General features: G+C 72.1%; 56 protein-coding genes and 1 pseudogene (1 of these 57 only partly in view). 24 read left to right on the top strand and 33 right to left on the bottom strand.

Annotated features, from left to right (window positions below; translation table 11 throughout):
- Both ACH4OW_RS25175 and ACH4OW_RS25170 read left to right on the top strand, forming a co-directional pair.
- Nucleotides 1-184: the end of a DUF4345 domain-containing protein gene (locus ACH4OW_RS25175; RefSeq protein WP_398030122.1), read on the top strand. 200 nt of this gene lie to the left of the window's left edge; the window shows 184 of its 384 coding nt (coding positions 201-384); its start codon lies off the left edge, out of view; the stop codon is at nt 182-184.
- 181 nt (nt 185-365) lie between these two features.
- Nucleotides 366-1,571 (top strand): S1 family peptidase, encoded by a 1,206-nt coding sequence (locus tag ACH4OW_RS25170; protein WP_398030121.1) that lies wholly within the window; start codon nt 366-368, stop codon nt 1,569-1,571.
- A gap of 34 nt (nt 1,572-1,605) precedes the next feature.
- On the opposite strand, the gene ACH4OW_RS25165 is transcribed toward ACH4OW_RS25170, so the two are convergent.
- Together ACH4OW_RS25165 and ACH4OW_RS25160 are read right to left on the bottom strand one after the other, a co-directional pair.
- Complete coding sequence (locus ACH4OW_RS25165; RefSeq protein ID WP_360129154.1) at nt 1,606-2,463, bottom strand: NAD(P)H-binding protein; 858 nt, start codon at nt 2,461-2,463, stop codon at nt 1,606-1,608.
- An 18-nt stretch (nt 2,464-2,481) separates the two neighbouring features.
- A complete protein-coding gene (locus ACH4OW_RS25160) occupies nt 2,482-2,937 on the bottom strand; it encodes a nuclear transport factor 2 family protein (protein WP_398030120.1) in 456 nt (151 codons plus the stop codon).
- Between the two features lie 120 nt (nt 2,938-3,057).
- Here ACH4OW_RS25160 and ACH4OW_RS25155 point away from each other — a divergent pair, with 120 nt between their 5' ends.
- Nucleotides 3,058-3,639 (top strand): TetR/AcrR family transcriptional regulator, encoded by a 582-nt coding sequence (locus ACH4OW_RS25155; protein WP_398030119.1) that lies wholly within the window; start codon nt 3,058-3,060, stop codon nt 3,637-3,639.
- 29 nt (nt 3,640-3,668) lie between these two features.
- Here the strand turns inward: ACH4OW_RS25155 and ACH4OW_RS25150 are convergent, their stop codons facing one another.
- From ACH4OW_RS25150 to ACH4OW_RS25085, 14 genes are all read right to left on the bottom strand, one after another.
- Nucleotides 3,669-4,877, bottom strand: coding sequence for a M20 family metallopeptidase (locus ACH4OW_RS25150; protein ID WP_398030118.1), 1,209 nt, complete (start codon nt 4,875-4,877; stop codon nt 3,669-3,671).
- 149 nt (nt 4,878-5,026) lie between these two features.
- Nucleotides 5,027-6,295: a benzoate/H(+) symporter BenE family transporter gene (locus tag ACH4OW_RS25145; protein ID WP_398030117.1), complete on the bottom strand. Its 1,269-nt coding sequence runs from the start codon at nt 6,293-6,295 to the stop codon at nt 5,027-5,029.
- Entirely contained in the window at nt 6,292-7,515 is a 1,224-nt protein-coding gene (locus ACH4OW_RS25140; RefSeq protein ID WP_398030116.1) for a trans-sulfuration enzyme family protein, read from the bottom strand. Before ACH4OW_RS25140 ends, ACH4OW_RS25145 begins: the two co-directional genes overlap by 4 nt.
- On the bottom strand, nt 7,515-9,398 hold the full coding sequence (locus ACH4OW_RS25135) for an FAD/NAD(P)-binding protein (RefSeq protein WP_398030115.1): 1,884 nt from the start codon (nt 9,396-9,398) through the stop codon (nt 7,515-7,517). The genes ACH4OW_RS25140 and ACH4OW_RS25135 overlap by 1 nt, the downstream gene beginning before the upstream one ends.
- Entirely contained in the window at nt 9,392-10,393 is a 1,002-nt protein-coding gene (gene sbnB / locus ACH4OW_RS25130) for a 2,3-diaminopropionate biosynthesis protein SbnB (RefSeq protein WP_398030114.1), read from the bottom strand. The genes ACH4OW_RS25135 and sbnB overlap by 7 nt, the downstream gene beginning before the upstream one ends.
- A gap of 16 nt (nt 10,394-10,409) precedes the next feature.
- Nucleotides 10,410-11,390 carry a 2,3-diaminopropionate biosynthesis protein SbnA gene (gene sbnA, locus ACH4OW_RS25125; protein ID WP_398030113.1) on the bottom strand — a complete coding sequence of 327 codons (981 nt, stop codon included), beginning with the start codon at nt 11,388-11,390 and terminating at the stop codon, nt 10,410-10,412.
- Between the two features lie 322 nt (nt 11,391-11,712).
- A complete protein-coding gene (locus ACH4OW_RS25120) occupies nt 11,713-12,093 on the bottom strand; it encodes a VOC family protein (protein WP_398030112.1) in 381 nt (126 codons plus the stop codon).
- A 245-nt stretch (nt 12,094-12,338) separates the two neighbouring features.
- Entirely contained in the window at nt 12,339-13,244 is a 906-nt protein-coding gene (locus ACH4OW_RS25115; RefSeq protein WP_360129315.1) for a glycoside hydrolase family 19 protein, read from the bottom strand.
- Between the two features lie 252 nt (nt 13,245-13,496).
- Nucleotides 13,497-13,742, bottom strand: a complete 246-nt coding sequence (locus ACH4OW_RS25110) for a hypothetical protein (RefSeq protein ID WP_398030111.1) — start codon at nt 13,740-13,742, stop codon at nt 13,497-13,499.
- 35 nt (nt 13,743-13,777) lie between these two features.
- The gene (locus ACH4OW_RS25105) at nt 13,778-14,467 is read right to left on the bottom strand and encodes a TNT domain-containing protein (RefSeq protein WP_398030110.1); all 690 of its coding nucleotides are present in this window, start codon (nt 14,465-14,467) and stop codon (nt 13,778-13,780) included.
- A gap of 12 nt (nt 14,468-14,479) precedes the next feature.
- On the bottom strand, nt 14,480-14,779 hold the full coding sequence (locus tag ACH4OW_RS25100) for a hypothetical protein (RefSeq protein ID WP_360129187.1): 300 nt from the start codon (nt 14,777-14,779) through the stop codon (nt 14,480-14,482).
- Nucleotides 14,776-15,486, bottom strand: coding sequence for an SIS domain-containing protein (locus ACH4OW_RS25095; RefSeq protein WP_398030109.1), 711 nt, complete (start codon nt 15,484-15,486; stop codon nt 14,776-14,778). The genes ACH4OW_RS25100 and ACH4OW_RS25095 overlap by 4 nt, the downstream gene beginning before the upstream one ends.
- Entirely contained in the window at nt 15,479-16,369 is an 891-nt protein-coding gene (locus ACH4OW_RS25090) for an SIS domain-containing protein (protein ID WP_398030108.1), read from the bottom strand. The genes ACH4OW_RS25095 and ACH4OW_RS25090 overlap by 8 nt, the downstream gene beginning before the upstream one ends.
- 50 nt (nt 16,370-16,419) lie before the next feature.
- Nucleotides 16,420-18,729, bottom strand: a complete 2,310-nt coding sequence (locus tag ACH4OW_RS25085; RefSeq protein ID WP_398030107.1) for a SpoIIE family protein phosphatase — start codon at nt 18,727-18,729, stop codon at nt 16,420-16,422.
- A gap of 331 nt (nt 18,730-19,060) precedes the next feature.
- Here ACH4OW_RS25085 and ACH4OW_RS25080 point away from each other — a divergent pair, with 331 nt between their 5' ends.
- Both ACH4OW_RS25080 and ACH4OW_RS25075 read left to right on the top strand, forming a co-directional pair.
- Nucleotides 19,061-20,116: an NAD(P)-dependent alcohol dehydrogenase gene (locus ACH4OW_RS25080; RefSeq protein WP_360129192.1), complete on the top strand. Its 1,056-nt coding sequence runs from the start codon at nt 19,061-19,063 to the stop codon at nt 20,114-20,116.
- 38 nt (nt 20,117-20,154) lie between these two features.
- Nucleotides 20,155-20,955, top strand: coding sequence for a DeoR/GlpR family DNA-binding transcription regulator (locus tag ACH4OW_RS25075; protein WP_398030106.1), 801 nt, complete (start codon nt 20,155-20,157; stop codon nt 20,953-20,955).
- Nucleotides 20,956-20,970: 15 nt separating this feature from the next.
- On the opposite strand, the gene ACH4OW_RS25070 is transcribed toward ACH4OW_RS25075, so the two are convergent.
- Nucleotides 20,971-21,309, bottom strand: a complete 339-nt coding sequence (locus ACH4OW_RS25070; protein ID WP_360129198.1) for a hypothetical protein — start codon at nt 21,307-21,309, stop codon at nt 20,971-20,973.
- Between the two features lie 189 nt (nt 21,310-21,498).
- Between ACH4OW_RS25070 and ACH4OW_RS25065 the strand changes: the two genes are divergently transcribed.
- Entirely contained in the window at nt 21,499-21,639 is a 141-nt protein-coding gene (locus ACH4OW_RS25065) for a lasso RiPP family leader peptide-containing protein (RefSeq protein WP_360129201.1), read from the top strand.
- 6 nt (nt 21,640-21,645) lie between these two features.
- Nucleotides 21,646-23,490 (top strand): asparagine synthase-related protein, encoded by a 1,845-nt coding sequence (locus ACH4OW_RS25060; protein ID WP_398030105.1) that lies wholly within the window; start codon nt 21,646-21,648, stop codon nt 23,488-23,490.
- 40 nt (nt 23,491-23,530) lie between these two features.
- Here the strand turns inward: ACH4OW_RS25060 and ACH4OW_RS25055 are convergent, their stop codons facing one another.
- Nucleotides 23,531-24,415: a serine protease gene (locus ACH4OW_RS25055; protein WP_398030104.1), complete on the bottom strand. Its 885-nt coding sequence runs from the start codon at nt 24,413-24,415 to the stop codon at nt 23,531-23,533.
- A gap of 559 nt (nt 24,416-24,974) precedes the next feature.
- Between ACH4OW_RS25055 and ACH4OW_RS25050 the strand changes: the two genes are divergently transcribed.
- Nucleotides 24,975-26,081, top strand: a complete 1,107-nt coding sequence (locus ACH4OW_RS25050; RefSeq protein WP_398030232.1) for an acyltransferase family protein — start codon at nt 24,975-24,977, stop codon at nt 26,079-26,081.
- Nucleotides 26,082-26,257: 176 nt separating this feature from the next.
- A complete protein-coding gene (locus tag ACH4OW_RS25045) occupies nt 26,258-26,581 on the top strand; it encodes a YkvA family protein (RefSeq protein ID WP_360129213.1) in 324 nt (107 codons plus the stop codon).
- 57 nt (nt 26,582-26,638) lie between these two features.
- Here the strand turns inward: ACH4OW_RS25045 and ACH4OW_RS25040 are convergent, their stop codons facing one another.
- The 4 genes from ACH4OW_RS25040 to ACH4OW_RS25025 all read right to left on the bottom strand — a co-directional run bounded on the left by ACH4OW_RS25040 (nt 26,639) and on the right by ACH4OW_RS25025 (nt 29,128).
- A complete protein-coding gene (locus ACH4OW_RS25040; RefSeq protein WP_398030231.1) occupies nt 26,639-27,109 on the bottom strand; it encodes a pentapeptide repeat-containing protein in 471 nt (156 codons plus the stop codon).
- Between the two features lie 26 nt (nt 27,110-27,135).
- Entirely contained in the window at nt 27,136-27,573 is a 438-nt protein-coding gene (locus ACH4OW_RS25035) for a pentapeptide repeat-containing protein (RefSeq protein ID WP_398030103.1), read from the bottom strand.
- A complete protein-coding gene (locus ACH4OW_RS25030) occupies nt 27,567-27,962 on the bottom strand; it encodes a hypothetical protein (RefSeq protein WP_398030102.1) in 396 nt (131 codons plus the stop codon). The genes ACH4OW_RS25035 and ACH4OW_RS25030 overlap by 7 nt, the downstream gene beginning before the upstream one ends.
- 80 nt (nt 27,963-28,042) lie before the next feature.
- Nucleotides 28,043-29,128 carry a LacI family DNA-binding transcriptional regulator gene (locus ACH4OW_RS25025; RefSeq protein ID WP_398030101.1) on the bottom strand — a complete coding sequence of 362 codons (1,086 nt, stop codon included), beginning with the start codon at nt 29,126-29,128 and terminating at the stop codon, nt 28,043-28,045.
- Between the two features lie 181 nt (nt 29,129-29,309).
- Here ACH4OW_RS25025 and ACH4OW_RS25020 point away from each other — a divergent pair, with 181 nt between their 5' ends.
- The 8 genes from ACH4OW_RS25020 to ACH4OW_RS24985 all read left to right on the top strand — a co-directional run bounded on the left by ACH4OW_RS25020 (nt 29,310) and on the right by ACH4OW_RS24985 (nt 38,762).
- Complete coding sequence (locus tag ACH4OW_RS25020; RefSeq protein WP_398030100.1) at nt 29,310-30,338, top strand: SIS domain-containing protein; 1,029 nt, start codon at nt 29,310-29,312, stop codon at nt 30,336-30,338.
- Between the two features lie 85 nt (nt 30,339-30,423).
- A complete protein-coding gene (locus tag ACH4OW_RS25015) occupies nt 30,424-31,257 on the top strand; it encodes a PfkB family carbohydrate kinase (protein WP_398030099.1) in 834 nt (277 codons plus the stop codon).
- Between the two features lie 24 nt (nt 31,258-31,281).
- Complete coding sequence (locus tag ACH4OW_RS25010) at nt 31,282-32,622, top strand: ABC transporter substrate-binding protein (RefSeq protein ID WP_398030098.1); 1,341 nt, start codon at nt 31,282-31,284, stop codon at nt 32,620-32,622.
- Nucleotides 32,623-32,663: 41 nt separating this feature from the next.
- Complete coding sequence (locus tag ACH4OW_RS25005) at nt 32,664-33,545, top strand: sugar ABC transporter permease (RefSeq protein ID WP_360129234.1); 882 nt, start codon at nt 32,664-32,666, stop codon at nt 33,543-33,545.
- A complete protein-coding gene (locus tag ACH4OW_RS25000; protein WP_398030097.1) occupies nt 33,542-34,438 on the top strand; it encodes a carbohydrate ABC transporter permease in 897 nt (298 codons plus the stop codon). Before ACH4OW_RS25005 ends, ACH4OW_RS25000 begins: the two co-directional genes overlap by 4 nt.
- A gap of 78 nt (nt 34,439-34,516) precedes the next feature.
- Nucleotides 34,517-36,097, top strand: a complete 1,581-nt coding sequence (locus ACH4OW_RS24995) for an ATP-dependent DNA ligase (protein ID WP_398030096.1) — start codon at nt 34,517-34,519, stop codon at nt 36,095-36,097.
- Between the two features lie 281 nt (nt 36,098-36,378).
- Complete coding sequence (locus ACH4OW_RS24990) at nt 36,379-37,326, top strand: nucleoside hydrolase (RefSeq protein ID WP_398030095.1); 948 nt, start codon at nt 36,379-36,381, stop codon at nt 37,324-37,326.
- Nucleotides 37,323-38,762 (top strand): MFS transporter, encoded by a 1,440-nt coding sequence (locus ACH4OW_RS24985; RefSeq protein WP_398030094.1) that lies wholly within the window; start codon nt 37,323-37,325, stop codon nt 38,760-38,762. Before ACH4OW_RS24990 ends, ACH4OW_RS24985 begins: the two co-directional genes overlap by 4 nt.
- A gap of 70 nt (nt 38,763-38,832) precedes the next feature.
- On the opposite strand, the gene ACH4OW_RS24980 is transcribed toward ACH4OW_RS24985, so the two are convergent.
- Nucleotides 38,833-39,624: an aminoglycoside adenylyltransferase domain-containing protein gene (locus tag ACH4OW_RS24980; RefSeq protein ID WP_398030093.1), complete on the bottom strand. Its 792-nt coding sequence runs from the start codon at nt 39,622-39,624 to the stop codon at nt 38,833-38,835.
- A gap of 148 nt (nt 39,625-39,772) precedes the next feature.
- On the opposite strand from ACH4OW_RS24980, the gene ACH4OW_RS24975 reads away from it, so the two are divergent.
- Entirely contained in the window at nt 39,773-40,234 is a 462-nt protein-coding gene (locus ACH4OW_RS24975) for a hypothetical protein (protein ID WP_398030092.1), read from the top strand.
- Between the two features lie 40 nt (nt 40,235-40,274).
- Here the strand turns inward: ACH4OW_RS24975 and ACH4OW_RS24970 are convergent, their stop codons facing one another.
- Entirely contained in the window at nt 40,275-41,723 is a 1,449-nt protein-coding gene (locus ACH4OW_RS24970; RefSeq protein ID WP_360129255.1) for a selenium-binding protein SBP56-related protein, read from the bottom strand.
- Between the two features lie 275 nt (nt 41,724-41,998).
- Here ACH4OW_RS24970 and ACH4OW_RS24965 point away from each other — a divergent pair, with 275 nt between their 5' ends.
- Complete coding sequence (locus ACH4OW_RS24965) at nt 41,999-42,565, top strand: hypothetical protein (RefSeq protein ID WP_398030091.1); 567 nt, start codon at nt 41,999-42,001, stop codon at nt 42,563-42,565.
- Nucleotides 42,566-42,653: 88 nt separating this feature from the next.
- Here ACH4OW_RS24965 and ACH4OW_RS24960 read toward each other — a convergent pair whose 3' ends face one another.
- Nucleotides 42,654-43,229 (bottom strand): TetR/AcrR family transcriptional regulator, encoded by a 576-nt coding sequence (locus tag ACH4OW_RS24960; protein WP_398030090.1) that lies wholly within the window; start codon nt 43,227-43,229, stop codon nt 42,654-42,656.
- 181 nt (nt 43,230-43,410) lie between these two features.
- On the opposite strand from ACH4OW_RS24960, the gene ACH4OW_RS24955 reads away from it, so the two are divergent.
- Nucleotides 43,411-43,995, top strand: coding sequence for a dihydrofolate reductase family protein (locus ACH4OW_RS24955; RefSeq protein ID WP_360129264.1), 585 nt, complete (start codon nt 43,411-43,413; stop codon nt 43,993-43,995).
- A gap of 50 nt (nt 43,996-44,045) precedes the next feature.
- Here ACH4OW_RS24955 and ACH4OW_RS24950 read toward each other — a convergent pair whose 3' ends face one another.
- The 5 genes from ACH4OW_RS24950 to ACH4OW_RS24930 all read right to left on the bottom strand — a co-directional run bounded on the left by ACH4OW_RS24950 (nt 44,046) and on the right by ACH4OW_RS24930 (nt 48,614).
- Nucleotides 44,046-44,204, bottom strand: a complete 159-nt coding sequence (locus tag ACH4OW_RS24950; protein ID WP_360129266.1) for a hypothetical protein — start codon at nt 44,202-44,204, stop codon at nt 44,046-44,048.
- Between the two features lie 120 nt (nt 44,205-44,324).
- Nucleotides 44,325-45,290 carry a cytochrome c oxidase assembly protein gene (locus ACH4OW_RS24945; RefSeq protein ID WP_360129269.1) on the bottom strand — a complete coding sequence of 322 codons (966 nt, stop codon included), beginning with the start codon at nt 45,288-45,290 and terminating at the stop codon, nt 44,325-44,327.
- Between the two features lie 107 nt (nt 45,291-45,397).
- Nucleotides 45,398-46,423, bottom strand: coding sequence for a 6-phosphofructokinase (locus ACH4OW_RS24940; protein ID WP_360129272.1), 1,026 nt, complete (start codon nt 46,421-46,423; stop codon nt 45,398-45,400).
- A gap of 186 nt (nt 46,424-46,609) precedes the next feature.
- Entirely contained in the window at nt 46,610-47,338 is a 729-nt protein-coding gene (locus ACH4OW_RS24935) for a glutamine amidotransferase (RefSeq protein ID WP_360129275.1), read from the bottom strand.
- A 37-nt stretch (nt 47,339-47,375) separates the two neighbouring features.
- Nucleotides 47,376-48,614 (bottom strand): MurT ligase domain-containing protein, encoded by a 1,239-nt coding sequence (locus tag ACH4OW_RS24930; RefSeq protein WP_360129278.1) that lies wholly within the window; start codon nt 48,612-48,614, stop codon nt 47,376-47,378.
- A gap of 211 nt (nt 48,615-48,825) precedes the next feature.
- Here ACH4OW_RS24930 and def point away from each other — a divergent pair, with 211 nt between their 5' ends.
- Nucleotides 48,826-49,386 carry a peptide deformylase gene (gene def, locus ACH4OW_RS24925; RefSeq protein WP_398030089.1) on the top strand — a complete coding sequence of 187 codons (561 nt, stop codon included), beginning with the start codon at nt 48,826-48,828 and terminating at the stop codon, nt 49,384-49,386.
- A gap of 23 nt (nt 49,387-49,409) precedes the next feature.
- On the opposite strand, the gene ACH4OW_RS24920 is transcribed toward def, so the two are convergent.
- Nucleotides 49,410-50,138: a TetR family transcriptional regulator gene (locus ACH4OW_RS24920; RefSeq protein WP_360129284.1), complete on the bottom strand. Its 729-nt coding sequence runs from the start codon at nt 50,136-50,138 to the stop codon at nt 49,410-49,412.
- A gap of 172 nt (nt 50,139-50,310) precedes the next feature.
- Here ACH4OW_RS24920 and ACH4OW_RS24915 point away from each other — a divergent pair, with 172 nt between their 5' ends.
- The gene (locus ACH4OW_RS24915) at nt 50,311-51,540 is read left to right on the top strand and encodes an acyl-CoA dehydrogenase family protein (protein WP_398030088.1); all 1,230 of its coding nucleotides are present in this window, start codon (nt 50,311-50,313) and stop codon (nt 51,538-51,540) included.
- 121 nt (nt 51,541-51,661) lie between these two features.
- Here ACH4OW_RS24915 and ACH4OW_RS24910 read toward each other — a convergent pair whose 3' ends face one another.
- Entirely contained in the window at nt 51,662-51,859 is a 198-nt protein-coding gene (locus ACH4OW_RS24910; protein ID WP_360129290.1) for a hypothetical protein, read from the bottom strand.
- A 103-nt stretch (nt 51,860-51,962) separates the two neighbouring features.
- Entirely contained in the window at nt 51,963-52,748 is a 786-nt protein-coding gene (locus ACH4OW_RS24905; RefSeq protein WP_398030087.1) for an alpha/beta fold hydrolase, read from the bottom strand.
- A 356-nt stretch (nt 52,749-53,104) separates the two neighbouring features.
- On the opposite strand from ACH4OW_RS24905, the gene gcl reads away from it, so the two are divergent.
- A complete protein-coding gene (gene gcl / locus ACH4OW_RS24900) occupies nt 53,105-54,883 on the top strand; it encodes a glyoxylate carboligase (RefSeq protein WP_398030086.1) in 1,779 nt (592 codons plus the stop codon).
- 63 nt (nt 54,884-54,946) lie between these two features.
- A pseudogene (locus ACH4OW_RS24895) lies at nt 54,947-55,035 on the top strand (hydroxypyruvate isomerase); the annotation flags it as partial.

Raw genomic sequence — 55,035 nt, 5'->3', positions numbered from 1 at the left:
GATCCCCGCGACGGCGGTGCGGTGGCTGGCCTTCGTTCTCCTGCTCGGCGGGATCGGGCGGCTGCTTGTCCATGGCCGTCCACGGCCGGCCGCACTGGTTCCAGGTCGCCCTGACGGTCACCGAATTCGTGCTGCCGCCAGTGTTCTTCTGGCTCTCGGGCGCCGCAGAAAAGGAGCAGTGTAGGGGGCTGTGACGGCGGAAGGGGGATATCCGGCGCATCGTGAGGAGCTCTGAGTCGGCACCGCTGTGCCGTCCGTAGAACTGGGTGCCCACCGTGCACGGAAGCCGACTGTGTCACCACGGCACCCCTCCCGTGCGCTCCCCAGTGGCCCAGTTGGAGGTCAGTGAAGTGAGCCACCGATACGTGAGCAAGAGTCACCGTCATGTGAACAAGCGGACCGGCGCCCTCGTGGCCGGGGCGGCGGCAGCCCTCGTGGCGGCGGCGGTCGTGCTCCCGCATGCCAACGCGAGCGCGGAGCGGTCGCGGCCCCCGCGTACCTTCTCCTCCGAGTCGGCCGCGCGGGTCGCGGCGAGCTTGAAGGCGGACCTCGGGGCCGACCGGACGGCGGGCTGGTACATGGACACCGCGACACGGCAGCTCGTCATGAACGTCCTGTCGGCGGACGATGCGAAACGGGTGGAGGCCGAAGGAGCCGTCGCGAAGGTGGTACGCAACAGCGCGAGCGAACTGGACGCGGCCACGCGGGCGTTGAGTGCCCACGCGGCCATACCCGGCACCGCCTGGTCGGTCGACCCGAGGACGAACCAGGTCGCCGTCCTCGCCGACCGCACGGTCACCGGCGCGAAACTGGCGGCTCTCACCACGGCCGTCGAGAAGCTGGGCGGCGGCATGGCGAGCGTCAAGCGGTCGCCGGGGGAGTTCCGGCGCTACGACGGGGGAGGCGGCCAGGGGCAGGGCGGGGGTGGGGGCACGGCCGCTTCGCCGCTCGGGGGCAGTGCCATATTCGGCGGGAACGCCCGCTGTTCGCTGGGGTTCAACGTCACGGTCCAGGGCGCCCCTGCCTTCCTCACGGCCGGGCACTGCGGCAAGGGCTCCGCGACCTGGTCGGCCGACCAGGAGGGTGGCCGGCCGCTGGGGACGGTGGCCGACGCCCGGTTCCCCGGGAGCGACTTCGCCCTGGTGGCGTACGGCGATCCAGGGGCCAGGCCGGAGAGCGCGGTCGACCTCCAGGACGGCAGCACCCAGCAGATCACGCGTGCAGCGGAGGCCGCCGTGGGGATGCGGGTGCAGCGGTCGGGCAGCACCACGGGATTGTCGGACGGGACCGTCACCGGCCTGAACGCCACGGTCAACTACGGCAACGGCGACATCGTCAACGGGCTGATACAGACGGACGTGTGCGCGGAGCCGGGCGACAGCGGCGGCTCGATGTTCTCCGGTGACGCGGCCGTGGGGCTGACCTCCGGCGGCAGCGGCGACTGCACGCAGGGTGGCGAGACCTTCTTCCAGCCGGTCACCAAGGCGTTGGAGGCGACGGGCGCGCAGATCGGGGCCGGGGCCGGGGCCGGGACCGGCGGTGCCGAGGGAGGCGGGGGCGGCGAGGCGTAGTCGCGGCTGTCCGTTGCGGCTGCCGTCCCGTTTCTCACCGCAGCTGCTGCCGGGCGTGCTCGCGGAAGCCGCGGGGCGGGCGTCCGGTCACCCGCTCGACCGTGTCGGTGACGCGGTCTTCCGCGCCCTCGGCGACGGAGCGGTCCAAGCCGGCCAGCAGCGCGGCGAAATCGGCGGGGAGGCCGGTGGCCAGGCGGTCGCGCAGCTGCTCGTAGGTGAGCTGCCGGTGGCGCACGGCCCGGCCCGTGACCTGGGTGACGATGGCCGCGACCGCGTCGTAACCCAGCGCTTCGGGCCCGGTGAGCACCAGGTCGGTGTTGGGCGCGGCCGCGTCGGTGAGGGCGTGCACGGCGACCGCCGCGATGTCGTCGGCGTCGACGAACCCGACGCGGCCCGCGCCGGTGGCGGTCGCGATGACACCGTCGTCGCGGATGCTTCGGGCGTGGACGTGGTCGCCGGTGAAGTTCTGCATGAACCACGACGGCCGCAGCACGGCCCACTCGTCGAACATCTCGGGGAGTACGTCGTGGACGCGGCCGACGGCGGGGCCTCCTCTGGGGATGGCCGAGGAGCTGAGGAGTACCGCCCGCCGCACGCCCGCCGCGCGGGCCTGGCCGAGGAACGGCAGCATGACGGCGGCCGGGTCCGGGTCGCCGACGGGCGGTACGAGGTAGACGCGGTCGGCGCCGTGCAGGGCTTCGGCGTAGGTGGCCGGGTCATACCAGTCGAACCGGACGGCCCGGGCGCCGTCCCGCGGGTCCGCGCGGCGGCTCGCCGCGCGTATGCCGCAGCCGAGCGCGGCCAGCCGGGGCAGGATGCGGCTGCCGGTGGTGCCGGTCGCCCCGGTGACCAGAACGGTGGGGCGCGGGCCGGGTGGTGGTGAGTTCGTCATGGGTGGGTCCGGTGCTCCTTACGATGCGGTGGGAGACGTCTTCGCCGCGCTCATGGACGCGGGGACGGCGAGCGGGTTCCAGTAGTCGCGGTAGCGGGTGATGCGGCCCTGCTCGGCCGTCATGACGACGACGTAGGACATGTCGTAGGGCTCGCCGGTGGCCACCAAGCGGCCGGTGGCGCGCATTTCGGCGATGACGGTGTCCGGGGCGTCGGTCAGGTGGACCTTGAGGTGCGGGATGTCGCGGAGGTCGATGTGCTCCGTGTAGTCGCTCACGTATGCGGCGAGCGCCGGCCTGCCTTCCAGCTTCGTCGGGTAGCCGTCCGGCGCGAAGGGCAGCTCGACGAGTACGTCCTCGGCGCACAGGGCCACCCAGCCGTCCATGTCCTTGTCCAGCAGCAGGCGCGTGGCGTGGCGGAACAGGTCGGCGGGGGCGAGGGGGCCGGATGTGCGGTCGGTTGCGATATCGGGCATGGGAGGGCCCTCCTCTATGATGTGAACAGATGCGGACCGTGAGTCCGGTTCGATGTGACCATAATATATGGACCGACGGTCCGCTTTGTAAAGGGTGGCGCAGTGACCGAGGGAGGCGCCGTGGGCGCACGCAAGGAGCGCGCGGACGCCGCGCGCAACCGGGAAGCCGTACTCGCCGCGGCCGACGACCTCTTCGCCCGCAGCGAGAGCCCCCGCAGCGTCTCCATGGAGGACGTCGCGGCGGCGGCCGGTGTCGGCAAGGGCACCCTCTTCCGCCGGTTCGGCGACCGCACCGGCCTGATCCGCGCCCTCGTCGAAGCGCGGATCGAGCCGCTGCGCGCGGCCGTGGAAAGCGGTCCGGCGCCGCTCGGGCCCGCGACCCCGCCGCGCGAGCGCGTGCCGGCCCTGCTCGACGCCGTCCTCGGCTTCAAGCTGGCCAACCGTCACCTCTCCCTCGCCCTGGAGGAGGCCGGCAGCGGCAGTCCGTACGAGGCCGGGCACTACCTGTGGTGGCACGCGACGCTCCGGCAGACGCTGGAGCGGATTCCCGGCCTCGGCGACAGCGGCTTCACCGCGCACGCCCTGCTGGCCGCCACCCGCGCCGACCTCGTGGAGCATCTGGCCGGCGAGGAAGGCATGACCGGCGAACAGCTGAGGGCGCACGTCGCCGCGCTCGCCGCCAAGGTGCTGGGCTCGCCGTAGCGGTGCCCCGGCCCCGGCTCCGGCCGGGCCTACGGCCTGAGGCAGGCCAGGGCCACCGCCGTGTGCACGGCGGCGCCCACGGCCAGGGCCTGTTCGTCGTAGACGACCCGGCTGGAGTGGTTGTCGGGCACTTGGCCCGCGGTGTGTCCTGGCGGGCAGGCGCCGAGGAACGCCATCGCCCCGGGCACGCGCTGCAGGACGAACGCGAAGTCCTCGGCGCCCATGATCGGGTGCGGCAGCAGCCGCACCCGGTCGGGCCCGAGCAGCCCGGCGGCCGCGCTCGTGACCAGCTGGGTGAAGTCCGGGTCGTTGACCACGACCGGTGTGATGTCCGGCAGGTCCACGTCGGCGGTCAGGCCGTGCGCCGCCGCCACGCCGTCGGCGACCCGGGCGACGCCCTCGCGGACCGCCTTGCGGCTGGCGTCGGAGAGGGTGCGGAACGTGCCGGTGATCTCCGCCGTGTCGGGAATGATGTTGGATGCCGTACCGGCCGTGACGCGGGTGACCGTGAGCACGGCCGGCTCGAAGACGTTGACCGTACGGGTCACCATCGTCTGCAGCGCCTGGACGATCTCGCAGGCCACCGGTACGGGATCCAGGCCCCGGTGCGGGGCGGCGGCGTGCGCGCCGCGGCCGCGGACGGTGATGTACAGCATGTCGGCGGCGGCGGACTGCGGGCCCGGCCGGAGGTGGACGGTGCCCGAGTCGTGCCGGGTGGTGATGTGCAGGGCGAACGCGGCGTCCACCGGCCCGCCTTCCGGGGTGTCCAGCACCCCCTCCTCGATCATGGGCTGGGCGCCCTCGCAGATCTCCTCGGCCGGCTGGAACATGAACACCACCCGGCCCGCCAGCCGGTCCCGCCGGTCGGCGAGCAGCCGGGCCGCGCCGAGCAGCATCGCGGTGTGCGTGTCGTGCCCGCAGGCGTGCATGACGCCCGGTGTGCGGGAGGCGAAGCCGAGCCCGGTCTCCTCGGTCTGCGGAAGGGCGTCCATGTCGGCGCGCAGCAGGAGGGTCCGGCCGGGTTTCGCGCCGCTCAGGGTGGCGGTGACGGAGGTGAGCCGGTCACCCGTTTCCACGGTCAGGCCGAGGCCGAAGAGTTCGCGCAGCACCTTCTGCTGGGTGCGGGGCAGCGCGGTGCCCAGTTCCGGCGCGCGGTGGATCTCGCGGCGTACCGCCGTGATGTGCGGCAGAAGCCGCCGGGCGTCGTCGAGGAGCGTGCGGTCGCTGTCGTCTCCCATGAGCCCCATGATGAGATCGCGCCGCCCGTGTGGCCAGGGCGCCTTGCCGTGCCCGGCCGGCGGGCGCGGGGCCGCCGGTGGCGTGCGCATGCCGTACGGACGGCACCCGCACGCCGTTCGTACGGCACCCCCGCACGCCGCCACGCGGATCAGGCCGCTGCCGCCCGCCCGCCGCGCAGGCGGGTCAGCACGAGGTGGGCCGTGACGCCGAACACCAGCCCCCAGAACGCCGATCCGATGCCCGCGATCGTCACCCCGGACGCGGTGGCGAGGAAGGTGATCAGGGCCGCCTCGCGGTCCTTCTCCTCCTTGACCGCGCCGGTCAGGCCCCCGGCCAGCGCGCCGAACAGCGCGACACCGGCCACCGCGGCCACCAGCTCCTTGGGGAGCCCGGCGAACAGCACGACGAGGGTCGAGCCGAAGGCACCGATCAGGAGGTAGAAGACGCCGCAGGAGACGCCGGCCACGTACCGGCGGCGCGGGTCGCGGTGCGCTTCGGGGCCGGTGCAGATCGCCGCGGTGATCGCGGCGAGGTTGATCGCGTGCGAACCGAACGGCGCCAGTGCCGTGGAGACCAGCCCGGTCGAGCCGATGAGCAGCCGGTCCTTGGGTTCGTAGCCGGACGCACTGAGCACGGCCATGCCGGGCGCGTTCTGCGACGCGAGGGTGGCCAGGATCATCGGTACGGCGATGCCGATCAGCGAGCCGGCCGAGAACGCCGGGGTGGTGAGTACCGGCTTCGCCAGCTCGACGTGGTCGATGTGGATGTCCAGCCGCGAGGTGACCGCGCTGAGCACCACGCCGGCGGCCAGCGCCAGCAGCACCGCGTACCGCGCGATCCAGCGCTTGCCCAGCAGGTACGCCACCAGGACCGCGCCGGCGATCCACGGCGCGGTCTTCAGCGACGTGAACACCCCGGTCCCGAAGGAGAAGAGGATGCCTGCGAGCATCGCCGACACCACGGCCGTCGGCACCTGCCGCATCAGCCGCCCGAACACGCCGGTCAGCCCGACGAGCGTGATGACGGCCCCGGTGACGACGAAAGCACCGATGGCCTCCGCGTACGAGTAAGCGCCCAGGCTGGTGACGAGGAGCGCCGCACCCGGCGTGGAGAACGCCGTGATGACCGGCATGCGGGTGCGCAGGCTGAGCGCGATGCACGTGAGGCCGCTGCCGATGGATATCGCCCACACCCAGGAGCTGGTCTGGGCCCGGTCCAGGTGCCCCGCGTTCGCCGCCGCGAGCACGATGACGAGCGGTCCGGAGTACGAGACGACCACGGCCACGAACCCGGCGAGCACGGCCGACAGCGAGGCGTCGCGCAGCAGCCCCGGCCGTGCCGCCGGCGGGCCGTCCGGCGGGTCCGGCGGGGGAGTGGTGCCGGGCGGCTGGATGTCGCGGGTGGTGTCCGAACTCAACGCTCTTCCTTTGCGGCGCGTTCCAGTGCCTGTTCCAGGTCGGCCACGAGGTCGGCCGGGTCCTCAAGGCCGATGGACAGGCGGATCATGTCTTTCGGGGACGTGCTGTCCGGCCCCTCGAAGGTGTACCGGTGTTCGACCAGACTTTCCACCCCGCCCAAGGACGTCGCCCGGATGAAGAGTTCGCAGTTCTCCGCCGTCCGCAGGGACCGCTGCCAGTCCCCGGCGACGTGCAGGGACAGCATGCCGCTGAAGCCGCCGCGCATCTGGCGGGCCGCGGCCTGGTGACCGGGGTCGGTGGGCAGGCCCGGGTACGCGACCCGGCTGACGAGCGGGTGGTCGGCGAAGTGCTCGGCCAGCGCCTGCGCCGTGGCCGATATCTGCCGCATGCGCGGGAAGAGCGTACGGATGCCGCGCATCAGCAGGTAGGTCTCCAGCGGGCCGAGGATCGGTCCGGTGAGCCTGCGGTGCAGCCGCAGCCGCTCCCACAGCTCCTCGCGCGTCTCGGCCGCCGCGCCGTCCCCGCCCTCGGACCGCGGCGCGAGGGCGAGGAAGCCGGCCACCACGTCCGTGTGGCCGTTGAGGTACTTGGTGCCCGAATGCATGATCAGGTCGGCGCCCAGCTCGAAGGGCCGGGTGTGCACCGGCGTCGGCACGGTGTTGTCCACCGCGAACAGCGCACCGGCCCGGCGCGCGATCCCGGCGCAGGCCGCGAGGTCCGTCACCAGCCAGGTCGGGTTGGCGGGGGACTCCGCCCACAGCAGCGCGGTCGGCGCCGCCGTCACCGCGGCCGCCACCGCGTCGAGGTCGTCCATCGGCACGCTGACGACGTCGAGGCCGCGCGGCCCGCCGAACTCGGCCAGCCACTTGGTGAGTCCGAAGTACATCGTCCGCGGCACCACGACCCGGGCGCCGGCGGGCAGTACCTGGAAGACCGCCGTCGCGGCCGCCATCCCGGAGGAGAAGACCAGGGCGTCCCGGCCGCCTTCGAGGCCCGCGAGGACCTGTTCGACCTGCTCGTAGCCTGGCGTGCCCTGATCGCGCAGATAGGCCAGCCCGGCGGGCGAGCGGTACTGCCCGTCGCGCGCGAACGTGGCGCCCAGCTCGATGGGCGGCGGTACCGACCCGGTGGCCGGCGAGCGCCAGCCGTCGCCCTGGGCGGCGCGGGTCGCCGGGCGGTACTCCTGCCGCCAGGGGGTGAAGGTGTCGCGGACGTTCATCAAGTCCTCGCAGTCAGCTGGTCGAGCGCGGTACGCAGGGCGAGTTCGGCGTCCATCAGCGCGCGCGAAGGCGCGCCGGGAGACGGTATGTAGTGGTTGTAGTAGCTGGAGCCCTCGGTGTGCGGCCCGAGGAAGAACAGCCGCGGCTGCACCGTTCCCGCAGGGTCGATGCCGCGACCGTCGCGGGCGACGTGCAGGCCCGTGGCGCTGCCGCCCCGGCGGGCGAGCGTGGCGACGCGGCCCGCCGCGACGAGCGTGCCGAGCAGGGAGCCGGGCAGCTGGTCGGCGGGTGGCTCGGTGACGTGCGCCGCCACCACGTGGTCGACCTCGACGGTCTCGGGCCGGGCCAGGCACGTCGATTCGAGCCGCCACGACGCGGCGCCGCCGGACGGCGCGAGGACCTTGGCCCGCGGCCCGGGCCCCAGCCGCAGCACGCCCGCGTCGAGCAGTGAGAGCAGTTCGGCGGAGCGGTCCAGCTGCGGCCCGATGACCAGCCGGTTGACGGTGGCGGTGAACTGGCCGAAGAACCGGTCCAGCGACGCGTCGTCGAGCCCCGGCGGGTCGACGACCGCCCGCAGCACGTCCCGGTGGTCGCGCGGCACCTCAAGGGCTTCCTTGACGGGGCTGCGGCCCAGCCCCGCACGGGCCTCGGCCAGGTCCTCCGCGACCTCGGCCGCGAACCACCGCGCGTACTCCTCCCGACCCTCCCACTGGAACTCCGTGGCCCGCGCGTCGAGCACGCCCCGCAGCGGGTACGGCCCGTAGTGCTCGCGGCACTCGTCCAGCAGGGACCGCCAGCCGACGCGCCCGGCGCGCCGGGCGAACGTGGCGCCCGCGGTGGCGAAGTCGTCCAGCTTGTTGCCCAGCACCGTCCGGTAGTAGGCGAGTTGCATCTCCGCCTCGACGAGCGGCAGCACGTCGGAGGAGAAGTCCAGCCGCCCGCCGGCGCGCGTGGCGCGCAGTTCGCCGAGCGCTTCCACGGTCAGCGCGAGGGGCGCGAAACGCAGCCGGCCGGGGTTCAGGTACGGGCGGCTGCGGGACGGCAGGCCCGTACGGTTGGTCAGGACGATGCGCGGTTCGCGGCCGCTGGGCACGTACCGCAGCCCGCCGCCCCGCTCCCCGGACCCGCCGGCCTTCTCGTGCCGGCCGCCGCGCCCCAGGGTCAGTGATGCGATGACGTCCATCGCGGTAAGGCCCGTGCCCAGGACGGCCACCCGCTCGCCCGGCGCGATGCCGTCGAGCACGGTGGGCAGCGGGTACGGCCGGGTCACCGGCCGCGGTTCCGCCATCGCCCGCTCGGGGCGGTAGAGGGAGTGGTGCCCGACGGTGACGAAGACCGCGTCGGCGTCGAAGGCGGTGCCGTCCGCGAGGACGACGGTCTCGCGGTCCGCGGGGCCCGGCCGTACGTCGAGGGCCGCGGACCGGTGCCACACCAGCCGCATGCACTCCGGGGCCGCGGCGCGGATCCGGTCGGCGGCCCAGGCGAGGTATGCGTGCAGCAGCCGCCGGGGCAGGTAGTCGTTCGGCTCGATCTCCCGGCCCCGGCCCGCTCGTACGGTGTATCCGTCGTCCCCGATACGGAGGCCCCGCGCATGGCACCACTCGTGGAGGCTGGGCCCCTTCGTCAGCGTCGGGCCGTCCACCATCCGCTCGTCGGCGAACGCCGTGACCTGCGTGCAGACCGTGTTCAGCAGCAGGTGGTCGGGCTGGTCGGCGACGTGGAACCCCGGGCCGGGCGGCCGCGGGTCGACGAGGTGGACGGTGACGGGTAACGGCCGCGCCGCACAGTGGCTGACGAGGCGCTCCAGGACGCCCAGCCCGCGCGGGCCGACGCCGACGACGGCGACGACGGGCGGGCGGTCCGTGTGCTCGGGGATCACCACCGGCGCGTCTCCCCGAAGAAGTTGGGGACGCTGACGGCGGTGCCCGCCTCGCGCGCCTTCCGCAGGGCGAAGGCGCCCACGGCCAGGTCCAGGACACCGAGGCCGAACGGCGAGAAGACCACCGGCCGGTCCGCGGTGAGCTTCACCCCTCCGTTGAGCACGCCGGCCAGCGTCCCGGACACGAAGTCGCGGTTCCCAGTGAGCTGTTCGGCCAGGTGGGGCGAGGTGTTGGCCTTCATGCAGTGCTCGACGTCGTCGAGGACGTTCTGCGCGCCCAGCACCACTTCGGGCGCCAGGTCGCGCAGCGAGACGTTCAGCACGACCTGGCCGGCGGCGAACGGCCGGTGCACGTACGGCTCCAGCGCGGTCGTCGCGAACACCACGGTCTCCGCCTCCAGCGCGGCACCCAGGTCGGACGTGACCGAAGCGGGCCGTTCCTGGGTGGCGCGCACATGCTCGGCGAGCGCATGCGCCGAGGGTTCGTGCAGGTCGTGGACCACGTACGCGTCGGGTGCGCAGCCGGCGGCGTGCAGGTAGTCGCAGATGTTCCGGGCGATGACGCCGCCGCCCACGACCGCGACGCGGGTACCGGTGCAGCCGTCGGGGCGCAGCGCCTTCGCCGCGACGGCGGCGGAGGCCGCGGTTCTGGCGGCGCTGATGTTCGCGGCCTCCAGGAGGGCGATCGGATAGCCGGTCTCGTAGTCGTTGAGGACCAGTACGGCCGAGGCGCGCGGTATGCCGCTCTCCGTGTTGCGGGGAAAGCTGGATATCCACTTAATGCCGGCCAGCCCGGCCTCCGCGCCGAGAAACGCGGGCAGCGCGATGATGCGGGAATCCGGCTTCTCGGGAAAGCGCAGGAAGTAGCTGTCCGGGTTGATCGTCTCTCCGGATTCGTGGCTGCGGTAGGTCCGCGCGACGATATCCAGGACGTCGCCGCGACTGCTTCGCAGGATGTTCAGTACGGAGTCGCCTGGCACCACGTCGAAATTGAACATGCCGAATGTCCTCTTCTCAGGCGTGCGCCTGGTCCATTTCCGTTTCCGGGTCGATGAGGTACGGCCATCGTTCGGCCACCCACGCGTCGTTGTAGACGGTCTCCAGGTAGCGCTCCCCGAAATCGGGGGAGAGCGCCGCGACGACGCTGCCGGCCGGGATGTCCTTCGCCGCTCTGCGTACCGCGGCCAGTACGGTCCCGGTGGACCCGCCGAGCAGCAGCCCGCGTTCCCCGGCCAGGACGCGGCACATTTCCACGGCCTCGTCCTCAGGGACCAGCACGATGTCGTCCACGTGCCGTTCGTCGAGGATCTCCGGGCGGCGGCTGGTGCCCAGCCCGGGAATGTGCCGCCGCGACGCCGCGCCGCCGAAGGTGACGGACCCCAGGGCGTCGACCGCGATGACGCGGGTGGCCGGGCTGTGCTCGCGCAGGTACCCGGCGCAGCCCATCAGCGTCCCGGTCGTCCCGGCGCCGATGAACGCGTAGTCGATGCGGCCGAGCGCCTGGACCAACGCGCGTCCGGTGCGCTCCCGGTGCGCGCGCGGCCCGGCCGCGTTGGCGTACTGGTTCAGCCAGTGCGTGTTCCGGTCGCGGCGCAGGCGTTCGTGGATGTAGTTGATGCGGGACTGGAGGTAGCCGCCGTTGCCGTCGCGTACGTCGATCACCACGACCTCGGCGCCGAGCGTCTCCATGAGGCGTACGGACCGGTCGTTGGCGTTCGGGTCGGTCACGCAGGTCAGCGCGTATCCCTTGGCCGCGCACACCATGGCGAGCGCCACCCCGAGGTTCCCGGAGGTCGACTCGATGAGCCGGGTCGCGGGAAAGGGGCGGCCGGAATTCTCGGCGTCGGCGACCAGGGCCACGGCGGTTTTGAGCTTCACCGAGCCGGCCGGATTGAGGCCCTCGATCTTCAGGAAGACGGAGCTTCCCGGGACTAGTCGGTCGACCCGGACGAAGAGATCGTCCAGGATGAGATCATAGACTTCTTCTGCTATCACTGGAATCCAAGGTGATGGAAAGTGGGCATGCGCAGCGGCCGCACCGGCCGGAAAAGCGCATGCGTTGTCGAACTCACGCGTGGTGAGCAAGGCATGCAGAAGAGATGGAAGCCCCCCGTTCCGTTCCCCCGTAGGTCGCGCCAAGTCCCCCGATTCGGCGCGACGGCGACACCCTCACGGAAAGATACCCGCTGGAGCATGATCCTTCCAGCATCCGGGGTAATTGAATGGTAAACCCGTGAGGGTAGGCCGCCGAAATTCGCCCGCCGTGTTTATTCATGCGTTATTGACGGGATGTTGCGCGCCGCGTGCCCGCTGCGCGTCAGAGCGGTGCGAGGCGGGCCTTGAGCAGGCAGAACTCGTTGCCTTCGGGGTCGGCCAGTACATGCCACGACTCGTCGCCCGTCTGGCCGATGTCGGCCGGGCGCGCGCCGAGCTTCAACAGGCGTGCCAGCTCGGCGTCCTGGTCGCGGTCGGTGGCGTTGACGTCGATGTGGAGCCGGGACTTCCCCTTCTCCGGCTCGTCCTGGCGGCTGAGGAAGAGCGTCGGCTGCGCGCCGCCGAACCCTTCGCGCGGCCCGATCTCCAGCGAGCCGTCGTCCTCGCGATCGAGCACGACGAAGTCCAGGACCTCGCACCAGAACCGCGCCAGCGCCTCGGGGTCGCGGCAACCGAGCACGAGTTCACTGATACGACATGCCATGACGAAACCTGCTCTCATTCCGGGAACCGCCGGGGAGGCCACACGCGTACCCCATGGGCTCCCAGCAGTGCGAACAACCCCGCGACCGTACCGGACGGAGTGAGCACGGGTGAAGCGATTTCGGCGCCGGGCCCGTCCTCCTCGGACCGGAATGCCCTCCACGGACCACCGGCCCCGGATCGCGACGAGGCGCGGTCCGGGGCCGGTGGCGTGCGGCCGTGCGGGGGCTGCTCGGCCCCGCCGGCTCAGCAGCTCAGGTTGCCGCCCGTGGAAGTGCCCAGGATCTGGGTGAACTTCTTGAAGTTGTTGATGCGGCTCTGCACCTGGCCGGGGTTGTTCCCGTTGCACTCCAGGCTGCCGTTGATGCTGCGGATCGTCTCGCCGAAGCCGCGGTCGTTGACGATCGCGTCGTGCGGCGTCATGGTGCCGGGGCCACGCTGGGTGTTCCAGTACCACAGGCCGGTCTTCCAGGCCACGGCCGCGTCGGTCTGCACCAGGTTGGGGTTGCGCAGCAGGTCGATGCCGAGTGCGTCACCCGCCGCCTTGTAGTTGAAGTTCCAGCTCAGCTGGATCGGCCCGCGTCCGTAGTAGGCCGCCTGGCCTGCCGGACAGCCGTACGGCTGGTTGCGGTCGCAGTAGTGCGGGTAGTTGGCGGTGTTCTGCTCCACGACATGGACGAGGCCGCCCGTCTCGTGGCCGACGTTGGCGAGGAAGGCGGCGGCCTCCCGCTTCTTGATGGTGTCGCTGCCCGTGTTGGCGAACCCGGGGTACGCGCTCAGCGCCGCCTTGAGCCCGTTGTAGGTGTAGAACGGGTTTCTGTTCGGGAACATCTGGTTGAACTGGGCCTCGCTCACCACGAAGCCCGAGGGGTTGGTGCCGCCACCGCAGTTGTACGGCTCCCAGAACCAAGTGCTGATGACCGGGTCGTAGCCCGGGTTGTCGTGCGTGGCGCGGTAGTACTGGCCGTTCGTGTACTTGACGATGTCTCCGGTGACATACGGCTTACCGGCGGTCCAGACAGTGAAGTTGCAGCTCGCGGCGGGGGTCGCGGTGCCGGGGGAGGGGGCCGCCGTGGCGGGCGGCGCCGCGACGGCGAGCGCCGTGGCGCAGGCGGCGGCCGAGAGCACGGCGGCGATACGCTGCTTGAGCAACACCTGATCACTCCTCAGTGCGGCGGGGCCGCGGGAGATTCGGCGACGGACGGTCCGGCGCGCGACGAGCACCACGGACCGCGCTCCGATTCGCAAGCGCGATCACGGGTGAGAGGTACTCAACTCGCCTGGTCTGTACCAGTCAAGAGGCTCTGGGTCCAGATCGGGGAACGGACAGCAATCGGTCAGCCCAGCGGACGAAACGGGCGGTGGCGGGCCCCCGGAGGGGCCCGCCCGCGGCTGCCGGCGCGCTCAGGTGAGCAGGCGCAAGAGGTGGGCGCAGGCCGCCGGTTCGTCCGGGTGCCGGGCGATGACATGGTGCGCGCCGCGCTCGTACGCACCGGTCTCCCACGCCCCGTCCGGAGCCTGCCGCAGGAACAGGAAGTCCGGGGGCGTGGGGGACGGTTCGTGGACGCCCTCGATGCGGTAGTGGCCGTCGGCCACGCCTGCCGCGATCAGCGCGGCACGTAGGGCGCGGCGGCCCGTGGGTGCGTTCATGGAGGCGACGTCGGCCGGACTGCGGCTGCCGGCCGTCACGTGCTCACGGGCTTGAGGAAGCCGTGGTCCAGGAGCCACTTCACGTTCAGCCGCTGCCCCTGGCCCGGGTCCAGGAACACCGCGTCCAACTTGATCTGCTGTCCGCCGCCGGGCTGCTCGAACCAGGGGGCGATGCTGCCCTGCCACACCCAGAACGGCTTCGCGACCTTGTAGACGTGGTAGTCGCAGGGTGCCGCGGGCTCGCGTGTGTTGAGGTTCTGCGGGGGCAGGGAACGTTCGGCGTACGGGTCGCCCGCCGGCGCCAGGTAGCCGCCGAACTCCGAGCCGAAGCGGTCCAGCCGCTGGCCGGGGCGCAGCTTCGCGGGCTCCTTGTCCACCGTGCCGTTGACCTCGCCGAAGCCGTCGTTGGGCGGGTACTTCCAGCCGCCCGTGTCCGCCGGGCCCTCCCAGTACTTCTTCAGGAAGGCGGACGGCGACAGCTTTCCCGTCCGCTTGTAGTCCTTCAGCAACGGTCCCACCGGCGCCTGCTGCTTACCGGGCAGCCACTTCGGGCCGAGCCGCGCGTCACCCTGGAATTGCCCGGTGCAGGGCTCGTGCCGCGGCGCGGTTGCGGCGACGGCGGCGGAGCGGTCGTCCGGCTGCGGCGCCGCGCTCGCGGCGGTCGGTGCCGTCGCCAGGCCGGCGGCGAGGCCGAGGGCGGCGAGTACGGTACGTATGCGGTTCACTCGGGAGTCCCTTCACGCGCTGATGTCCCCTCGGGACAGCGGAGCGCAGGGTAAACGTTTCGTCACCGGGGGCGCCACGGCCCCACCGGATTCCGGCCAGGCCCGCACACCGGCGCAGGCGAAGGCACGCGCCTCCACGTCGTCGGCGGCCAGGGCCGCGACCTGGTCGCCGGGCAGCCCGCTGATCCTGGCCGGCCCGTCACAACGCAGGCCGGCGTTCAGCCACAGCAGGTGGACCAGCGATTCCCCGGCACGTCCGGCGGGTCCCGGAGGCGGCCTCGCGCGGTCGGCGGAGCTGACGGCGGAGGTCACAGCACACCGCCCCGCTCCTTCCGGACGACCTGTAGCGCGTGCTGGGTCAGTTCCCACAGCGCGTGGTACACGGTCGTCTGCGCTTCCTGGATGCGGTGCACCGAGGGGGACGGGATGACGAACAGGTGGCCGAGCACGTCGAGTCCGGCCAGCAGACCGCCGTCGTGGCCCGCCAGCGCCACCGTCATCATGCCCAGCCGGGCGGCCTCCTCCAGCGCCTGTACGACATTGGCGGACCCGCCGCTGATCGACAGCCCGACCGCGATGTCGCCGCGCCGCCCGAACGCGGCGAGCTGACGCGCGAAGACCACGTCGAAGCCGACGTCGTTGGACAGCGCCGTGACCACCGCGGCATCGCTGGTCAGCGACAGCGCGGGCAGCGGTACGGCGTCGGGCACCGGCCCGGCCGGCGGGTGCAGGAAGGTGGTGGCCAGGCCCTGGGCGTCCGTGGCGCTGCCGCCGTTGCCGAAGGCGAACAGCCGGCCGCCGGCCGCGAAGCGCTCCGCCAGCTGCTCGGCGCAGGCGGCGATCCGGGGCGCGCAGTTGGCGGCGACCTCCCGCCGGAGTGCGGTGATCTCGGCGACCCTCTCCCGCGTCGAACGGGCCACCTCGTCGGCCAGGTCGGTGGCGGGCTCCGCAGCGGCCGTCGCCCGCTTCTCGTACAGGAACGGGTACAACTCCCGTACCGTGTCCGGGACCTCAGTCATCGGAGCCTCCCGGCCGCGGCGGCGCGGCGGTCTCGCCGGCCAGGGCGACGGCCTCTCCGGCGCGGACGAGGACGGCGGCGCCGGGGACGGCGTCGACGAGCGCGACGCTGATCTCCACGCCGTCGCCGCCCGCCGGGTCTTCCGCACCGTCTTCCGCCTCCTCCTCGCGGGCCAGTGCCATGCCACCCGGAAGCAGCCGCAGCACCCGCATCGGACGCGCCTTGTCCGAGTACGTCACGCACACGTCGCCCAGGGAGTCCGGACCGCCGGGCCGCGCCTCCTCCGGAGCGCTCCCCGCGTCCAGCTGGTCGAGGAAGACGTGCGTCAGCTCCCACACCAGGTGGTACGCCGTCACATGCACCTCCTTGACGACCAGCGGGTCCGTGCCGCCCAGCACCAGGACGTGGTCGGCGGGCGGCGCGTCCGCGCGGTCACCACCGCACAGCACGACGGTCAGCAGCCCCGACTCCCGCGCCTGGGCCAGCGCCCGGCGCACATTGGGGCAGCGGCCGTCCGGCGAGACGCCGAGCGCGATGTCCCCGGCGGCGGCGAACGCCCGCAGCTGGTGGGCGAAGACCTCGTCGAAGCCCTGCCGGGCGCCGACGCCGCTGAGCGTCGCCGAGTCGTTGCCGAGGGCCAGCGCGGGCAGCGCCCGCTTGCCCACCACGACCGGATGCATGAACTCGACGGCGATATGGCTCGCGTCCACGCCGGACTCGCCGTTGCCGAACACGATCAGCTGGCCGCCGCCCGCGAACCGCCCCGCCATGTCCCGGCACGCCGCCGCCACCCGGCCGGCCTCCCCGGCGAGGTCGCGGGTGGCCGGGACACGGCGGGAGAAGGCGTGGCGTACGGCCGTCTCGTCGACGTCCGGGCCGTTCATCGGCGTGCTCCCGGCGGGCCGCCGTGCGGCAGGTTGACGGGCATCGTCGCTCAACTCCCTACGTGGAGGACGATGACGCAGGTGTCGTCCTCCGGATTGGTGTGCAGGACGGACAGCAGGGTTTGCAGATGTTCCTCGGGGCTGCCGCAGGCGCCTTGGCGCGCGGTGGACAGCAGCAGGTCCTCCCGGTTGCCGGCCCGGTCGGCGCGGCGCTCGACCAGGCCGTCGGTGTAGAGGATCAGACGGTCACCGGCGTGCAGGGGAAGCGTCTTGAGCGCGTAGCCGGGGTCCAGGCTGGCGCCCAGCGTGGTCCCGTCGTCGTTGCTCAGCTCGGTGGCCCGGCCGCCGCGCACCAGGACGGGCGGCGGGTGCCCGGCGCGGGCCCAGGACAGGGTGCGCTGCTCCGGATCGAAGTGGCCGACGACGGCGGTCGCCGTCAGCGACTCGTCGTGGCCGTGGAAGGCGACCAGGTTCAGGCAGTCGAGGATCTGGGCCGCGTCGGCGCCGGTGTACGCGATCCCGAGCAGCGCGTTGCGCAACTGCGCCATGCCCGCCGCGGCCTGGAGGCCGTGCCCGAGCACGTCGCCGATGGCGATCAGCACCCGGCCGTCGGGCAGTGGCGTGGCCTCGAACCAGTCGCCGCCCACCCGGGCGCAGTTCTCCGCGGGCTGGTAGCGGACGGCGGCCCGCAGTCCGGGGAGTGTGGTGTGCACCCGTGGCAGGAGCGCCAGTTGCAGTTCCTCCGCCATCCGCAGCTGCCGCCCTTCGACCTCCCGGCGGGACGCCTCCAACTCCGCCTCCATGCGCCGGACCGTGGAGATTTCCTGGACGACACTGCGCAGCGCCGCCAGGTTGCCCAGGCTGTCGCGGTGCAGCTCGGCGTTGACGCTCACATGGCGCAACCCCTCGGCGGCGCGCGTACGGACCTCGAACCACACCGGCTCGGGGCTGCGGGACAGCGACTGTACGGCCCGCACGACGACCGGCAGGTCCTCCTCGACGACGTACCCGGGCAGGGCGTCCAGCGGCAACAGGCCGCTCCGCGGGTCGGCTTCGAGGATGTCGTACATCCTCCGCGACCAGGTGACGTCACCGGTGACCAGGTTCCACTCCGCCCAGCCCAGGCCGGCCAGCCGTTCGGCGTCGTCGACCCGGGCCGTCATCCGCGCCTGCTCGTCGTGGAACTGCCAGCTCACCAGCAGGCCGCCGCCCACCCGCTGGGCGCGTACGCTCAGCACGGCAGGGTGCAGTACGCCGTGAAACGGTTCCTCGTACGAGAACGGGCCCCGGTCCAGCGGCACGCCGGTCTCCAGGACCGTCACACAGGCGTCGAAGATCCCGGACAGGGCCATTCCGGGGAAGGCGTCCAGCAGGCGGCTGCCGGTGATCTGCTCGGGCGTGCGGCCCAGGAGGTCCGTGGCGTGCGCGTTGCAGCGGTCGATGGTGAACTCCACGACCCGGCCGAGCGGGCCGCGCACCGGGAAGAGCAGCGCGGCCGGAACGGGGATCGCGTCGATGGCCGCGGCCAGCCAGGTCGCCCGTGCGTCGTCGTCCGGCAGCCCCAAGGCGGCCAGGCCGCGCAGCCGCTGCCCGGCGGAGACGGCCAGCGCCTCCAGCCTCGCGCGGGCCGTGCCGGTCAGCGGTGGGGGAGCGGGCCAGCTGACGTTCACCACCCACACCACGGCCTCGGGGCCGGTGCCGGAGTCGCGCGTCCCGAGGGGGCACGGCGCGTTCGGCGCGTCGCTCCTGGCCGACACCCAGGTCAGGGTGCGCCCGCCGGCCTCGTCGTCGAGCCATACCTGCTGGTCCGCCCGGGCCATGCGGGCCAGCGGGAGTATGCAGTGCAGCGGTACCCGTGAGCAGTCGCTGACGGCTCGCGCGGCGGAGCCGGCGACGCCGCTCGTCCGCAGGACGCCCTCCATGTCCAGGACCGCCAGCACCACCGCGGCGGCGCCCCAGGGCCGGACCCGTTCGTGCAGCCGTTGCGCCAGTTCCGCCGGGCTGCGGGCGGTGGTCAGCTCGGTGGCTCCGTCGAAGGGTCCGGATTCGAGGGGGACCGTTACCTCACGGCCGTGGGCCCGTACGGTCTCGCCTCCGGTGCCGGGAGCCGGGCCACCGGCGGATCCGGGTGTTCCGGCCCTGGGGACGTCGTCGGCGGCGCCTGCCCGGGCGCCCGTGCCCGGGCCCACCAGCCCGCTCGCGCAGTCCCGGGCCTGGGGTTCGTCGCACCCGAGGTGTTTGATCAGGAGTTCCGCGACGCGTGCGGTGGTCAGCACGGCTCCGGCCGTGGAGGCGCCCTCCGCCGAGGGGCGGCCCTCCTCCGGCCGGGCACCGGCAATACCGCTCTCGCACCGGACCATGGCACCTCGTCGCTTCTTCGAAGGCACCTGCGCCCGCCCCGCACGTTCTCCGGGTGTCGCACGGGTGCCGTACACACACGACCGGTCGGGGGAGCCTGCCTCATGTTGGCCGATATCTATCAGTGCCTACTCGATCACCGTGGGGAGTGGCCGTTAATGTCCCATGCCTTTGTCGCGGCACGCTCGCGCGCCAGAAGGCGAGCGGCGGTTGACCGTAATTGATCAGCGAGGTGCCCTGCCCGACGGGTGGCGCTCCCTCGCTTTCCTCACGCATTATGTGAGATGAAGACCGGAAAACCTGATAACAAGGAACGGGAGCCGTGACCGGAGAATGACCGCCAACGCCCTGCCCGCGCACATCCCGGACACCATGCGCGCCGCCGTGCTGCACGCGCCGAAGGACCTGCGGACCGAGGAGCGGCCCGTCCCGCGCCCCGGGCCCGGACAGGTCCTGGTCCGCGTCGAAGCGGTCGGCATCTGCGGCTCCGACGTGCACTACTACGAGCACGGGCGGATCGGCGACTTCGTCGTCCGCGCCCCGATGGTCCTCGGACACGAGCCCGGCGGCACCGTCGTCGCCCTCGGCCCCGGCGCGACCAGGCACCGGCCGGGGCAGCTCGTCTCCCTGGAACCCGGAGTGCCGTGCGGGGCCTGTGCGCAGTGCCGCCACGGCCGCTACAACCTCTGCCCCGAGGTGTCCTTCTACGCCACCCCGCCGGTCGACGGCGCCCTGTGCGAATACGTCGCCATCGACGAGAACTTCGCCCACGCCGTACCCGGCACGCTGACCGCCGAGACCGCGGCCCTGCTGGAGCCGCTGTCCGTCGGCGTGTGGGCGGCGCGCAAAGGGCGGATCGGCCCCGGCTCGCGGGTGCTGGTCACCGGCGCGGGCCCCATCGGCCTGGTCGCCGTCCAGACGGCCCGCGCCTTCGGCGCCACCGAAGTGGTCGTCACCGACATCGCGCCGCAACGGCTCGACCTGGCGCGGCAGTTGGGCGCCACCGGCACGGTGGACGTCCGCGGCACCCGGCTCGCCGCCACCGGATACGCCCCCGACGTCCTCCTGGAGTGCTCCGGCGTCCCGGCCGTCGCCGACGAGGCGATCAGGACCGTCGGGCGGGCGGGACGGGCGGTGCTGGTGGGGATGGGCGGGGACACCGTGCCGCTGCCGCTGGCCCATGTGCAAAACTTCGAGATCGAGGTCACCGGCACCTTCCGGTACGCCAACACCTGGCCGACCGCCATCGCCCTGGCCGCCTCCGGGGAGGTGCGGCTCGACCGGCTGGTCTCCCACCGGTACGGCCTGGAGGAGGCCGGGCAGGCGCTCACCGCCGCGGCCCGCGACCGTACGACGATCAAGCCCCTGGTGTGCCCGCTGCCCGGCTGACCACCCGGGGCGAGGACCAGAGAGGGAAGGGACGCCGGATGCCCGCCAAGGCACGGCCCTCGCAGGCCGCCGTCGAACAGCGGCGGCAGTCCGTCCTGCGGTACGTCGCCGACCACGGGGACCTGCGCATCGACGCGCTCGCCGCCCGCTTCGACGTCAGCCTCATGACGATGCACCGCGACCTCGACGACCTCGCCGGGCGCCACCTGCTCCGCAAGGAGCGGGGGCGCGCCGTCGCCTTCCCCGCCCTCACCATGGAGACCGCCACCCGCTTCCGGGAGGAAGCGGGCCTGCCCGCCAAGACCGCGCTGTGCGCCGCGGTGGCCGGGCGCATCACCCCGGGCAGCACCGTGCTGATGGACGACTCCACCACCCTCTACCCGCTGGCCGGGATGCTGGCCCGGCACGAGCGGCTCACGGTGGTCACCAACTCCGTCGGCCTCGCCCAGCGCCTGGGCGCGGCGCCCGGCGTGGCCGTCACCCTGCTCGGCGGCCGGTACCGGAGCGAGTTCAACTCCTGCACGGGACCGGAGGTCACCCGCGCCCTCGCCCGGATCCACGCCGACCTCGTGCTGACGTCCGCCACCGCCGTACTCGACGGGCGGCTCTTCCACCCGCTGAGCGAGTACGTCGAGGTCAAGGAAGCCATGCTGGACTCCGCCGGCGAAGCCGTGCTCCTCGCCGACCACACGAAGTTCGGCAAACGCGCCACCTACGCGTACGGCACCGCCGCCCGCTACCGGACGGTGCTCACCGACACCGGCACCCCCGCCGCCGAGCTGGCCGCCCTGCGCGCCACCGGCACCGACGTGCAAACCGTCGAACCGGCCGCCGACTGAGGCGCGCGGCCCCGCTCACGTGCCGGCGGGCGGGAGAGCGGCGACCGTGTCGAGCAGGCCGTTGACGTCGCCCAGGGCCGCCTGCCCGTCGTCGGCGCCGGCCTGCCGCGGGTCGTCCAGGAAGTCGGCGGTGCAGGCCATCAGCTGGTACATGGCGCCGATGGGTTTCAGGCCGTAGGAGGCGTCCAGGAGGTAGCGCGTGATGATGCGGGCGGTGAGCAGGCCGCCGTTGTCGTCGCGGGCGAGGACCAGGGCGAGCGCGAGGTTGCGGTCGGCGTCGTCCGGCTGCCAGGAACCACCGAGGTCACGGGCGAGGGCGGTGGCCTGGGAACGGATGTCGGATGCCGCGTTCATGGTCCGACCGTGCCACACCGGCGGGCCGCGCGCTTCGAATGGGCCCACGGGCGCGTCACCCCGCCGGGTGAAGACGGCGGCCGTCCGGCGTAGGGCGGTGCCCTGGTGGGCAGTCCTTGGGCCGCGTGGGCCCGGCGGCCCTGAACCGGTCAGGGCGGCGCGGGGCCGGTACGCGGAAAGGGGAGTTCTGTGGAACCGGACGAAACCTATGAACCGCCCGTCGTGCAGGAGACCGGCGGCTTCACCGAGCTGACGCTGGGCTCGAACAGCGGCACCTTCTTCGAAGGCGGCTACGCCCCCTGGTACTGGCAGATCCCGCCGGCGGGCTGACGGACCTTGGCCGACGAGGTGTGGTTCGCGGTCTTCCCCGACGGCGGCCGCGGACCGGCCGCGGCGCGGCTGCTGCGCGCCCGGGCGACCGAGGTGGTCACGCACCACTCCGGGCGCCCGTGGCTGCTGGGCAGCTGGCCGGCCGGTCAGGTGGTGGTCGCCGCCGCGGGAAGCGCGCGGATGGCGGTGATCGGGCGGTGCCCGGTCACCGCGGAAGCGCTCGCGGACCGGCTGCGCGCCCTCCGGGACGTCTCCGACACCGAACGGGCGCTCGCCGGGCTGCCGGGCAGCTTCCACGCGGTCACCTCGGCGGACGGCCGGGTCCGGGTGCGCGGCAGCGCCTCGGCGGTACGGCGCGTCTTCCACGCCCGGGTGGAGGGCGTGACGGTGGCGGCCTGCCGCGCCGACACCCTGGCGGCAGCGGTCGGCGCGGGCGTGGACGAACGGCATGTGGCACTCCACCTCCTGGCGACGCCCCCGCCGTACCCGCTCGGCGACGGTCCCGGCATCTGGCGCGGCGTCGAGTCCGTGGCCGCCGGGCACTGCCTGCTGCTGGACGCGGACGGGCGGGCCGCCATCCGGCGGTGGTGGACACCGCCGGAACCCGAACTGTCCGCGGCCCAAGGGGCGGACGCGGTGTGCCGCGCGCTCACCGCCGCGGTGGACTCCTGCACCACCGGCCGCAAGACGGTGAGCGCGGACCTCTCCGGCGGCATGGACTCCACCAGCCTGTGCTTCCTCGCGGACCGCGGCCCGGCCCGCCTGGTCACCTTCGGCTGGGAGAGCGTGGACCCGGCGAACGACGACGCCGCCTGGGCCGCGCGGGCGGCCGCCCGGCTGCCCGGCGCCGAACACGTACGGCCCGAACGGACCCGCGCGCCCCTGTGGTTCAGCGGCATGACCGGTCTGAAAGCGGTGTCGGACGAGCCGGGCGTCTGGGCCCGTGACAGCGCCAGGCTCGCCACGCTCGCCGGCCACATGGCCGGGCGGGGGTCGGGGCTGCACCTGTCGGGCGGCGGCGGTGACGAGCTGTTCGGCGACCTGCCGCCGTACCTGCACGACGTCCTGCGCAGCCACCCCTGGGCGGCGCTCGGCCGCGTACGCCGGGCCCGGGCCGTCCGGCGCGGGCCGCTGTGGCCGCTGCTGCGCGGACTGGCGGACCGCAGTGCCTTCACCCGGTGGCTGACCGCCTGGGCCGACCACCTGACCCAGGACCGGGCGCGGCCCGCACCCGCCCGCTATACGTCCGGTACGGCCTGGGGCACGCTGTCGCCCATGCCGCCCTGGGCCACGCAGGAAGCGGTACGGGCGGCACGGGACCTGCTGCGCGCAGCGGCCGCCGAGGGTCCCGAACCGCTCGCGGAACGGCGCGGCCGGCACGCCGCGCTGAGTGCCGTGCAGACGTGCGGCCGCGCTTTCCGGCAGGTCGACCAGGTGACGTCCGGCCTGGGACTGCCGTACGCCGCGCCCTTCCTCGACGACGGCGTGATCGAGGCCGCGCTGTCCGTACGGGTCGCCGAGCGCAGCGCGCCGGGACGCTACAAGCCGGTCCTCGCCGAAGCCATGCGGGGCGTCGTCCCCGACCTGCTCCTGGCCCGGTCCACCAAGGGCGAGTACACCGCCGACTTCTACTCGGCCCTGCGCCGGAACCGGTCCGCCCTCGCGGAACTGTTCAACGACTCCCGCCTGGCCGGGGCGGGGCTCCTGGACACCACGGCCCTCGGCGCCGGCCTCGGCCGGCCCCAGCTGTCCGCGGACGTGCTGCGCGCCCTCGACAACACGCTGGCCTGCGAGGTGTGGCTGCGTTCGGTGCCCGGCGCGTTCAGCGGGCCGGTGCCCGGCGGCGGTTGACGCCACCGGCGAGCACGGCGTGTGCCCGCCGGTGGGTGTCTCAGCCCTTGGGCAGGACGCAGCCTGGCCGACCCAGGTCGAGCTTGTTGCCGGTGCCGAAGCACTTGGGTATCTCGTACGTCTCCTGTGCGTAGCCGATGCCGCGGCGCACACTCACCTGGCCGTTGGCGTCGACCTCACAGGGGTTGTTCATGGTGCAGCGCTGGCCGCTCTCGTTGATCGTGTTGTTGACGGCCGCCACCTTGCCGGAGGCGACGTCGATCACCGGTGAACCCGAGGTGCCGCCGATGACCTTGCAGGGGGCGGTGTAGCGGACCGAGTCCTTCCAGGTCCAGTTTCCTTCCTTCAACCGGTAGGCGAAGCCGTCCATGTTGCAGTTGTAGGTCTTCTTCCAGTAACCGGAGACGACGCTGATCGCGGCGCCCTTGGCCGGGTGGGTGGTGGCGACGTCCAGCGCGTTGATGCCGTAGCGCTGCTTGATCTGGGCGTAGGTGGAGGAGAGTTCGTAGAGCGAGACGTCGGTGTCGGTCATGGTCGCGTAGACGACCTTGGTGGCGCGGACCGTGCCGAGGTTGCCCGCCGAGGCGCTGAGGACGGTGAAGCTGCGGCTGGAGGGCTGGTCGACGACGACCTCGCCCGCGTCGGGCATGCCGCTCTCCAGGCAGTGCCCGTTGGACATGACCAGTGCGGGGTCGTTGTCGGTCGAGGTGGGCATGCGCACGATCGATCCGGAGCAGTTGCTGAGCGCCACCGTGCCGGCGAAGCTCACGGCTCTGGGAGCCGCCGCCTTGACCGCCGCCGGGTGCCCGGCGGCGTCGGAGACGGTGGCGGAGGTGGTGGCGGCACCGGCGGTTCCGGCGGTGCCCACGAGCGCCGCGGTACCCAGGACGGCCGTGGCCAGGGCACCGACGAGAGGGCTTTTCATGTGGGGGTCCTCTCAGAATCCGTAGCCGAAGGTCCTTCGGCTTTGACGTGCGCATTGTTGGGGCTCCTGAGGCTCCTGGCAACAACTTCGCCGTAACCGGCGGGAAGTCGGCCCGCGCGCGGGGTCGCGTGCCGGGCGGCCGCCGACGACGTGCGGCCGGGCGGCGGCGGCCCGCTCGCCGGGTGGGCGGCGGTGCGCGGGCGGGCCGGCTGCCCGGGGACACGGCCGGGCCCGGGGCACCGGTCCGCTTTTTTCATGTATTTCTCAGAAACGGCAGCGATGCACCACAGCAGCGCCCCTGTTGACCTGCACCGCCGTCGACTGTCGCGAACATCACGGATGTTGTGGACACAGGGCAGGTGAGGTGTCGTACCCTAAACTCCGCGATCCGTTCGCGCATTTTCCACGGTTTACCGCAAAATTCGGACAGAATGCCGCCGCACCGTCGTTAAGGACCCGGATGCTTTACGCCGCGCCCAAACACCCTCCCGTACCACAGGAGGGAGTGCGGCGGCCCAGACTCAGGGTCCTCGACGCGCTGAGACTGCTGGCGGCCCTGATGGTCCTGGCGTATCACTACATCACCCTGCGCGACGGCTGGGGCGAGGACCCGGACACGTTCTCCCCGGTCGTGTACCACCTGTCGGAGTACGGGTGGCTGGGCGTCGAAGTGTTCTTCTTGATCAGCGGATTCGTCATCTGTATGAGCACCTGGGGGCGTTCCCTCGGCGATTTCGTGACCTCCCGCGTTTCCCGTCTCTATCCCGCCTATTGGATTGCCGTACTGCTCACGGCGGCCGTCTTGACGGTGTGGCCGAACGTCCGCAGCGCGGACAACTGGGAAACCGTGCTGACGAACCTCACGATGCTCCAGCAGGGGCTCGGGGTGCCCGATGTCGACGACGCCTACTGGACGTTGTTCATCGAGCTGAAGTTCTACCTGCTGTTCGCGATCGTGGTGTTCCGCGGGGTCACCTACCGCCGGTGCGTGCTCTTCTGCGGCCTGTGGACCGTGGCCGGGGTGGTGGCGTTGAAGTCCAACAGCGACCTGCTCTCGGTGTGGGCCATCGCGCCGTACTCCCCGTACTTCATCGCGGGCATCGCCTTCTACCTCATGCACCGCTTCAAGCCCACCGCCCTGCTGTGGGCCATTGTCGCGGTCTCCTTCCTGCTGGCCCAGCACTATTTGCGCGGCCGGCTGGTGATGAATCTCGGCGCGAAGGCGGACGTGGCGCAGGGATGGCCGGTGCGGTTGGCCGTCCTGGTGGCTTTCGCCCTGATGGCCGCCATTGCCCTCGGCTGGTTCGACAGACTCCAATGGCGCTGGTTGTCCACCGCCGGAACGCTCACCTATCCGCTCTACCTGCTCCACATGTACGTGGGTTTCACCCTCATCGACCTGCTGCGCGACCGGGTGCCCGCCGGTGTGCTCCTGCCGGGCATCGTCGTTCTCATGCTGTTCCTCTCCTGGCTGGTGCACCGGTTCGTGGAACGGCCGCTGGGCAAAAAACTGCGGAACGCCATGAAGAAGAGCTTCGAGGAGATGCGGTACCGATCGAGAACGGAAATTCCGGCCCCGTCGGCGGAAAAGCAGCCAAAAATCATACGGGAGCGGGAGGAGCGGAAGCGGGAGGCGCGGAAGCCGGATCCGGAATTGCTGCATTGACGGACGCGGCTGCGGCTGCGGCTGCCGGCGAGGCTCCGGCGGAACTCTGGCCCCAGCCGTCCCGCGCGCCGTTTCGCCTCGCCTGATCGCTCGTTGACGTGTGTGCCGACCGGCACCGGAAGGAGAATTCCGGTGCCGGTCGGCATTTCACGCGCGACGGAGGGAAGACGTCAGGGATGAGCGGTGAGATGTGGGCGGTCGTGGTGATCGTGGCGGTCCTGCTGGGGGCGATGGTCGTCGCGGCGATCGTGCTGCTGGTCAAGGTGGTCCGCGCGCGCAGCGCCCTGCGTGACGCGGGCGTACCGCTGGAGAACAAGGTCGCGTACTGGGGAGCGCTGCTCTATCTGATCTCCCCGATCGACCTGCTGCCCGATCCGGTCCTGCTCGACGACATCGGTGTGCTCCTCCTGGCCCTGCGCTCGCTACAGGCAGCGGCCGACGCCTCGGGGGTGGGCAAGGGGAAGCGGTCCGCCTCGCGGGAGGTCGAGGCGGGCATGTGACACCCAGGGCGTGACTTTCGGATCACCCCGGGTCCGCGCCGCGGCTGTCCGAGGGGCCTACGGGCGCTGCGCGGCTTCGCACGCGTCCATGCGGGCCAGGACCTCGGCGTTCCTGGCCAGGTCCGGAGGCAGCCTGGTGGAACGGTGGAGGTTCGCCCGCAGGAGCTGGTCCACGGCCAGATAGCCGTGCTCCGACAGCGGGTACGTCCGCAGGCCGGTGCCGCCGAGGTCGACCCCGCGCAGGTCGGCCTGCCGGAGGTGCGCCCCGCTCAGATCCGTGTCCAGGAAGTTCGCGCCGCGCAGGTTCGCCCGCGTGAGCACGGCACCTTCGAGGACGGCCTCCGTCAGATCGGCGGCCATGAGATTCGCGCGGCTCAGATCCGCTTCCCCCGGCGCGGCTTCCCGCAGTTTCGCCCCCTGGAGATCGGCTCCCGCCAGGTTGGCGCCCTCAAGGCCGGCCTGGCGCAGGTTCGCCTCGCGGAAGTCGGCACCGGACAGGTCGGCACCCCACAGCGCGACCCCGCGCAGATCCGCTTCCCGGAAGTCCGCGCCGGCTAGGGCGTGTCTTTCGGATCATCCCGGGCCCGCGCCGTCTGGCACGGCACCTCGCGGCGTTGTCGCATCACCCACGGACACCCAGTCCGAGGGCAATGCTCCGCCTTGCGATGCACCGCACCAGACGGCGCGGGCTGATCCGGGCTGATCCAAAAGACACGCCCGAGGTCCGTACCCCGGAAGTTCAAGGCCCGCAGGTCCGCACGGCGGAAGTCGATGCCGCGCAGGTCCACGTGCTCGCGGGGCAGGTTGCGCAGCGGGTGGTCGGAGATCACGGTGAGGGCGGTGTGGATGTCCTCGGGCAGCGGGCGTGTGCGGTGCCGCTCGGCCGGGCCCCGGTCCTGGCCGGCCCGGGCACCGGCGTCGCACGGCCGCCCGCCGCCGTTGCCGGGGGTCGGGTGGTGCGTACGCACGTATGCGGCCAGCACGTTCACCACCGTGAGGTGGTCCTTTGCGTGAGTCGTGCATGATGTGCTGGAGCGCGTAGATGCCGCCCAGCCGTTCGGTGGGGCAGCTTGATCGCCGCCACGTAGCGGTCGGTGACCTGTCCCTCGCGCGCGATCTCCGCCTGCTCCTGGTCCTTCTCCCGGGTGTGCTGCAACGTGCGGTGGGTGTAGAAGAGGCCGGCCGCGGCGATGAGCCCGGCCCCGAGGGCGACCAGGGCGGTGCGGAACCCGGTGATGACGACGCCGTCGGCCGGCTGGAGGCCGCGGGTGCGCAGGTGGGCGCCGTCGATCCACCACGGCCCGTGCCAGAGCAGCAGGGTGTATCCGGCGGTGGCGGCGGCCAGGAGCGCGAGCAGGAGGTAGCGCTTGACCGGCTTCATGCCGTACATCATGTCCGCGGCGGACCGGCGGCGCCCCGAGGCCCCCGGAGATCCGCCCCCGGCCCCCGGCCCACCCGGCCCTACTCGCGCCCCTTCTTCCCCTTCGCCGCCCGCGCCACCGACTCGCGTGCGATGAACTCCGTGGGCAGCGTGGTGTGTTCGGGGCGGTGGGTGCCGCCCTGTACGCGGGCGATCAGGGCGTGCACGGCTTTGGCGCCCAGTTCCTGTACGGGCTGGGCGACCACGCTGATCCGCGGGCGTACGGCGCGAGCCCAGTCGGTGTCGTCGAAGGTGATCACGGACAGGTCCTCCGGCACGCGCAGCCCCAGCTCCCGGGCCGCGGACAGCACGCCCAGCGCGATCAGGCTGTCGGTGGCGAAGACGGCGGTGGGCGGCGCGGGGGAGTCCAGCAGGTCCGCGGCGAGCACGGCCGGGTCCTGGCCGTGGAAGGCGCCGGTGCGCAGGTAGCTGCCGGTGTCGGCGATGCCCGCCTCCCGCAGTGCGGCGCGGTAGCCGGCTATGCGGGCCAGGCCCGTGGAGCCGGGGTCCACCGGGTCGTCGGCGTCGTCGTTGCCCACCAGGCTGACCAGGGCGATGCGCCGGTGTCCCATGGCGATCAGGCGGCGTACGGCGTCCTGGGCCGCGCCGTGGTTGTCGACGGCGACGGAGTCCATGTCGAGGCGGGGCACGCGCCGGTCGAGGAGGACGACCGGGCAGCCGCCGGCGTGGGCGGCGGTGAGGTGGCCGGTGTCGGTCGTGGAGGCGGGGGCGACGATCAGGCCGTCGACGTGCTTGTCGCGCAGCATCTTCACGGCGGCCCGCTCGGCCGCCGGGTCCTCGTCGGTGTTGGCCAGCAGTACCTGGTAGCCGGCCGCGCGGGCGGCGTCGGTGATGCCGCGGGTGACGCCGGCGAAGAACGGGTTCTGGATGTCGGCGATCACCGCGCCCAGGGTGTGCGTCCGCCCGGTGATCATGGACCGGGCGAGCTGGTTGGCGCGGTAGCCCAGTTTCTCGGCGGCGGCTCGTACGCGCTCGCGGGCCTCGGGGCTGACGGAGCCGTAGTCGGCGAGGGCCCGGGAGGCGGTGGAGCGGGAGACGCCCGCCTCGCGGGCGACGTCGGGGATCGTGGCGGGCCGGTGCGGGCCACTGCGTCGGTTCGTCGTCATGGCGTCGCCAGGCTATCGGCTGTGCAGGGGTATTGACGCCCTGCCGGCGGCGGTGGGAAGGTTCCCGACATCCCCGCTGGGAACGTTCCCAACTTCGCGCCGACGGGCGCTCTCATGCTGCTTTGGGAACGTTCCCAGCGCGCCATTGGGAACGTTCCCAACCTGCTCGGAGAGGACCCGCGTGACCACCGCAACCCTGCCCCTCAAGCCCATCACCGAGGACTTCAAGGAGGCCGTGGCCTTCGCACTGAGCCAGAACGAGACGGCCCGCGCCTTCGTGGACGACGTCGTCGGCGCCGGACTGCGCAACGTCTTCCTGGTCGGCTGCGGAGGCTCGCTCACCGCCTCCTACCCGGCGCACTTCCTCCTGGAGACCCGCGCGGGCTTCCCGGTCTTCCACATGAACAGCGACGAGTTCAACCTGCGCAAGCCCGCGCTGCTGGGCGAGGGGTCACTCGTCCTCGTCTCCTCGCACACCGGCACCACCAAGGAGACCGTCGCCGCAGCCCACTACGCGCGCTCCACCGGCGCCAGGGTCGCCGCCCTCACCCGCGACGCCGACAGCGCGCTGGCGCAGGCCGCAGACATCGCCTTCACCTACCGCAGCGAGGACACCGTCGTCGCCCCGAAGGGCGTGCTCTTCGGACAGCTCGCGTACGCGCTGCTGGAGAAGACCGGCGCCCCAGACGACTACGCGACGATCCGCAAGGCGTACGAAGCGCTGCCCGACGCCCTGTACACCGCGCAGGAGGAGGGGGAGGCGCTCGCCCACTCCATCGCCACCGCGCTCGCCGACGAACCGGTGACGTACGTGCTCTCCGCGGGCCCCAACTACGGCGCGGGCTACGGCTTCACCATGTGCTACCTGATGGAGATGCAGTGGAAGCACGGCGGCAGCTACCACGCCGGTGAGTTTTTCCACGGTGCCTTCGAGGTCGTCACCGAGGACCAGCCGGTGATCCTCTTCCTCGGCGAGGACGCCACCCGCCCGATGGCCGAACGCACCAAGACGTTCCTGGACACGTACACCCGCAAGGCCCACTACGTCGACTCCCGGATCTTCACCCTGCCCGGTGTGCCCGGGGCGGTGCGCGGCGACATCACCCCCATCGCGCTGGACGTCTTCGGCACCCGGCTGGCCCGCCACTACGAGTCCGTACGCGGCCACGACCTCGACAAGCGCCGCTACATGTTCCAGGTCGACTACTGAGCCCGCGCCGCCGCGTTCGCCCGGCCCGGTGCCCGTCGGCGCACCGGGCCGGCCCCCACCGGAGCCAACTGGAGGAAAGAGCGGTATGCGCATCTGCGGACTCGGCGACAACGTCGTCGATCGCTACCCACGGCGCGGACTGATGTACCCCGGCGGCAACGCCCTCAACGTCGCGGTGCACGCCGCGCGGTGCGGCGCCGAGGCCGCGTACCTCGGCGTCACCGGCAGCGACGCGGCCGGCCGGCACGTACGGGCGGCGCTGGCAGCCGAAGGCGTTTCGACGGAACGGGCCCGTATCGCCGAAGGGCCCAACGCCTACGCCACCGTCCACCTCGACGACGAGGGCAACCGGACCTTCGGCGACTGCGACGAGACGATCTCCCTGTTCACGCCGGACGACGCTGACCTGCGCTGGCTCCGCGGCTTCGACCTGGTGCACACCGGCGACTGCAGCGGCATGGAGGAGCAGCTGCCGCGGCTCGCCGCCGCCTGCCCGGTCAGCTTCGACTTCTCGGACCGGCCCTGGAGTTACGCCGAACCGCTGCTGCCCGACGTACGCAGCGCCGTCCTCTCCCGGCCCGACGCGGACGAGGACGAGGCCGCCGGGCTGCTGGCCCGCGCGCACCGGCTCGGCGCGAAGCTGGCCGTGGTGACGCGGGGCGCCCGGGGCGCGGTGCTGTCGTACGAGGGCACCGCGCACCACCAGCCGGTCGTGCCCGTCCGCGCCACCGACACCCTCGGCGCCGGCGACTCCTTCATCGCGGCACTGCACCTCGCCCTCCACCAGGGGCGCCCGCTCGCCGACGCGGCGGGCTACGCCGCCACGTACGCGGCAGCCGTGTGCACCCTGCCAGGCGCCTTCGGCCACCCCCTCGCCCTCGAAGACCCGCGGCCCCGCACCGCGTCCCGATGTCCCTGACCCATCCCCGCCAGGAGAGAGCCGATGCGCCGCACTCCCGCCGTCGTCGCCGGCCGCCTGCTCGCCGCCCTGCTGACCCTCGTGGCCGCCGGGTGCGGGCAGGCCCCCGTCCGCGTCACCCCGAACGACTTCGCCCTCGACGGACCCCCGCGCGGGCACCTCACCATCCTGGAGAAGTGGGCCGACCCGGAGTACGCCCCGTACTTCAAGGACGTGGTCCGCGACTACGAGCGCCGCAACCCGGGCGTCACCATCGACCTCCAGGCCGTCGGCGACCAGCCGTACAAGGACCGCATCGCGGTCCTGGCGGCCTCCCGCGAGCTGCCCGACATCTATTTCTCCTGGCCCGGCCGGTACGCGCGCAAGTTCGCCGACGGCAAGCTCGCCGCCGACCTGTCGGCGCCGCTCAAGAACACCGGCTGGGGCCGCACCTTCGAAGCCGACGCGCTCGACGCGTTCACCTTCGACGGGCGCACGTACGGGGTGCCGCTGGACGTGGACGCCAAGGTCTTCGCGTACAACACCGAGATCTTCGCCAAGGCCGGGGTGCGGCGGGCACCGCGTACCTTCCCCGAGCTGCTGACGGCCTGTGACCGCATCTCCGAAGCGGGCTACACGCCCCTCGCGTTCGGCAACCAGTACGGCTGGCCCGCCGGTCACCTGCTCACCCAGTTCAACGCCATGGAAGTGCCGGCCGGCGTACTGGCCAGGGACTACGACGGCGACGGAGGCGGCAGCGCCTTCACCCACCCCGGCTACGAGCGCGCGTTCGAGGACCTCGGGCAGCTCGCGTCACGCTGCATGGGACCGTCCGGCACGAGCGTGAGCCACGAGTCCGCACAGACCCGGCTGCTGTACGGCAAGGCCGCGATGCAGTACCTGGAGACCCTGGAATTCTCCTACTTGAGCACCAAGGGAGGCGCCCCGGGCACATTCGCGAAGAGCTGGGACTTCTTCACCATGCCCGCCATCCCGGGTGCGGCGGGCTCGCCCCGCGCCGTCGCCGGGGGAGCGGATGGCCTGCTCGTCGCCAACTCTTCCCCCAACAAGCCGCTCGCCGTCGACTTCCTCAAGTACCTCACCAGCCGCGACCAGGCCCGCAAGATGGTGCGCGACCTGGGCTGGCTGAGCGCGGTCAAGGGCACGGCGGACGCCGCGCGGTTGAAGGGGCTGTCCAAGGCGCAGCACACGCTCGCGGACAGGGACATGGCGCTCTGGCTCGACACCCGCGCCGACGACAAGATCGTCAATCCGTACCTCTCGGCGGCCGAAGCCGTCCTGGGCGGCCGGACGACCGCCGCCCAGGCGGTGCGCCAGGTACGCGAGGGCGCGCGGCAGGCCCACCGCTTCCGCGTCCGTGACTGACCCCCGTACGTCACCCACCCCCCGAAGGAGGTGCCGCCGCCATGCAGCGACGCCGATGGAGCCATGCCCTGTACGCCGCCCCCGCCCTCGCCCTGATCGCCCTGTTCGTCTACTACCCGATCGTGGAGAACATCCGGCTCAGCCTCTTCAAGTTCAGCGTCTTCCAGCCCGGCATGCGCTACGTCGGCCTGGAGAACTACCGGCAGGCCCTCCAGGACCCCGTCTTCTGGAAAGCGCTGGCCAACAACCTCTGTTACGCCGTCACTTCGGTGGTCTTCCAGGTGGGGGCGGCGCTCGTGCTGGCCGCGATCCTGGAGGCGCTCATCGGGCGGCGGCTGCGCGGACTGCTGCGTACGGTCTACTTCATCCCCGCGGCCGTCTCCATGACGGTCGCCGGCCTGCTCTTCCAGTTCCTCTACCAGCCCGACGCGGGGCTCATCAACAGCGCGCTGGACGCCCTGGGCCTCGGCCGGTTCGCACACGACTGGCTCGGCGACCCGGCCACCTCCATCTGGGGCGTCGTCAACATGAGCCAGTGGCAGTCCTTCGGATACACCACCATGCTGCTGACCGTCGCCGTCCAGCGCATCCCGCGCGAACTGTACGAGGCGGCGACGGTGGACGGCGCGGGCCGCGTCCGCACCTTCTTCGCCGTCACCGTCCCGATGGTCCGCGAGATGACCACCCTGCTGGTCATCCTCACCGTCTCCGGCGCGTTCCTGGTCTTCAACGAGGTGATGGTGATGACCGGCGGCGGCCCCTCCAACTCCAGCCAGACGCTGGGCACCTGGCTCTACGCCAGCGCCTTCACCGGGGACGACATGGGGTACGCCGCGGCCATCGGCACCGTCATGTTCGCCATCACCTTCGTGGCCGGCGCCGTCCAGCTCCTCCACTCGCGCCGGAAGGCGGCAGCGGCATGACCCTCACCCTGCACAAGCCCGCCCCGGCGGACGCCCCGCCGGCCACCACCGGCCGGCGCCGCGGTCCCGCCCGTTCCGGCTCGGTCGTGCTGCGCGTGCTCACGTACAGCGGCCTCGCCGCGCTCGCCGTCGCAGTGGTCTACCCGCTGTGCTGGATGGCCCTGTCCGGCCTCAAGACGAACGGCGAGATCTTCTCCGACCCGTGGGGCCTGCCCGCGCGCCCCGACTGGGGGACGTACGCCGACGCCTGGCACCAAGGAGTGCTCGGCTACCTGCTCAACAGCGCGCTCGTCACCGCCGCCAGCGTCCTCGCCGTCGTCCTGGTCAGCGCCTGGGCCGCGTACGGGCTCACGCGGCTGGCCCTCCCGTGCTCCCAGCCCGCCCTGCTGCTCGTCCTCGGGGCCATGATGCTCTCGCCGACCGTGGCGCTGGTCCCGCTGACCCAGCTCCTCCAGGCGCTGCACATCTACGACACGTACTGGGCGCTCATCGTCCTCTACACCGCCTTCAAGGTGCCCTTCACCACCTTCCTCGTCCGCGCCTACCTGCTGGGCCAGCCGGTGGAGGTGGAGGAGGCGGCCCTGATCGACGGGGCGAGCCGGTGGCAGACCTTCTGGCGCGTCGTCGTCCCGATGGCCCGCCCGATCCTGGTCTCCGCCGCCCTCCTCCAGGCGCTCTTCGCGTGGAACGAGTACGCCTTCGCGCTCGTCTTCATCACCGACGACCACCTCAAGACGCTGCCCGTGGGCCTCGCGGACATGGCGGGACGGCTCAACTCCGACTGGCCGATGCTCTTCGCGGGCCTGACGATCGCCGCGCTGCCGATGATCGTGATCTTCCTGGTCGCGCAGCGGCACTTCGTCCGCGGCCTGTCCGAGGGCATCGGAAAGTGAGCGGGGGAGGGGCCCGGGGCCCGCGGTTCTGGTGAGTGCCCGGGGGCGCGTGCGGCGCCGCCGGTGCAGGATGGCTCCATGCTGCTGGCCCGTCTCGCACGCGTGTCCGGGGAGGTCGCCGCCACCTCGGCGCGCTCCCAGAAGATCAAGCTGCTGGCCGAACTGTTCCGCCAGGCCGGCCCGGACGATGCGCCGATCGCCATCGCCTACCTGGCCGGGCGGCTGCCGCAGGGCCGCATCGGGGTCGGCTGGAGCGTGCTGCGGGACCCCGTCCCGGCGGCGGGCACCCCCACCCTGACGGTACGCGGCACCGACGCGGCGCTGACCGCCCTGTCGTCCGTCGGGGGCCCCGGGTCCCAGGCCGAGCGGCGCCGCCTCGTACAGGAGCTGCTGGCCGCGGCGACCGAGGAGGAGCAACGCTTCCTCGTCGGCCTGCTGACCGGCGAGGTACGGCAGGGCGCGCTGGACGCCATCGCCGCCGAAGGGATCGCCGCGGCGGCGGAGGTGCCCGTCGCGGACGTACGGCGGGCCGTGATGCTGGCCGGATCGCTGGAAGAGGTGGCACGCCCCCTGCTCGCGGAAGGGCCGGCGGCACTGGCGGACTTCCGGCTCACCGTGCGGCGGCCGATCGGCCCGATGCTGGCGCACAGCGCGAAATCCGTCGCCGAGGCGATCGACAAGGCCGGCGCGTGCGCCGTGGAGGAGAAGCTCGACGGCATCCGGGTGCAGGTGCACCGCGACGGCGCCGAGGTACGGGTCTACACCCGCACCCTCGACGACGTCACCGACCGGCTGCCCGAGATCACCGAGGCCGCGCTCGCCCTCCCCGAGCCGTGCTTCGTCCTGGACGGCGAGGCGATCGCGCTCGGCGGCGACGGGCGCCCGGTGCCGTTCCAGCAGATCGCGGGCCGGTTCGGTTCGCGGGTGGACGTACGGGCCGCCCGTGCCGCGCTGCCGCTGTCCCCGGTCTTCTTCGACGTCCTCGCGGTGGGGGACCGGGACCTCCTGGACCTGCCGGGCGACCGGCGGCACGCGGAGCTGGCCCGCCTGGTCCCGGAGGAGCAGCGGGTGCGCCGGACGGTGGTCGGCGATCCGGCCGACCCGGCGGCGCGCCGGGCCGCCGAGGACTTCTGGGCCGAGACGCTGCGGCGGGGCCACGAAGGGGTCGTGGTCAAGGCGCTGCACGCGCCGTACAGCGCGGGCCGCCGCGGCGCCGCCTGGCTGAAGGTGAAGCCGGTGCACACGCTCGACCTGGTGGTGCTGGCCGCGGAGTGGGGCCACGGCCGCCGTACGGGCAAGCTCTCCAACCTCCACCTCGGGGCGCGCGGCCCGGACGGCACGTTCGTGATGCTGGGCAAGACCTTCAAGGGACTCACCGACGCCCTGCTGACCTGGCAGACGGAACGTTTGCGCGAGCTGGCGGTGGACGAGAGCGGCTACGTCGTGACCGTACGCCCCGAACTCGTCGTCGAGATCGCCTACGACGGCCTCCAGACCTCGACCCGCTACCCGGCGGGCGTGACCCTGCGCTTCGCCCGGGTGCTGCGCTACCGCGAGGACAAGACGGCCGCTGAGGCGGACACGGTGGAAGCGGTCCTGGCGGCACACGCGCGCCCCGGCCCGCCCGCCGGGCCGGCGGACCCGGACGCGACGGGCTGACGCCCCGGAGCACCCGGATGCCCTCGGCGGCCGTCCGCTCTGGCACTATGACAAGACAGGGCCTCGATCGCAGGTCAGCGCCCTGCCATGACGGCACCGCCGCCATGAAATCGATTTCCCGATCCGTGTCGAAGGGGAGGTGTCCGGTGGCACCAGCCATGGTGGGCCTCACCCGCCCGGTCGGCGCACCGCCGTCCGTCCGTGCTCTCCGGTAACAGCCCTTCTGCTGTGCACCCAAAGATCCACTTCAACACCTTCAGCTGAGCAAAGGGGCTCTTCCGTTGGCCAGAAAGATCATTCTCGACTGCGACCCCGGGCACGACGACGCCATCGCCATGCTCCTGGCGTACGGCAATCCCGACATCGACCTGGTCGCCGTGACCACCGTGGTCGGCAACCAGACCCTGGAGAAGGTCACCCGCAACGCGCTGTCCGTGGCCCGGATCGCCGGCATCACCGGCGTGCCCTTCGCGGCCGGCTCCCCGCGGCCCCTCGTGCGGACCATCGAGAACGCACCGGAGATCCACGGCGACACCGGACTGGACGGCCCGGACCTGCCCGAGCCGAACTTCGAGCTCGACCGCCGGCACGCCGTCGACCTCATCATCGACACGGTGATGTCGCACGAAGCGGGCGAAATCACCATCGTGCCGACCGCCGGCCTGACCAACATCGCCCTGGCCGTGCGCAAGGAGCCCCGGATCGCCGAGCGCGTCCGCGAGGTCGTGCTGATGGGCGGCGGGTACCACGAGGGCAACTGGAGCGCGGTCGCCGAGTTCAACATCGTCATCGACCCGCACGCCGCGCACATCGTCTTCAACGAGCGCTGGCCCGTCACCATGGTCGGCCTCGACCTGACGCACCAGGCGCTGGCCACGCCCGAGGTCACCAAGAAGATCGCCGACGTCGGCACCAAGCCCGCCCGGTTCGTCCTGGAACTGCTGGACTTCTTCCGCGACGCCTACCGGGAGAACCAGGGCTTCGAGTACCCGCCGGTGCACGACCCCTGCGCCGTCGCCTACGTCATCGACCCGGACGTCATGACCGTGCGCAAGGCCCCCGTGGACATCGAGCTGACCGGCGGCCTGACCATGGGCATGACCGTCACCGACTTCCGCTGGCCCATCCCCGAGGACTGCCGCACCCAGGTCGCCGTCAAGCTCGACCACGAACGGTTCTGGAACCTCGTCGTGGACGCCCTCGAGCGCATCGGCGACGTCGAGGCATGAGCGCGCCGCACACCGCCCGGGCCGCCGAGACGGCGGGCCCGGGCCGCACCGTACGGATCGGCGTGCTGGTCACCGCGCTGCTGACGGCCTGCGTCGCCTTCCAGCTCAACGCCAGCATGCTCAGTCCCGCACTCAAGAGCATCGAGGACAGCCTCGGCGCCACCTCGGCCGAGATCGGGCTCACCCAGACCGCGTTCTTCACCTCGGCGGCCCTGTTCTCGCTGTTCCTGCCGCGGCTCGGCGACATCGTCGGCCGCCGCAAGGTGCTCGCCGGGATGATGGCCCTGATGGTCGTCGGATGCATCGTGGCGGCGCTCGCGCAGAGCGTGCCGATGCTGTTCGTCGGCCGCGTCATCCAGGGCGTGTCGGGACCGACCGTACCGCTGTGCCTGATCATGCTGCGGGTCGAGGTCACCGAGCCGAAGCGGTACGGCACGCTGCTGGGCGTGATCACCGCGGTCAACGGCGGCATCGCCGGTATCGACTCCCTCGCCGGCGGCTACCTCGCCGACCGGCACGGCTTCGCGGCGGTCTTCTGGGCCATGGCCGTCGTCGCCGCGATCGCCGCCGCCTTCGTCGCCGTCATGGCGCCCGAGTCGAAGGCACCCGACAGCCACCGGATGGACTGGCCGGGCGTCCTGCTGCTGGTGGTGTCGGTCGGCTCGCTGCTTGTCGCGCTCAACGAGGCGGGCAAGCTGGCCGCGGCGAACTGGCCGCTCATCGCGGTCCTCGTGATCGTGGCGGCGGCCGCGTTCTGGCTGTTCTGGCGGACCGAGGACCGCTCAGGGCACCCCCTGGTCGCCACCCGGCACCTGCGGCAGCGCTCGACCTGGGCGACGCTGCTGACCACCATGCTGACGATGACGGGCGTCTTCGCCGTCATGAACGGACTCATCCCCGCCTTCGCGCAGGACGCGCAGGCCGGGCTCGGCATGTCGGCCGAGCAGTCCGCGTGGTGGACGCTGACGCCGTACGCCATCGCCGGTCTGGCCATGGGCCCGATCGCCGGCCGGCTCGCGGCGACCTTCGGGTACGGCCGGGTCCTGCGGCTCGGGCTCGTCGGCGCCGCGGCGACCGTCGTGCTGATGATCGTCACGCTCTCCGCCCACTCGCGGGGGCTGCTGCTGGCCGCCTCCATTCTGGTGGGCATCACGTACGCGGGCGTGGCGAACATCGTGCTCAACGGGCTCGGCATCGTCCTGTCGCCCAAGGAGAACCCGGGCTTCCTGCCCGGCCTGAACGCCGGTGCCTTCAACCTGGGCTCCGGCCTCAGCTTCGCCGCCCTGTACGCCGTCAAGACCGCCGTCCCGGCCGACGACCCGGCGTCCGCCTCCGGCTACACCGCCGGAATGATCGCCGGCGTCGTCATCATGGCCGTCGCCCTCGCGACGTCGTTCCTGATCCCGAAGCCGGTGGAGGCCGAAGCGCACGAGTGAGCGCCGCACGCCTGCCGGACGGCCCGGGGCCCTCGCGGAGGGACCCGGGCCGTCCGGCGTGCACGGCGCGTCAGCGGCCCGCCGTGGCGTCGTCCACGACCATCGCGACGAAGTCCATGGTGGCCCTGCGCCGGGCCGGCGGATTCCGCAACCGGGGCGAGACGCCGGGCGGCGCCGTCACGACGCTCGACCGGTGCAGCCGCAGCGCCTCACCGATCACCGGACGCCAGGGCGCGCCGAACGTCTCCAGCGCGTACCGTCCCGCCCCGCCCTTCGAGGTGATCCCGCCGGTCGCGAGCGTGTAATGCAGACGGCTGACCCCCAGCACACCCCAGGCGGTCGCCCAGCCGTGCAGCGCCAGAATCCCCGCCGGCGACAGTGACGTGCGGCGCGCTGCCTGCCATGGCCGCCAGTAGCTGCCGAGGTTTTCCAGCGTCCAGTCGCGCAGGGCGGCGGCGTCCACGCCCACGGCGAAACCGCCCGGAGCGGGACCTCGTACCGCGACGGCGTTCTCCGCCAGTACGGCCCAGGTAACCGGATTGACCTCGAAGCCACTCCCGGTGTGGAACCTTCCCCGCAAGGTGTGCGGAGCGTCGGAGCAGGAGGCGTATCCGCCGGCGAGATCGTCCCACGTGACGTGAGTGCCGTCGAAGTACGGCCGCCGGTACCGCTTGCGCGTCTCGGCGTGCACCCGCTCCAAGGCCGCGACGTCCGCCGCCGTGAGGCGCCGTGCCGTGACGGCCACGAAATCGACGTCACTGCGCCCCGGCCGGAAATCCCCCAACGCGACGGACCCCGTCAGATACAGCCCTTCGACGAGCCCGGGACACAACCGGTCCGCACTCGTGAGGAATGCGTCCACCACCCTTTCCACCGAAGAATGCACAGCCCGGTCCCCTCCGCTTCCCGATTCGGATACGTGCCTTCTTCCTGGCACGCGCCCAAGGGGCGGCCGGTTCCGGCGTGCGGCCGGTGCGTTCACGGAAACGGCTCCTGCATAGGGTGACCCGGTGACCGAGAAAACGATGACCCGATTCGCTCCCACCACGATTCCGCTGCTCGCCACCGGCGAGCGGCTGCTCGACATCGCGCCGGTGGTCCCGGTCTCCGGGGTGAAGGGGGTCGGCGGGGTGCCGGGGGCAGGGGTCGGCAACGCGCTGGCCCGGGTCGGCGGCGTGGGCGGGAACGCGGAAGGGCTGGCCCGGCAGTTGCCCACGGAAAGCCCTGCCGGATTCATCCGCAAGCTGTTGTGGGTGAGTGACGCACGGGTCGGCCTTACCGCGGCCGACCCGCACGGCAACGGCCAATTGCTGTGGGCGGTTTCCCGGGAGCAGGTGGCAGCGGTCCGGCGAAGTCCCCGGCTACAGCTCATGGCCCGTTTCCGTCTGCACTTCGCGGACGGGTCGTTCTTGGCGTTCATGACGATGCGGCGGCGGAATACAGAGGCGTTGGCGGGCGCGGTCGGGGAATGACTCGGCCGGTGCCGCCGGCCGCCGTACGAACGCGCCCCGGTCAGCGGTGGCAGTACGAGTCGGACGACGCGTCGCCGCCCTGAAGGCGGGTCTGGTGGACGCGCAGGCCCTGGAAGTCCTCGCCGTGCGGGAAGAAGCGGGGGTCGAGGGCGAGGCCGCCGTGCTCGGGGTCGGCGTCGAGTTTGGCGAGCCAGGGGTGGATGCCGTCGGGGTAGAACTGGTCGTCCCATGAGCCGTACAGGCTGTTGGTGAGGTACACCCGGCGTCCGTCGCGGCTGAGTTCGACCATCTGCGGGCCGCCGGTCAGGGGCAGCCCCGGCACCGCCGGGTGGGGCTGCCGGGCGGTGATGCCGCCGAGGCGGACGGACGCGGTGCGGCGGGGGTGGAAGGGGTCGCTGACGTCGTACTGGAACAGTTCGCCGGTGCCCCAGGCCGACACGTACAGCCAGCGGTCGTCCACCGACAGGTTGATGTCGGTGACCAGTGGCGGGACCGCGCCGAACGGCTTGAGCACCGGCGGCAGTTCGTCCTCCTTGGCGGGCTCCGCCGGGATCGTGAGGACCTTGCGCGCGGCGAACCGGCCGTCGTCCTCGCGGTGCCACAGCCACACCGACGCCGACAGGTCCGCCACGCTCACCACGACGCCGGCGAAGCCCCACGTCGCACTGGGGTCGTGGGCCGGCCGCAGTTCCAGGACCATCTGGTGTTCGTCGCCCAGGTCGACGCGTTGCAGGTGGCGGCCGGAGTCCAGCTCCCAGAAGTGCAGCGCGTGGCCGTACGAGCGGCCGAGCAGCAGCTCGGGGTCGACGCCGTTCTCGACCATCGACGGGGTGCCCCACTCGCTGGTCACGGCGACGTTCCGGTTCAGGTGCCACCAGACGTCGTAGGCCAGGCGCTGCGGGCCGCGGTCCGTCTCCCAGGGGCGCAGTACGTCGAAGGTCTCGTGGTCCAGGAGCGCTACGCCGCCGGGTCCGTCGTTCCCGTGTGCGCCGCCGAGGCAGGACAGCAGGACGCCGCCGGGCCCGCAGTGCAGTGTGTGCGGCCGTGAGTAGCCCGCCCGGTCGGCCAGTTCGGCGGGTTCGATCACCTTGACCAGGCGGGGGCGGGCCGGGTCCGGGTGGGTGTCGAAGACGTGCAGCCGGGAGGAGCGGAGTCCCGGCGTCAGTAAGTAGCGCCGCTCCGGGGCGTGGTGGCCTTCGTGGGCGAGCGCGCTGGAGCAGGCGTTCCAGCCGAAGTGGTGCAATTCGTCGCCCAGGCCGGGGACTTCGGCGAGGTGCAGCACCCGTCCGTAGGAGTCCGACCCGGGGTCGGCGTCGACCACGATGAGCGCGTCGGGGCGCTGGGCGGCGCGGTCGAAGCCGACGAGGTAGGCGAGCTTCTCCGGGGGAGCGGCGATGGCCTCGGCGGGGGTCCGGTAGAGGGTGGGGTCGAGGTGCGCGGCGTGATCAGAAGTGGCGCGGTCAGAAGCAGCGTGATCAGAAGTAGTCATCTTCTGGCTCTCCTTGGCTCTTCGCGGCCCGTGGCCGGCCCCTGGGCCGCCGTGAGGGCGAGCCTCGCACAGGGTGTTTTTCGCCGCCAAGAGCGCACCGCCGCCGGACGGCACGGGCAGCGGCCGAAAGTCGTTGCCCGGCTGCCGGATTGTCATACCCGTACGCGATGATCGCAGTACGGTCCGGCCGGATCCGACCGGCGGGACCGCGCACAGGACGAACCACCGGGCACCCGGTGGAGCGCACCACGCAACGAGATACGGGGTATCACTCAATGCGACGATTGGGCACTGGACTGACCGCACTCGCGCTGGCGGGCGCGGTGGTGGCCGCGACGGCGGTGTCGGCCACGGCCGCACCGGCCGCCGCGCCCCCGGCGAAGTGCGACACGGGCAGCTGGGGGAGCGCCCCGAAGTCCGCCGAGGCCAACGACTACAAGCCGCTGACGAAGGTCAGGGCCGGGCAGCACGCCTGCTACGACCGGCTGGTCTTCGAGGTCCCGTCCGCCGGCGGCAAGCCGGTCGGCTACCGGGTCGGCTACGTCGACGCGCTGCACCAGGACGGCTCGGGCGACCGCATTCCGGTCGGCGGCGGCGCGATCCTGGAGATACGGGTGGCGGCACCGAGCTACGACCCGGAGACGGGCAAGGCGACGTACCCGGGCAAGGCCGGCAAGTCGCTCCCCGGGGTGGACGTCAAGGGCTTCAAGACCTTTGAGGACACCCGCTTCGCGGCCAGCTTCGAAGGTGACACGCAGCTGGGTCTGGGCGTGCGCAAGCGCCTCCCGTTCCGCGTCGTCCAGGAGAAGAACCAGCTCGTCGTGGATGTCGCCCACTCCTGACGCGTGATCCGGTCCGTAAGGACACGCGGGTGGGTCGCGACCGGTTCGCACCCGGTTCGCGACCCACCGTACGGTCAAGGGCGTCCCGTCACGCCTCCGGCACGACGCGCGTGACCACCGTCTCCACCAGCTTGTCCAGCTCGGTGTCGGAGAGCATGCAGGGCAGCGTGAAGTGCTCCAGCAGCACCCCTGTCATGGCGAGGTAGAGGATCAGCACGGTTTCCGCGTCGCCGGGCAGCCCCGCGTCCAGATGGAACTGGACGCTCTCCTCGAAGGCGGCGCGCACGGCGCGGGTCAGTTCGGCCTGGAGGGCCGGGCGGCGGGTGGCCTCCAGGCGCAGTTCCAGCATCGCCAGATAGCCGGTGCGCTCGTCGCTCATCCGCTGCACCAGCCACCGCATCAGCTCGGTGACCAGCTCCCGGCTGGGCGCCGGGCGCATCGCCTCGCCGACCTTGACCGGGTCGGGCGTCATCCGTACGTGGATGCGGCTGCCCGCCTGGGTGAACAGGTCGTCCCTGCTCGCGAAGTAGTTGGACGCGGTGCCGACGGGGACGCCGGCCTGGGCGTCGACCGCGCGGAAGGTGAGCCCGCGCGCCCCTTCCCGCGCCAGTACCTCGATGGCGGCATCGACGAGGGCGGTCCTGCGCTCCGGGTTCTTGGCCATCCGTTTCGCTCCTCAGAAGGGCTTGCTCAAAAAGGGCTTACTCAAAAAAGGGCTTGCTTAACCACTACACGTGAAGCACTATAGGTGAAGTGGTCGCGCCGGGGAACACGCCCGCGCCCCACCATCCCTGTCCCAGGCCCGTGATGCGCCCACCGCATCGCCCGCGGAAAAGAGGACCACCTTGCGAAAGCTCACCTACTTCGTGGCCTGCTCGATCGACGGCTTCATCGGCGACCCGAACGGTGACGCCTCGTCGATGTACCAGTTCGTGACCGAGGAGTTCCTGGACTTCCTCAAGACGGAATACCCGGAGACCGTCTCGGTCGAGGGCCGCAACGCCCTCGACTTCCACGGCGCGCCGAACCGGCAGTTCGACACGGTGATCCAGGGTCGCGGCAGCTACCAGGTGGCGCTGGACGTCAACGTCACCAGCCCGTACGGCCACCTGCGCGAGTACGTGGCCACCCGCTCCCTCAAGGAGTCGCCCGACCCGAACGTGCACCTGATCTCGGACGACCTGGTCGGCGCGGTCCGCGCCCTCAAGGCGGAGGACGGCGACCTGGGCATCTGGCTCTGCGGCGGCTCCCGCCTGGCCGGCGAACTGCTCGACGAGGTCGACGAGCTGGTGATCAAGACTTACCCGCAGGTCTACGGCACCGGCATGCCGATGTTCGGCTCGGACTTCGCCGTCACGGACTTCACCCTCGACTCGGTCCGCGCCTTCGACAACGGCGTCCTGGTCAGGAAGTACACCCGCAAGCGGTGACCGCCGGGCGGGTGACGCGCCGGGCCCGGGCGGACCGCGGCGGCGTACGCTCAGGACGGCCGTGCCGCGACGATTCCGATCGTGGCCAGGGCCAGCACCACCCAGGCGAACCACAGCCACCCGCTGCCGCCCAGCGCCGCGGTGTAGGCCGTCGCCACGACCAGTCCGCCCACCGTGCACGCCGCCATCGCCTTGCCGGATCCGGGCATCCCCGCACCTCCTCGTGGCAGCCCGGTGGCGCAACGCCACGGGCCGCGGCCTTGGGGACATCGTCCCCGGCCGCGGCCCGTACCGCCAGCTCTCGTGCGCGACCTCCGGTCAGCGGCCCGTCACCCCGCGCGTCCTCCCTGGCCACGCGCCTGGAGGGAGGCGAGGTACGCGTTGTACGCCGCCAGCTCCTGGTCGCCGTCCCGCGCCGCCGCGCGGTCCTTGCGCTGGTTCTGCCGCTCCTCGGACTTGTACCACTGGTAGAGGAGGGCGACGAGGACCAGCACCGACGGGATCTCGCTGAACGCCCAGGCGATGCCGCCCGCCGCGCTCTGGTCGCCGAGCGCGTCGATGCCCAGGGACGCCGGCGGATTCTCGAACGTCTTGATCATCGTCTCGGTGCCCATCATCAGGGCGATGCCGAAGAACGCGTGGAAGGGCATGCCGGCGAACAGCTCCAGCATCCGCATCACGTGGCCCGGCCGGTGCGGTCCCGGGTCCACGCCCATGATCGGCCAGAAGAAGACCAGGCCCACCGCCAGGAAGTGCACCATCATCGCGATGTGCCCGACCCGGTACTGCATCAGGAAGTCGAAGAGCGGCGTGAAGTACAGCGCGTAAAGGCTCGCGATGAACATCGGGATGGTGAACGCCGCGTGCGTGATCACCCGCATGTACCGGCTGTGCAGCAGCGCCACCAGCAGCTCGCGCGGCCCCTTGCGGCCGCGCCCGGCGGCGGGCAGCGCCCGCAGCGTCAGCGTCACCGGCGCGCCGAGCAGCAGCAGGATCGGCGACAGCATGCTGATCACCATGTGCTGCACCATGTGCACGCTGAACATGACCATGCCGTAGTCGTTGAGCTTGGTGCACATCACCAGGGCCACGGTCAGTACGCCGACGACCCAGGCCACCGTCCGGCCGACCGGCCAGTGGTCACCGCGCCGCCGCAGCCGCAGCACCGCCCAGCCGTACAGCACCAACCCCAGCAGGCAGCCGATCAGGAAGAACGAGTCTCCGCCGAACTCCATGCCACGCCCCAGCGTGAACGGCGGCAGATCCATGTTCATGCCGTGCCCGCCGTGATCCATCCGCTCGCTCCTGATTCGTACCGATACTCCGCGACCAGACTAGAACCGCCCCCGGCCGGAGCCACGGCCGGGGGCGGTCCGGAGCGTCGTACGGCGCGCCGGGAGGGCTACAGCACGCACTCGGCCTCGGCGTAGCGCTCCTCGGGCACCGTCTTGAGGGTTTCCACGGCCTCGGCCAGCGGCACCAGTGTGATGTCCGTCCCCCGCAGCGCCGTCATCATCCCGAACGCCCCGCGGTGCGCCGCCTCCACCGCGTGCCATCCGAAGCGGGTCGCCAGCACCCGGTCGTAGGCGGTCGGCGTGCCGCCCCGCTGCACGTGCCCCAGGATCACCGCGCGGGCCTCCTTGCCGAGCCGCCGCTCCAGCTCCAGCGACAGCTGCCGCGCGACACCGGCGAACCGCTCGTGCCCGTAGACGTCGGTGCCGCCCGAGTCGAAGGCCATCGTGCCCTCGCGCGGCTTGGCGCCCTCGGCGACCACCACGATCGCGAACTTCTTGCCCGCCTCGAAACGCTCACCGACCTTGCGGGACAACTCCGCCACGTCGAAGGGGCGTTCCGGTACGACGATGGCGTGCGCGCCCGCCGCCATCCCCGAGTGCAGCGCGATCCACCCGGTGTGCCGGCCCATGACCTCGACGATCAGCACCCGCTGGTGCGACTCCGCGGTGGTCTTCAACCGGTCCAGCGCGTCGGTGGCCACGCCCACCGCCGTGTCGAAGCCGAAGGTGACATCGGTCGCGGCGATGTCGTTGTCGATGGTCTTGGGCACGCCGACGATCGGCAGGCCGGCGTCGGACAACAGCCGGGCCGCCTTCAGCGTGCCCTCGCCGCCGATCGGGATGATCGCGTCCAGGCCCAGTTCGGCGACGTGGCCGCGGGCCAGCTCCACGCCGTCCCGCAGGTGCGCCGGCTGCACCCGGGACGAGCCGAGGATGGTGCCGCCGAGCGCCAGGATGCCGCCGACGGCGTCGAGGTCCAGCTTGCGGTAATCGCACTCCAGCAGGCCCCGCCAGCCGTCCCGGAAGCCGATGACCTCGTCGCCGTGGTCGGCGGTGGCGCGGTGGACGACGGACCGGATGACGGCGTTCAGCCCGGGGCAGTCGCCTCCGGAGGTGAGCACACCAATACGCATTGCTTCGAAGACCCTCTGCACATCAGAGTCCGTCTGCCGCACCCCGTCCGGGCGCGGGCACGGACTCTCAACCGGACGCCCGGACCCCGTCGTCCGGTTGGATTGCGCTCACCCTACAAGCGCGAGGCGTCCGGCACACCTACGCCCGCAGTGCGGACACCGCGGGCGCAGGTGAGCGGAGAATCGTTACGCGGGCTGTGTGGCCGCGGCGATGCGTTCCTGCCGCAGCGCCTCGTACCAGCGGTCGTCGGCCGGCGGCAGCGCGTTGACGTCCAGCGCCAGCTTGATCAGCAGGTCCGCGATGTGCGGATTGCGCGCCAGGACCGGACCGTGCATGTACGTACCGAAAACGGTGTCGTTGTACGCGCCCTCGTAGCCGTCGCCGACGCCGTTGCCCTTGCCGAGACGGATCCGGGCGAACGGGCGGGCCGTCTGCCCCAGGTGCGTCACGCCCTGGTGGTTCTCGAACCCGGTCAGCGGCGGCAGGTTCAGCTGCGGGTCGATGTCGCCCAGTACGTCACCGACGCACCGCTCGCCCTCGCCGCGGGTGCTCACCACGTCCAGCAGCCCCAGGCCCTGTTCCCGCTCCCCGAGGTCGTTGATGAACTCGTGGCCCAGGATCTGGTAGCCGGCGCACACCGAGAAGACGATCGCGCCGTTGGAGACCGCGCGGTTCAGGCCGCCGTCCCGGCGCAGCCGCTCGGCCGCCAGCCGCTGCGGCCGGTCCTCGCCGCCGCCGATCAGGTAGATGTCGCCGGAGGTGGGGATCTGCTGGTCGGAGCGGACGTCGAGACGCTGCACGTCCAGTCCGCGCTGGCGCGCCCGGCGCTCCACCACCAGCGCGTTGCCCTGGTCACCGTACGTGCTCAGCAGGTCCGGGTAGATCCACACCAGGCGCAGGCTGTTGTCACTCATGCTCGCTCGTCCTTGTCGTGAAGGTCGCTGGTTCACGTCAGTTGCCCACGCGCCGACGGAGGTCCTGGAAGGCCGTGTAGTTGGCGATGACCTCGATACGGCCCGGAGGGGCCAGCTGCACCGCCTCGTCCACCGTGTCGCACACCCGGAAGTCCAGGTTCGCGACCTCCAGGCGGACCGCCATGTCCAGCTTGCGGTCACCGATCACGAAGATCGGGTGCCCGGCCAGCCGGGTGTAGTCGACGTCCCACAGCCAGGAGGTGTCCGTGCCGTCCGCGCCGCGCGCGTTCACCGAGAGAATCACCGGTGCCGGCGGCGGGTCGATCAGCGAGAACGTCTCCAGCCAGCCCGCCGGGTTCTTCGCCAGCAGCAGCCGCAGTTCGCGCTCCATGAAGGAGACCACGTCGTAGCGGCCCGCGACCGCCTGGACGGAGTACATCCGCTCCAGTGCGACCTGCGGCGGCACGCCGAACGCCGCGGCGACCGCCGCCGACGTCGTCGCGTTCGCCTTGTTCGCCCGGCCCGGCAGCTGGAGCCGGATCGGCCAGGCGCTGCCGTGCGGGTCCAGCACATGGTCACCGGAGAGCGCCCAGCTCGGCGTCGGCCGGCGGAAACCGCACTCGGCGCAGAACCAGTCGTCGCCGGGGCGCTGCATCACGCCACCGCACGACGGGCAGGACCAGGCGTCGTCCTTCCACTCCTGGCCCGCCGCGACCCACACCACGTTCGCCGACGACGAGGCCGCCCACACGATCAGCGGGTCGTCGCAGTTGGCGATGATCAGCGCCTTGGAGCCGGCCAGCCCCTCCCGCCAGTGCTCGGCCAGCATGCGGGTCTCCGCCGCCCGGTCGAGCTGGTCGCGCGAGAGGTTCAGCAGCGCTATGGCCTTGGGCGTCACGTCCCGGGCCACACCCGACAGGTACTTCTCGTCCACCTCGATGACGCCGAAGCGGGCGTCCGAGCCGCCGGCCAGGGCGGAGGTGATGCCCGCCGGCATGTTGGCGCCGAGCGCGTTGGAGACCACCGGGCCGCTGGCCCGCAGCGCCTCCGCGATCAGCCGGGTCGTCGTCGTCTTGCCGTTGGTGGCCGACACCAGCACCACGTCCAGGTGCCGGGCGAGCCGGGCCAGCAGGTCGGGGTCGAGCTTGAGCGCCACCTTGCCGCCGATCACCGATCCGCTGCCGCGGCCTGCCGCCCGCGACACCGCCGCCGCGGCCCTGCCCGCCGTCACGGCCAGCTTGGCCCGCGGCGACAGCGGCTCCGTGTTGCCTGCCATCGTCCTTGATCCTCCTTGCATCCGGCGCCCTCCCGCCCTTAGGGCTGCCGGTGGAACGCCTCCTCCGGAGCCGATGACCGGCCGGAGGCTTCGGTCGGGGATCAGCCTATCGAGATCCGGCGGCGGCCCCGAATCCCGCTACCCGTGGCGCGGCCTCGGCAACCCGCGACGACCTGCGTCGTCACACGTTCCAGAACGTACGCTTACCCCCATGCGTTCCCGCTCGATCCCCGGCAGCTCCGGCCGCCCGCGCCCCGTGCGACTCCTCGGCGACCCCGCCCTGACCGGCGCCTGCGAGGAGGTCACCGCCTTCGACGCCGGGCTCGCCGGACTCGTCGAGGACATGTTCGCGACGATGTACGCGGCCCGCGGCGTCGGCCTGGCGGCCAACCAGATCGGCGTCGCCCTGCGGGTGTTCGTCTACGACTGCCCGGACGACGAGGACCGCCGGCACCTCGGACACCTCGTCAACCCGCGCCTGGTGGCGGCCGACGGCGTCCTGGTGTGCGGCCCCGAGGGCTGCCTGTCGGTGCCCGGCGTCGAGGCCGGCACGCCGCGGTACGACCACGCCGTGGTGGAGGGGGTCAGCGTGACGGGCGAGCCGCGCACCGTCTCCGGCACCGGCTTCTTCGCCCGCTGCCTCCAGCACGAGTGCGACCACCTCCAAGGCGGCCTCTACCTCGACCACCTCACCGGCCTGCGCCGCCGCCGTGCCCTGCGGGCCGCGGCCCGCGCGCCGTGGGCGGGCCGGGAGCGGGCGGCGGGGGAGTAGCGGCAGGGGCCGGGGCCCCGAGCCTAGAAACCCGGCCCGCCCAGCCGGTCGCCGGCTGCTGCCAGGCGGCCCCACAGCAGGTCGGCCAGGTGTTGCACCAATTGCGCTCGCGGGCAGGGGCGTTCCCGCAGCCACCAGTCGCCGGCCGCGTGCATCATGCCGACTATGCCGTGGCCCCAGACCCGGGCCAGTTCCTCGCCGCCGGGTCCCAGGTCCAGCCGCTCGCCTATCACCTTCGCCAGTTCCTCGCCGAGCCGGCGCAGCAGCGGGGCGGAGTGCCGGCCGACGTCGAACCCGCCGTCCTTGTCGGCGGCCTGCCCCTCGTCGGCCGGATGCATCAGGAACCGGTAGACCTGCGGCCGGGCCTCGATCGCGCTCAGATACGTGTCGAGCGTGGCCTCGACGCGGTCCCGGCGCGGTACGGGGGAGTCGAGCGCGGCGCGCAGCCCGTCCAGCAGCGCGTCGGTGTGCCGTACGGCCAGTGCCCGGTACAGCCCGCCCTTGTCGCCGAAGTGCCGGTAGAGGATCGGCTTGGTGATGCCCGCCTCCGCCGCGATGGCGTTCATCGAGGCGTCCGGGCCGTCGCGCAGCACCACCCGGTCCGCGGCCTCCAGAAGCTCGCGGCGCCGCCGCTCGGTGGCCGTCTGCTGCCGCCGTGCCGTGTGCCGCGCGCCTGCCGCGGCGCCGTGCTCCGAGGCAGGCTGTTCCACCGCTGTGGCCTGGTGCCGGCCGTCGTGCTGGGTGTTTTCCATGTCCCACTCCCCGCCCTTGTGAATCCGTGACGCTCGCGCAACGTAACACCCGCACTGCGGGGTGATGGGAGGCCCGGAGGAGTTGACATCTCTTACTGGCGGGTAACAGACTCGTGTTACCGCAAGTAACATTCCTGGGGGCGCCACCCGGGAACGCAGCGCTGGAGGGGTCATGGCCGAGTTCACCATGGAGCTCAACGACGAGCAGAAGGAGGTCAGGGACTGGATCCACGGCTTCGCGGCCGACGTCATGCGCCCCGCGGCCGCCGAGTGGGACGAGCGCGAGGAGACCCCCTGGCCGGTGATCCAGGAAGCCGCCAAGATCGGCCTGTACTCCCTCGACTTCTACGCACAGCAGTTCTTCGACCCGACCGGCCTGGGCATCCCCATGGCGATGGAGGAACTGTTCTGGGGCGACGCCGGCATCGGCCTGTCGATCGTCGGCACCGGCCTGGCCGCCGTCGGCGTACTGGCCAACGGCACCGAGGAGCAGATCGGCACCTGGATCCCGCAGATGTACGGAGACGCCGCCGACGTGAAGGTCGCCGCCTTCTGCTCCTCCGAACCCGACGCCGGCTCCGACGTCTCCGCCATGCGCACCCGCGCCGTCTACGACGAGGCCAAGGACGAATGGGTGCTCAACGGCACCAAGACCTGGGCGACCAACGGCGGCATCGCCAACGTCCACGTCGTCGTGGCGGTCGTCGACCCCGACCTCGGGCCCAAGGGCCACGCCTCCTTCATCGTCCCGCCGGCGACCCCCGGGCTGACCCAGGGCCAGAAGTTCAAGAAGCACGGCATCCGCGCCTCGCACACCGCCGAGGTCGTCCTGGAGGACGTACACATCCCCGGCCACTGCCTGCTCGGCGGCAAGGAAAAGCTGGACGAGCGCCTGGCGCGGGCCCGGGAGCGCGCGAAGAACCCCGGCGGCGAACGCGTGAAGAACGCCGCCATGGCCACCTTCGAGGCATCCCGCCCGGCGGTCGGCGCCCAGGCCGTCGGCATCGCCCGCGCCGCGTACGAGGTCGCCCTCGACTACGCCAGGACGCGCGTCCAGTTCGGCCGCCCGATCATCGACAACCAGGGCGTCGCCTTCCAACTGGCCGACATGCGCACCCAGATCGACGCCGCCCGCCTCCTGGTCTGGCGCGCCTCCTGGATGGCCACCGCCGGCAAGCCGTTCACCTCCGCCGAGGGCTCCATGTCCAAGCTGTTCGCGGGCGAGACCGCGAAGAAGGTGACCGCCCAGGCCATGCAGATCCTCGGCGGCAACGGCTACACCCGCGAATACCCGGTCGAGCGGATGCACCGGGACGCCGCCATCTACACGATCTTCGAAGGGACCAGCGAGATCCAGCGCCTGGTCATCGCGCGGACACTGGCGGGAGTGCCGATCCGCTAGCGGCGGCGCCGGCTCTCGCCACCCTGCGCGCCGCGCCCGGCCGCAGACCGGCGAACCGCCCGGACCCGACGCGGTACGGGAGCGCCCGGCCAGCCGCAGACCGGCCGCCGCTCCCGCCCGCTCAGGCAGCGGCTTCCTGGCGCGGCACGACCTTGAACACGTCGCCGTGCGCGGAGTACACCACGTGCACGTCCTCACCGGCGGCGCGCAGCACCTCCACCACCGCGTCCAGCATCGGCAGCGACCGGGCGCTGCCCGCGGGCAGCTGGCGCGGTAACGCCACCGCGGACTCGCGAAGCGGTTCCTGAACGACGTTCATGACATCAGCCCCATCTCGGCACGGAACATCCCCCGTCGGCACCACCGCGCCGTCGGCGTAGCCAGCTTCCGGCACGCCGATGAACGGAGGGTCAACGGCCAGTTCAGCGGCGTCGTTCCGGCTCCGGGGACAGGGCCGCCGCGACCGCGTGGACGAATGCCTCCGGGTTGTCCAGCATGATGTTGTGCCCGCAGTCGGGCACCGCCACGACCCGTACCCCGGCCGCCGTGAGTTCCCCGGCTCCGGCCGGCGGCCCGTCGTCAGCGGGCAGCAGGAACGTACGCGGAATCGCCAGCCCCATCAGCAGGTCCCGCATGACCGGTTCGCTGCCCCGGTTGAGGTGTACCGCGCTGCGGTGCAGCGCCTCCAGGCCGGCCAGCCGCATCGTGGACCACCAGTGCGCGCCCGCGGCGTCACGTATCCGCTCCCAGCCGCCCGCGAGGAACTCCTCCTCGGAGAGCGCGGCGATGCCGCCGCTGCCCGGCCCGCCCCGGCGCGGCTCGATCCGGTCGAGATTGGCGTCGACGAGGACGAGCCGCGCGACCAGGTCCGGATGCCGGGCCGCCAGCACGATCGCCACCGAGCCGCCCATGCTGTGCGCGATCATCTCCGCCGCGCTCACCCCGGCGGCGCGCAGGGCCCCGGCGACGGCGTCGGCATGCGCCTCCAGGGTGTACGGGAAGCCCGTGGGCCGGTCGCTGATACCGAACCCGAGCAGGTCGAGCAGCAGCGAGCGGCGGCCCGCCAGGAGTGGGTGGGCGGCCGTCTCGGCGAAGTAGGCGGGCGAGGTGGCGCCGAGACCGTGCAGGTATACGCGGGCCGGTTCCGCGCCGGGCAGTTCGGCCCAGCGGATACGGTCGCCCTCGGGCGTCACCACGGCGTTGCGCACGATCGTCTCTCCCACTCGTCGGGCCCGGGCGGGGAGCCCGGGACAGCGCGGACGCGGGCCCGGCCGGGGCTCGTCGCACCCGGGCGGCCGAGCCCCGGCACACCCTCTCAGGCCCGGGAATCCGCTGGCGAGGCGGGTACGACCGGCCCACCAGCTCGGCCGGCGGGTGCCCCGCCGTGCCGTCGGCTCCCGTGTCCACTCCGTGGCAATCCCTTGACGGCTGGAAGGGGGCGCTCTACTTTCTTCCGTACTTCCGCAGAGTAAAACAAAGATTCCACAATGCGGAAATGGCGCAGCTCGCTCTTCCGCCTCCGGGCCGGAACGCGATCCCCGACAGGCCGACGCAGGAGTACTCGATGCCTCGAATGACCGCCGCTCGTGCGGCTGTGGAGATCCTCAAGCGCGAGGGTGTGACCAACGCGTTCGGCGTGCCGGGCGCCGCGATCAACCCGTTCTACGCGGCACTCCGCGCCGGCGGCGGCATCCACCACACGCTCGCCCGCCACGTCGAGGGCGCCTCCCACATGGCCGAGGGCTACACCCGCGCCACGCCAGGCAACATCGGCGTCTGCATCGGCACCTCGGGCCCCGCCGGCACCGACATGATCACCGGCCTGTACTCCGCGACCGGCGACTCGATCCCGATCCTGTGCATCACCGGCCAGGCGCCGACCTCGGTGATCCACAAGGAGGACTTCCAGGCCGTCGACATCGCCTCGATCGCCGCCCCGGTCACCAAGGCCGCGACCACCGTCCTGGAGGCCGCCCAGGTTCCCGGCGTCTTCCAGCAGGCGTTCCACCTGATGCGCTCGGGGCGGCCGGGACCCGTCCTGATCGACCTGCCGATCGACGTGCAGCTGACGGAGATCGAGTTCGACCCGGAGACGTACGAGCCGCTGCCGGTACACCGGCCGAAAGCGACCCGCAAGCAGGTCGAGAAGGCCCTCGCCATGCTGAACGCGGCCGAGCGCCCGCTGCTCGTCGCGGGCGGCGGCATCATCAACGCCGACGCCTCGGACCTGCTCGTCGAATTCGCCGAGCTGACCGGCGTCCCCGTCGTCCCCACCCTGATGGGCTGGGGCGGCATCGCCGACGACCACCGCCTCAACGCCGGCATGGTCGGCCTCCAGACCTCGCACCGCTACGGCAACGCGACCTTCCTGGAGTCCGACTTCGTCCTCGGCATCGGCAACCGCTGGGCCAACCGCCACACCGGCAAGCTGGACGTCTACACCCAGGGCCGCACCTTCGTGCACGTCGACATCGAGCCCACCCAGATCGGCAAGATCTTCGCCCCCGACTACGGCATCGCCTCCGACGCCAAGGCGGCCCTGGAACTGTTCGTCCAGGTCGCCAAGGAGCAGAAGGCCGCGGGCGAGCTGCCCGACCGCGGCGAGTGGGCCGCCTCCGCCCAGCACCGCAAGGCCACGCTCCAGCGCCGTACGCACTTCGACAACGTGCCGCTCAAGCCGCAGCGGGTCTACGAGGAGATGAACCGCGCGTTCGGCCCCGAGACCCGGTACGTCACCACCATCGGCCTCTCGCAGATCGCGGGCGCGCAGCTGCTGCACGTCTACAAGCCGCGCCACTGGATCAACTGCGGTCAGGCCGGGCCGCTGGGCTGGACCATCCCGGCCGCGCTGGGCGTCGCCACCGCCGACCCCGACGGCAGCGTCGTCGCGCTCTCCGGCGACTACGACTTCCAGTTCATGCTGGAGGAGCTGGCGGTCGGCGCCCAGCACAACATCCCTTACGTGCACGTGCTGGTGAACAACTCCTACCTGGGCCTGATCCGCCAGGCGCAGCGCAACTTCGCCATGGACTACCAGGTCACGCTGGAGTTCGAGAACATCAACAGCCCCGAGCTGGGCGTCTACGGCGTGGACCACGTCAAGGTCGCCGAGGGGCTCGGCTGCAAGGCCATCCGCGTCACCGAGCCGGACCGGCTGCTGCCCGCCTTCGAGGAAGCCAAGAAGCTGGCCGCCGAGCACCGGGTCCCGGTCGTCGTCGAAGCCGTCTTGGAACGGGTCACCAACATCGCGATGAGCGGCACCGACATCGGCAGCGTCAACGAGTTCGAGGACCTGGCCACCGAACCGGGCCACGCGCCGACCGCCGTATTGCCGATGAGCTGAGGGAGCCGGGGCGCCGCGGCTTCCTCCACCACCCACGTTTCACGAAAGGACGGTTCATCCCTCATGGGTTTCTCGGACGCGCGTTTCAACGTCAACCTGTCGATCCTGTTCACCGAGCTGCCGCTGCTGGAACGGCCGGCGGCGGCCGCCGC

It is taken from the genome of Streptomyces sp. NPDC017056 (assembly GCF_044332485.1).
In the GTDB taxonomy this organism is placed as follows: Bacteria; Actinomycetota; Actinomycetes; order Streptomycetales; family Streptomycetaceae; genus Streptomyces.
The sequence above is the reverse complement of the archived record's forward strand: the minus strand, read 5'-3'. Positions and strand labels throughout refer to the sequence as shown.

Bases quoted from the DNA above. Each gene is read 5' to 3' on its own strand.
- ACH4OW_RS25140 (WP_398030116.1), bottom strand. From the start codon at position 7,515: ATGAACGTCCGCGACACCTTCACCCCCTGGCGGCAGGAGTACCGCCCG.
- ACH4OW_RS25165 (WP_360129154.1), bottom strand. From the start codon at position 2,463: ATGACGAACTCACCACCACCCGGCCCGCGCCCCACCGTTCTGGTCACC.
- ACH4OW_RS25025 (WP_398030101.1), bottom strand. From the start codon at position 29,128: ATGACGACGAACCGACGCAGTGGCCCGCACCGGCCCGCCACGATCCCC.
- ACH4OW_RS24965 (WP_398030091.1), top strand. From the start codon at position 41,999: ATGCGACGATTGGGCACTGGACTGACCGCACTCGCGCTGGCGGGCGCG.
- ACH4OW_RS24995 (WP_398030096.1), top strand. From the start codon at position 34,517: ATGCTGCTGGCCCGTCTCGCACGCGTGTCCGGGGAGGTCGCCGCCACC.
- ACH4OW_RS24930 (WP_360129278.1), bottom strand. From the start codon at position 48,614: ATGGCAGGCAACACGGAGCCGCTGTCGCCGCGGGCCAAGCTGGCCGTG.
- ACH4OW_RS25090 (WP_398030108.1), bottom strand. From the start codon at position 16,369: ATGAACGGCCCGGACGTCGACGAGACGGCCGTACGCCACGCCTTCTCC.
- ACH4OW_RS25050 (WP_398030232.1), top strand. From the start codon at position 24,975: ATGGTCCTGGCGTATCACTACATCACCCTGCGCGACGGCTGGGGCGAG.
- gcl (WP_398030086.1), top strand. From the start codon at position 53,105: ATGCCTCGAATGACCGCCGCTCGTGCGGCTGTGGAGATCCTCAAGCGC.
- ACH4OW_RS25150 (WP_398030118.1), bottom strand. From the start codon at position 4,877: ATGGGAGACGACAGCGACCGCACGCTCCTCGACGACGCCCGGCGGCTT.
- ACH4OW_RS24960 (WP_398030090.1), bottom strand. From the start codon at position 43,229: ATGGCCAAGAACCCGGAGCGCAGGACCGCCCTCGTCGATGCCGCCATC.
- ACH4OW_RS25000 (WP_398030097.1), top strand. From the start codon at position 33,542: ATGACCCTCACCCTGCACAAGCCCGCCCCGGCGGACGCCCCGCCGGCC.
- ACH4OW_RS25030 (WP_398030102.1), bottom strand. From the start codon at position 27,962: ATGAAGCCGGTCAAGCGCTACCTCCTGCTCGCGCTCCTGGCCGCCGCC.
- ACH4OW_RS24985 (WP_398030094.1), top strand. From the start codon at position 37,323: ATGAGCGCGCCGCACACCGCCCGGGCCGCCGAGACGGCGGGCCCGGGC.
- ACH4OW_RS25110 (WP_398030111.1), bottom strand. From the start codon at position 13,742: ATGAACGCACCCACGGGCCGCCGCGCCCTACGTGCCGCGCTGATCGCG.
- ACH4OW_RS25085 (WP_398030107.1), bottom strand. From the start codon at position 18,729: ATGGTCCGGTGCGAGAGCGGTATTGCCGGTGCCCGGCCGGAGGAGGGC.
- ACH4OW_RS25160 (WP_398030120.1), bottom strand. From the start codon at position 2,937: ATGCCCGATATCGCAACCGACCGCACATCCGGCCCCCTCGCCCCCGCC.
- def (WP_398030089.1), top strand. From the start codon at position 48,826: ATGCGTTCCCGCTCGATCCCCGGCAGCTCCGGCCGCCCGCGCCCCGTG.
- ACH4OW_RS24945 (WP_360129269.1), bottom strand. From the start codon at position 45,290: ATGGATCACGGCGGGCACGGCATGAACATGGATCTGCCGCCGTTCACG.
- ACH4OW_RS25075 (WP_398030106.1), top strand. From the start codon at position 20,155: ATGCCCGCCAAGGCACGGCCCTCGCAGGCCGCCGTCGAACAGCGGCGG.
- ACH4OW_RS25080 (WP_360129192.1), top strand. From the start codon at position 19,061: ATGACCGCCAACGCCCTGCCCGCGCACATCCCGGACACCATGCGCGCC.
- ACH4OW_RS24915 (WP_398030088.1), top strand. From the start codon at position 50,311: ATGGCCGAGTTCACCATGGAGCTCAACGACGAGCAGAAGGAGGTCAGG.
- ACH4OW_RS24970 (WP_360129255.1), bottom strand. From the start codon at position 41,723: ATGACTACTTCTGATCACGCTGCTTCTGACCGCGCCACTTCTGATCAC.
- ACH4OW_RS24940 (WP_360129272.1), bottom strand. From the start codon at position 46,423: ATGCGTATTGGTGTGCTCACCTCCGGAGGCGACTGCCCCGGGCTGAAC.
- ACH4OW_RS24950 (WP_360129266.1), bottom strand. From the start codon at position 44,204: ATGCCCGGATCCGGCAAGGCGATGGCGGCGTGCACGGTGGGCGGACTG.
- ACH4OW_RS25010 (WP_398030098.1), top strand. From the start codon at position 31,282: ATGCGCCGCACTCCCGCCGTCGTCGCCGGCCGCCTGCTCGCCGCCCTG.
- ACH4OW_RS25015 (WP_398030099.1), top strand. From the start codon at position 30,424: ATGCGCATCTGCGGACTCGGCGACAACGTCGTCGATCGCTACCCACGG.
- ACH4OW_RS25055 (WP_398030104.1), bottom strand. From the start codon at position 24,415: ATGAAAAGCCCTCTCGTCGGTGCCCTGGCCACGGCCGTCCTGGGTACC.
- ACH4OW_RS25045 (WP_360129213.1), top strand. From the start codon at position 26,258: ATGAGCGGTGAGATGTGGGCGGTCGTGGTGATCGTGGCGGTCCTGCTG.
- ACH4OW_RS25095 (WP_398030109.1), bottom strand. From the start codon at position 15,486: ATGACTGAGGTCCCGGACACGGTACGGGAGTTGTACCCGTTCCTGTAC.
- sbnB (WP_398030114.1), bottom strand. From the start codon at position 10,393: ATGTTCAATTTCGACGTGGTGCCAGGCGACTCCGTACTGAACATCCTG.
- ACH4OW_RS24920 (WP_360129284.1), bottom strand. From the start codon at position 50,138: ATGGAAAACACCCAGCACGACGGCCGGCACCAGGCCACAGCGGTGGAA.
- ACH4OW_RS25120 (WP_398030112.1), bottom strand. From the start codon at position 12,093: ATGGCATGTCGTATCAGTGAACTCGTGCTCGGTTGCCGCGACCCCGAG.
- ACH4OW_RS24910 (WP_360129290.1), bottom strand. From the start codon at position 51,859: ATGAACGTCGTTCAGGAACCGCTTCGCGAGTCCGCGGTGGCGTTACCG.
- ACH4OW_RS25005 (WP_360129234.1), top strand. From the start codon at position 32,664: ATGCAGCGACGCCGATGGAGCCATGCCCTGTACGCCGCCCCCGCCCTC.
- ACH4OW_RS24935 (WP_360129275.1), bottom strand. From the start codon at position 47,338: ATGAGTGACAACAGCCTGCGCCTGGTGTGGATCTACCCGGACCTGCTG.
- ACH4OW_RS25070 (WP_360129198.1), bottom strand. From the start codon at position 21,309: ATGAACGCGGCATCCGACATCCGTTCCCAGGCCACCGCCCTCGCCCGT.